The sequence below is a fragment of the Clostridium aestuarii genome, assembly GCF_026735135.1.
GTDB lineage: Bacteria > Bacillota > Clostridia > Clostridiales > Clostridiaceae > Clostridium_H > Clostridium_H aestuarii.
The window spans coordinates 57,672-115,342 of the sequence record NZ_JAPQER010000008.1; the positions used below are offsets into that span (position 1 = coordinate 57,672).

The 57,671-nt window shown below is 28.7% G+C and carries 57 protein-coding genes, 5 tRNA genes, 1 pseudogene and 2 riboswitches (2 of these 65 cut by a window edge); of the genes and pseudogenes, 51 read left to right on the top strand and 12 right to left on the bottom strand.

Annotation, left to right across the window (positions count from 1 at the left end; all coding sequences use genetic code 11):
• The 23 genes from OW763_RS14845 to murA all read left to right on the top strand — a co-directional run.
• On the top strand, positions 1 to 190 hold the 3' end of the coding sequence (locus tag OW763_RS14845; protein ID WP_268042091.1) for a DUF1385 domain-containing protein. 809 nt of this gene lie to the left of the window's left edge; the window shows 190 of its 999 coding nt (coding positions 810-999); its start codon lies off the left edge, out of view; the stop codon is at positions 188 to 190.
• A 179-nt stretch (positions 191 to 369) separates the two neighbouring features.
• Complete coding sequence (prmC, locus tag OW763_RS14850; RefSeq protein WP_268042093.1) at positions 370 to 1,218, top strand: peptide chain release factor N(5)-glutamine methyltransferase; 849 nt, start codon at positions 370 to 372, stop codon at positions 1,216 to 1,218.
• A gap of 166 nt (positions 1,219 to 1,384) precedes the next feature.
• Entirely contained in the window at positions 1,385 to 2,461 is a 1,077-nt protein-coding gene (gene prfA / locus OW763_RS14855) for a peptide chain release factor 1 (protein ID WP_268042094.1), read from the top strand.
• A 28-nt stretch (positions 2,462 to 2,489) separates the two neighbouring features.
• Complete coding sequence (locus tag OW763_RS14860) at positions 2,490 to 3,062, top strand: hypothetical protein (protein WP_268042095.1); 573 nt, start codon at positions 2,490 to 2,492, stop codon at positions 3,060 to 3,062.
• 52 nt (positions 3,063 to 3,114) lie between these two features.
• On the top strand, positions 3,115 to 3,843 hold the full coding sequence (locus tag OW763_RS14865) for a ZIP family metal transporter (protein ID WP_268042097.1): 729 nt from the start codon (positions 3,115 to 3,117) through the stop codon (positions 3,841 to 3,843).
• A 48-nt stretch (positions 3,844 to 3,891) separates the two neighbouring features.
• A complete protein-coding gene (locus OW763_RS14870) occupies positions 3,892 to 4,941 on the top strand; it encodes an L-threonylcarbamoyladenylate synthase (RefSeq protein WP_268042098.1) in 1,050 nt (349 codons plus the stop codon).
• 64 nt (positions 4,942 to 5,005) lie between these two features.
• Positions 5,006 to 5,461 carry a low molecular weight protein arginine phosphatase gene (locus OW763_RS14875; protein WP_268042100.1) on the top strand — a complete coding sequence of 152 codons (456 nt, stop codon included), beginning with the start codon at positions 5,006 to 5,008 and terminating at the stop codon, positions 5,459 to 5,461.
• 50 nt (positions 5,462 to 5,511) lie between these two features.
• Positions 5,512 to 5,961, top strand: a complete 450-nt coding sequence (gene rpiB / locus OW763_RS14880; RefSeq protein WP_268042102.1) for a ribose 5-phosphate isomerase B — start codon at positions 5,512 to 5,514, stop codon at positions 5,959 to 5,961.
• Positions 5,962 to 6,029: 68 nt separating this feature from the next.
• Entirely contained in the window at positions 6,030 to 6,659 is a 630-nt protein-coding gene (gene upp / locus OW763_RS14885) for a uracil phosphoribosyltransferase (protein WP_268042104.1), read from the top strand.
• Between the two features lie 131 nt (positions 6,660 to 6,790).
• Positions 6,791 to 7,279 (top strand): deoxycytidylate deaminase, encoded by a 489-nt coding sequence (locus tag OW763_RS14890; RefSeq protein WP_268042106.1) that lies wholly within the window; start codon positions 6,791 to 6,793, stop codon positions 7,277 to 7,279.
• 52 nt (positions 7,280 to 7,331) lie between these two features.
• Positions 7,332 to 8,411 (top strand): MraY family glycosyltransferase, encoded by a 1,080-nt coding sequence (locus OW763_RS14895; protein ID WP_268042109.1) that lies wholly within the window; start codon positions 7,332 to 7,334, stop codon positions 8,409 to 8,411.
• A 47-nt stretch (positions 8,412 to 8,458) separates the two neighbouring features.
• Positions 8,459 to 9,580 carry a non-hydrolyzing UDP-N-acetylglucosamine 2-epimerase gene (gene wecB / locus OW763_RS14900; protein WP_268042111.1) on the top strand — a complete coding sequence of 374 codons (1,122 nt, stop codon included), beginning with the start codon at positions 8,459 to 8,461 and terminating at the stop codon, positions 9,578 to 9,580.
• A gap of 155 nt (positions 9,581 to 9,735) precedes the next feature.
• Entirely contained in the window at positions 9,736 to 10,101 is a 366-nt protein-coding gene (locus OW763_RS14905) for an ATP synthase subunit I (protein ID WP_268042113.1), read from the top strand.
• A gap of 26 nt (positions 10,102 to 10,127) precedes the next feature.
• Positions 10,128 to 10,808, top strand: a complete 681-nt coding sequence (locus tag OW763_RS14910) for a F0F1 ATP synthase subunit A (protein ID WP_268042115.1) — start codon at positions 10,128 to 10,130, stop codon at positions 10,806 to 10,808.
• Positions 10,809 to 10,915: 107 nt separating this feature from the next.
• Positions 10,916 to 11,161, top strand: a complete 246-nt coding sequence (atpE, locus tag OW763_RS14915; RefSeq protein WP_268042117.1) for an ATP synthase F0 subunit C — start codon at positions 10,916 to 10,918, stop codon at positions 11,159 to 11,161.
• A gap of 56 nt (positions 11,162 to 11,217) precedes the next feature.
• Positions 11,218 to 11,697 carry a F0F1 ATP synthase subunit B gene (locus tag OW763_RS14920; RefSeq protein ID WP_268042119.1) on the top strand — a complete coding sequence of 160 codons (480 nt, stop codon included), beginning with the start codon at positions 11,218 to 11,220 and terminating at the stop codon, positions 11,695 to 11,697.
• 2 nt (positions 11,698 to 11,699) lie between these two features.
• Positions 11,700 to 12,239, top strand: a complete 540-nt coding sequence (locus OW763_RS14925; protein WP_268042121.1) for a F0F1 ATP synthase subunit delta — start codon at positions 11,700 to 11,702, stop codon at positions 12,237 to 12,239.
• A gap of 31 nt (positions 12,240 to 12,270) precedes the next feature.
• On the top strand, positions 12,271 to 13,779 hold the full coding sequence (gene atpA, locus OW763_RS14930; RefSeq protein ID WP_268042122.1) for a F0F1 ATP synthase subunit alpha: 1,509 nt from the start codon (positions 12,271 to 12,273) through the stop codon (positions 13,777 to 13,779).
• Between the two features lie 33 nt (positions 13,780 to 13,812).
• On the top strand, positions 13,813 to 14,676 hold the full coding sequence (gene atpG / locus OW763_RS14935; RefSeq protein WP_268042124.1) for an ATP synthase F1 subunit gamma: 864 nt from the start codon (positions 13,813 to 13,815) through the stop codon (positions 14,674 to 14,676).
• 10 nt (positions 14,677 to 14,686) lie between these two features.
• On the top strand, positions 14,687 to 16,078 hold the full coding sequence (gene atpD, locus OW763_RS14940) for a F0F1 ATP synthase subunit beta (protein WP_268042219.1): 1,392 nt from the start codon (positions 14,687 to 14,689) through the stop codon (positions 16,076 to 16,078).
• Between the two features lie 18 nt (positions 16,079 to 16,096).
• Positions 16,097 to 16,498 carry a F0F1 ATP synthase subunit epsilon gene (locus tag OW763_RS14945; RefSeq protein ID WP_268042126.1) on the top strand — a complete coding sequence of 134 codons (402 nt, stop codon included), beginning with the start codon at positions 16,097 to 16,099 and terminating at the stop codon, positions 16,496 to 16,498.
• A 308-nt stretch (positions 16,499 to 16,806) separates the two neighbouring features.
• Positions 16,807 to 17,508, top strand: a complete 702-nt coding sequence (locus OW763_RS14950) for a YwmB family TATA-box binding protein (RefSeq protein ID WP_268042128.1) — start codon at positions 16,807 to 16,809, stop codon at positions 17,506 to 17,508.
• 30 nt (positions 17,509 to 17,538) lie between these two features.
• Positions 17,539 to 18,795, top strand: a complete 1,257-nt coding sequence (gene murA, locus OW763_RS14955) for a UDP-N-acetylglucosamine 1-carboxyvinyltransferase (RefSeq protein WP_268042130.1) — start codon at positions 17,539 to 17,541, stop codon at positions 18,793 to 18,795.
• A 203-nt stretch (positions 18,796 to 18,998) separates the two neighbouring features.
• On the opposite strand, the gene OW763_RS14960 is transcribed toward murA, so the two are convergent.
• Entirely contained in the window at positions 18,999 to 19,421 is a 423-nt protein-coding gene (locus OW763_RS14960) for a phosphate-starvation-inducible PsiE family protein (RefSeq protein ID WP_268042132.1), read from the bottom strand.
• A 255-nt stretch (positions 19,422 to 19,676) separates the two neighbouring features.
• Between OW763_RS14960 and spoIID the strand changes: the two genes are divergently transcribed.
• The 4 genes from spoIID to mreB all read left to right on the top strand — a co-directional run bounded on the left by spoIID (position 19,677) and on the right by mreB (position 23,245).
• Complete coding sequence (spoIID, locus tag OW763_RS14965; RefSeq protein WP_268042134.1) at positions 19,677 to 20,708, top strand: stage II sporulation protein D; 1,032 nt, start codon at positions 19,677 to 19,679, stop codon at positions 20,706 to 20,708.
• Between the two features lie 200 nt (positions 20,709 to 20,908).
• The gene (locus OW763_RS14970) at positions 20,909 to 21,682 is read left to right on the top strand and encodes a M23 family metallopeptidase (protein WP_268042136.1); all 774 of its coding nucleotides are present in this window, start codon (positions 20,909 to 20,911) and stop codon (positions 21,680 to 21,682) included.
• A gap of 123 nt (positions 21,683 to 21,805) precedes the next feature.
• The gene (spoIIID, locus tag OW763_RS14975; protein WP_268042138.1) at positions 21,806 to 22,060 is read left to right on the top strand and encodes a sporulation transcriptional regulator SpoIIID; all 255 of its coding nucleotides are present in this window, start codon (positions 21,806 to 21,808) and stop codon (positions 22,058 to 22,060) included.
• 153 nt (positions 22,061 to 22,213) lie between these two features.
• Positions 22,214 to 23,245, top strand: coding sequence for a rod shape-determining protein (gene mreB / locus OW763_RS14980; protein ID WP_268042140.1), 1,032 nt, complete (start codon positions 22,214 to 22,216; stop codon positions 23,243 to 23,245).
• A gap of 57 nt (positions 23,246 to 23,302) precedes the next feature.
• On the opposite strand, the gene yyaC is transcribed toward mreB, so the two are convergent.
• Both yyaC and OW763_RS14990 read right to left on the bottom strand, forming a co-directional pair.
• Positions 23,303 to 23,860, bottom strand: coding sequence for a spore protease YyaC (gene yyaC, locus OW763_RS14985; RefSeq protein WP_268042142.1), 558 nt, complete (start codon positions 23,858 to 23,860; stop codon positions 23,303 to 23,305).
• 152 nt (positions 23,861 to 24,012) lie between these two features.
• A complete protein-coding gene (locus OW763_RS14990; protein ID WP_268042144.1) occupies positions 24,013 to 24,738 on the bottom strand; it encodes a PP-loop family protein in 726 nt (241 codons plus the stop codon).
• A gap of 321 nt (positions 24,739 to 25,059) precedes the next feature.
• Here OW763_RS14990 and OW763_RS14995 point away from each other — a divergent pair.
• The 9 genes from OW763_RS14995 (at position 25,060) to hpf (ending at position 31,905) form a co-directional block, all read left to right on the top strand.
• Positions 25,060 to 25,135: transfer RNA gene (locus tag OW763_RS14995), tRNA-Thr, on the top strand.
• Between the two features lie 5 nt (positions 25,136 to 25,140).
• Positions 25,141 to 25,225: transfer RNA gene (locus OW763_RS15000), tRNA-Tyr, on the top strand.
• Positions 25,226 to 25,232: 7 nt separating this feature from the next.
• A tRNA-Val gene (locus tag OW763_RS15005) sits at positions 25,233 to 25,308 on the top strand.
• Between the two features lie 62 nt (positions 25,309 to 25,370).
• Positions 25,371 to 25,455: transfer RNA gene (locus tag OW763_RS15010), tRNA-Tyr, on the top strand.
• Between the two features lie 161 nt (positions 25,456 to 25,616).
• A riboswitch (SAM riboswitch) is annotated at positions 25,617 to 25,719 on the top strand.
• A 70-nt stretch (positions 25,720 to 25,789) separates the two neighbouring features.
• Positions 25,790 to 26,965: a methionine adenosyltransferase gene (gene metK, locus OW763_RS15015; protein ID WP_268042145.1), complete on the top strand. Its 1,176-nt coding sequence runs from the start codon at positions 25,790 to 25,792 to the stop codon at positions 26,963 to 26,965.
• 236 nt (positions 26,966 to 27,201) lie between these two features.
• The gene (recD2, locus tag OW763_RS15020) at positions 27,202 to 29,451 is read left to right on the top strand and encodes an SF1B family DNA helicase RecD2 (protein ID WP_268042147.1); all 2,250 of its coding nucleotides are present in this window, start codon (positions 27,202 to 27,204) and stop codon (positions 29,449 to 29,451) included.
• Positions 29,452 to 29,456: 5 nt separating this feature from the next.
• Positions 29,457 to 30,479, top strand: a complete 1,023-nt coding sequence (locus OW763_RS15025) for a hypothetical protein (protein WP_268042149.1) — start codon at positions 29,457 to 29,459, stop codon at positions 30,477 to 30,479.
• A complete protein-coding gene (locus tag OW763_RS15030) occupies positions 30,452 to 31,132 on the top strand; it encodes a ComF family protein (protein WP_268042150.1) in 681 nt (226 codons plus the stop codon). The genes OW763_RS15025 and OW763_RS15030 overlap by 28 nt, the downstream gene beginning before the upstream one ends.
• Before the next feature lie 239 nt (positions 31,133 to 31,371).
• Entirely contained in the window at positions 31,372 to 31,905 is a 534-nt protein-coding gene (gene hpf / locus OW763_RS15035; protein WP_268042152.1) for a ribosome hibernation-promoting factor, HPF/YfiA family, read from the top strand.
• A gap of 27 nt (positions 31,906 to 31,932) precedes the next feature.
• On the opposite strand, the gene OW763_RS15040 is transcribed toward hpf, so the two are convergent.
• A complete protein-coding gene (locus OW763_RS15040) occupies positions 31,933 to 32,694 on the bottom strand; it encodes an HAD family hydrolase (protein ID WP_268042154.1) in 762 nt (253 codons plus the stop codon).
• Between the two features lie 277 nt (positions 32,695 to 32,971).
• On the opposite strand from OW763_RS15040, the gene secA reads away from it, so the two are divergent.
• The 3 genes from secA (at position 32,972) to OW763_RS15055 (ending at position 37,095) form a co-directional block, all read left to right on the top strand.
• Positions 32,972 to 35,482, top strand: coding sequence for a preprotein translocase subunit SecA (secA, locus tag OW763_RS15045; RefSeq protein WP_268042156.1), 2,511 nt, complete (start codon positions 32,972 to 32,974; stop codon positions 35,480 to 35,482).
• Between the two features lie 118 nt (positions 35,483 to 35,600).
• A protein-coding gene (gene prfB, locus OW763_RS15050; protein WP_268042158.1) for a peptide chain release factor 2 occupies positions 35,601 to 36,711 on the top strand; the annotation gives its coding sequence in 2 pieces (ribosomal slippage) (positions 35,601 to 35,678 and positions 35,680 to 36,711; 1,110 coding nt in all).
• Between the two features lie 66 nt (positions 36,712 to 36,777).
• A complete protein-coding gene (locus OW763_RS15055) occupies positions 36,778 to 37,095 on the top strand; it encodes a YopX family protein (RefSeq protein ID WP_268042160.1) in 318 nt (105 codons plus the stop codon).
• 145 nt (positions 37,096 to 37,240) lie between these two features.
• On the opposite strand, the gene OW763_RS15060 is transcribed toward OW763_RS15055, so the two are convergent.
• Positions 37,241 to 38,389, bottom strand: a complete 1,149-nt coding sequence (locus tag OW763_RS15060; protein WP_268042162.1) for an MFS transporter — start codon at positions 38,387 to 38,389, stop codon at positions 37,241 to 37,243.
• Positions 38,390 to 38,628: 239 nt separating this feature from the next.
• Between OW763_RS15060 and OW763_RS15065 the strand changes: the two genes are divergently transcribed.
• From OW763_RS15065 to OW763_RS15080, 4 genes are all read left to right on the top strand, one after another.
• The gene (locus tag OW763_RS15065; protein ID WP_268042164.1) at positions 38,629 to 39,606 is read left to right on the top strand and encodes an ABC transporter ATP-binding protein; all 978 of its coding nucleotides are present in this window, start codon (positions 38,629 to 38,631) and stop codon (positions 39,604 to 39,606) included.
• Positions 39,603 to 40,226 carry an ABC transporter permease gene (locus OW763_RS15070; protein ID WP_268042166.1) on the top strand — a complete coding sequence of 208 codons (624 nt, stop codon included), beginning with the start codon at positions 39,603 to 39,605 and terminating at the stop codon, positions 40,224 to 40,226. The genes OW763_RS15065 and OW763_RS15070 overlap by 4 nt, the downstream gene beginning before the upstream one ends.
• 24 nt (positions 40,227 to 40,250) lie before the next feature.
• Complete coding sequence (locus OW763_RS15075) at positions 40,251 to 40,877, top strand: ABC transporter permease (RefSeq protein WP_268042168.1); 627 nt, start codon at positions 40,251 to 40,253, stop codon at positions 40,875 to 40,877.
• A 67-nt stretch (positions 40,878 to 40,944) separates the two neighbouring features.
• The gene (locus OW763_RS15080; protein ID WP_268042170.1) at positions 40,945 to 41,862 is read left to right on the top strand and encodes an ABC transporter substrate-binding protein; all 918 of its coding nucleotides are present in this window, start codon (positions 40,945 to 40,947) and stop codon (positions 41,860 to 41,862) included.
• Between the two features lie 89 nt (positions 41,863 to 41,951).
• On the opposite strand, the gene OW763_RS15085 is transcribed toward OW763_RS15080, so the two are convergent.
• The gene (locus OW763_RS15085) at positions 41,952 to 43,298 is read right to left on the bottom strand and encodes a M28 family metallopeptidase (RefSeq protein ID WP_268042172.1); all 1,347 of its coding nucleotides are present in this window, start codon (positions 43,296 to 43,298) and stop codon (positions 41,952 to 41,954) included.
• 121 nt (positions 43,299 to 43,419) lie between these two features.
• Here OW763_RS15085 and OW763_RS15090 point away from each other — a divergent pair, with 121 nt between their 5' ends.
• The gene (locus OW763_RS15090; protein ID WP_268042174.1) at positions 43,420 to 45,576 is read left to right on the top strand and encodes a Tex family protein; all 2,157 of its coding nucleotides are present in this window, start codon (positions 43,420 to 43,422) and stop codon (positions 45,574 to 45,576) included.
• Positions 45,577 to 45,628: 52 nt separating this feature from the next.
• A riboswitch (FMN riboswitch) is annotated at positions 45,629 to 45,748 on the top strand.
• A gap of 103 nt (positions 45,749 to 45,851) precedes the next feature.
• The gene (locus tag OW763_RS15095) at positions 45,852 to 46,484 is read left to right on the top strand and encodes an ECF transporter S component (protein ID WP_268042176.1); all 633 of its coding nucleotides are present in this window, start codon (positions 45,852 to 45,854) and stop codon (positions 46,482 to 46,484) included.
• Between the two features lie 89 nt (positions 46,485 to 46,573).
• Here OW763_RS15095 and rimI read toward each other — a convergent pair whose 3' ends face one another.
• The 4 genes from rimI to OW763_RS15115 all read right to left on the bottom strand — a co-directional run bounded on the left by rimI (position 46,574) and on the right by OW763_RS15115 (position 49,581).
• Entirely contained in the window at positions 46,574 to 47,023 is a 450-nt protein-coding gene (gene rimI / locus OW763_RS15100; RefSeq protein ID WP_268042178.1) for a ribosomal protein S18-alanine N-acetyltransferase, read from the bottom strand.
• Complete coding sequence (gene tsaB / locus OW763_RS15105; protein WP_268042180.1) at positions 47,016 to 47,732, bottom strand: tRNA (adenosine(37)-N6)-threonylcarbamoyltransferase complex dimerization subunit type 1 TsaB; 717 nt, start codon at positions 47,730 to 47,732, stop codon at positions 47,016 to 47,018. Before tsaB ends, rimI begins: the two co-directional genes overlap by 8 nt.
• A 3-nt stretch (positions 47,733 to 47,735) precedes the next feature.
• Positions 47,736 to 48,188, bottom strand: a complete 453-nt coding sequence (tsaE, locus tag OW763_RS15110) for a tRNA (adenosine(37)-N6)-threonylcarbamoyltransferase complex ATPase subunit type 1 TsaE (RefSeq protein WP_268042181.1) — start codon at positions 48,186 to 48,188, stop codon at positions 47,736 to 47,738.
• A gap of 160 nt (positions 48,189 to 48,348) precedes the next feature.
• Entirely contained in the window at positions 48,349 to 49,581 is a 1,233-nt protein-coding gene (locus OW763_RS15115) for an HD-GYP domain-containing protein (RefSeq protein WP_268042182.1), read from the bottom strand.
• A 242-nt stretch (positions 49,582 to 49,823) separates the two neighbouring features.
• On the opposite strand from OW763_RS15115, the gene OW763_RS15120 reads away from it, so the two are divergent.
• Together OW763_RS15120 and OW763_RS15125 are read left to right on the top strand one after the other, a co-directional pair.
• Positions 49,824 to 49,899, top strand: a tRNA-Trp gene (locus OW763_RS15120).
• 289 nt (positions 49,900 to 50,188) lie between these two features.
• Positions 50,189 to 51,415 carry a cation:proton antiporter gene (locus OW763_RS15125; protein WP_268042184.1) on the top strand — a complete coding sequence of 409 codons (1,227 nt, stop codon included), beginning with the start codon at positions 50,189 to 50,191 and terminating at the stop codon, positions 51,413 to 51,415.
• Positions 51,416 to 51,508: 93 nt separating this feature from the next.
• Here OW763_RS15125 and OW763_RS15130 read toward each other — a convergent pair whose 3' ends face one another.
• Positions 51,509 to 52,393, bottom strand: coding sequence for a metal ABC transporter solute-binding protein, Zn/Mn family (locus OW763_RS15130; RefSeq protein ID WP_268042185.1), 885 nt, complete (start codon positions 52,391 to 52,393; stop codon positions 51,509 to 51,511).
• Between the two features lie 195 nt (positions 52,394 to 52,588).
• Here OW763_RS15130 and OW763_RS15135 point away from each other — a divergent pair.
• Positions 52,589 to 53,554, top strand: a pseudogene (locus OW763_RS15135) (NAD(P)/FAD-dependent oxidoreductase); the annotation flags it as partial.
• Between the two features lie 46 nt (positions 53,555 to 53,600).
• On the opposite strand, the gene OW763_RS15140 reads toward OW763_RS15135, so the two are convergent.
• Positions 53,601 to 54,224, bottom strand: a complete 624-nt coding sequence (locus tag OW763_RS15140) for a RusA family crossover junction endodeoxyribonuclease (RefSeq protein WP_268042186.1) — start codon at positions 54,222 to 54,224, stop codon at positions 53,601 to 53,603.
• A gap of 169 nt (positions 54,225 to 54,393) precedes the next feature.
• Between OW763_RS15140 and tsaD the strand changes: the two genes are divergently transcribed.
• From tsaD to OW763_RS15155, 3 genes are all read left to right on the top strand, one after another.
• Positions 54,394 to 55,419, top strand: a complete 1,026-nt coding sequence (gene tsaD / locus OW763_RS15145) for a tRNA (adenosine(37)-N6)-threonylcarbamoyltransferase complex transferase subunit TsaD (protein ID WP_268042187.1) — start codon at positions 54,394 to 54,396, stop codon at positions 55,417 to 55,419.
• Between the two features lie 538 nt (positions 55,420 to 55,957).
• On the top strand, positions 55,958 to 57,559 hold the full coding sequence (locus tag OW763_RS15150; protein WP_268042188.1) for an ABC transporter substrate-binding protein: 1,602 nt from the start codon (positions 55,958 to 55,960) through the stop codon (positions 57,557 to 57,559).
• Between the two features lie 73 nt (positions 57,560 to 57,632).
• On the top strand, positions 57,633 to 57,671 hold the 5' end (the start) of the coding sequence (locus OW763_RS15155) for an ABC transporter permease (protein WP_268042190.1). Its footprint extends 966 nt past the window's final position; only the first 39 of its 1,005 coding nucleotides appear in the window; it begins with the start codon at positions 57,633 to 57,635; its stop codon lies beyond the right edge, outside the window.

Below are 57,671 nucleotides of genomic sequence, written 5' to 3' on the forward strand. Positions count from 1 at the left end.
ATATCCAGGACTTATGCTTCAGAAACTTACAACAAGAGAACCAGATATAAGTCAGCTAGAAGTTGCAATAAAAGCGTTAAAGGTTGCTGAAGGAATTGATAAAATATCTGATAATGATAATCAACAATTGGCTGTGGATAACGAAAATTTTAAAGAGTTAATTAATAATGAACAAGATAAAAATAATTAATAATTGAAAAATTTGATAAAAAATCTAAATATGGCAAGAATTTAAAGTGGTAATAAGATATCAATTAGTACAAGATAGAAAATTATAGATACATTAATTTATTACTAAAAATCACCTGCATGTATGTAGGTGATTTTTAGTGGTAATGATAATTACAAATTTAAAAAGGAGGTGCTGTTTTGAAAGTAGGTGAATTATTGATTAAAGCTTATAATGTTTTAAAAAAAGAAAATATAGATACTTATATGCTGGATTCACAACTTTTGCTTCAAAAGGTTTTAGATAAGGACAAATTATTTATAATGTTAAATAGAAACTTTGAAGTTACTAAACAACAGGAAGAAGAATATTTAAAACTTATCCAATGTAGAAGAAATAAAATGCCTGTAAAGTATATTTTAGGAGAATGTGAATTTATGGGTATGAATTTCAATGTAAGACAGGGAGTGCTTATACCTAGACCAGATACTGAAATTTTAGTAGAAGAAGTTTTAAAAGAAACTAAGAAGAGTGAATATATTCAAATATGTGATTTGTGTTGTGGCAGTGGAGCTATAGGAATTTCTATAGCAAGTTTCATTGATATTGCTAGGATTTATGCCTATGATATATCTGAGAGTGCTTTAAGTGTTACAGTAGAAAATATAGATAAATTTTCTTTAAGTGATAGAGTGAAAGTAGAAAAAAGTGACTTGCTTGAAAAAGCGATATCAAAAAAAATAAAATTTGATGTTATTGTGTCAAATCCACCTTATATATGTGAAAAAATTATTCCTACATTAATGGATGATGTTAAAAATTATGAACCATATATAGCTTTATGTGGTGGTGAAGATGGTTTGGATTTCTATAGGAGGATAACAAAACAAAGCTTGTTAGTTTTAAATGAAGGGGGATTATTAGCTTTTGAAATAGGCTATGATCAGTCAGAAGAAGTGAAAAATATATTAAAAAACAATGGGTTTAAAGAAGTTAAATGTATAAAAGATTTATCAGGACTTGATAGAGTAGTTACAGGAATAATTTAGAACGAAGAAAGATATTTAACCAAGATTAAGTTAAAAAAGTTATGAAATAGAAGACTAACATTGGATAGAAATACCTTTTGAAGTGTATTCAACTGTTAATTGTCAAGTGTTCTATGTTTGTGTTATAATATAAAAATGTGAAAATATAAATACGGAGTGATTAATCATGTTAGAGAGATTAGAATTTATAGAAAATAAGTATGAGGAATTATCTATAAAAATTAGTGACCCATCAGTTATGGCAAATCAAAATGAATGGAGAAAGCTATGCAAGGAACATGCTGAGCTTGAAATGATAGTTAACAAATATAGAGAATATAAAGATGCTTTAGAAGAACTAGATACAGATAAGGAAATGCTCCATGAAGAATCGGATAAAGAATTAAGAGATATGATTCATGAAGAAATGAAGGAACTTGAAGTTGTTAAAGCAGAAGCGGAAGCACAATTAAAGATACTGCTTCTTCCTAAAGATCCAAATGATGATAAAAACGTATTTATTGAAATAAGAGGCGGAGCAGGAGGAGACGAAGCGGCTCTATTCGCTGCAAATTTATTTAGAATGTATACAAGATATGCTGAACGTCACGGATGGAAAACAGAAGTTATGAGTGCTAATGAAACTGATATTGGCGGATTTAAAGAAGTGGTGTTTGCATTAAAGGGAAATTCTGCTTATAGTAAAATGAAATTTGAAAGTGGAGTTCATAGAGTACAAAGAGTTCCTGATACTGAATCAAGCGGAAGAATACATACATCTACTACAACAGTAGCCGTTTTACCAGAAGTTGATGATGTTGAAATAGATATTAATCCAAATGATTTAAAAATAGATGTGTTTAGAGCATCAGGAAATGGAGGACAGTGCGTAAATACAACAGACTCAGCTGTAAGAATGACGCACTTACCAACAGGACTTGTAGTTTCATGTCAGGATGAAAAATCTCAGCTTAAAAATAAAGAAAAAGCTCTTAAGGTATTAAAAGCAAGACTTTATGAGAAAGCACAAGCTGAAAGAAATGCAGGAATAGCTGCTGATAGAAAAAGTCAAGTAGGTACTGGAGATAGAAGTGAAAGAATAAGAACTTATAACTATCCTCAAGGAAGAGTTTCGGACCATAGAATAGGGCTTACATTATATAAATTAGATTCATTCTTGGATGGAGAAATGGATGAAATGATTGATGCGTTGATTACAGCTGAACAAGCAGAAAAAATGAAAGCTATGGGAACTGAACAATAAATATAATATATTTATAGAGGTGTAGTGTATGAATATAAATAAAGCTATTAGAAAGCAGAGAAAATTGTTTAAAAGTTTTTTGCTATCTATGAGCTTTATTTTTTTTATATTACCAATTATTTCAATTTCAACAGGAAGTTTAAATGCATTTTTCTTAATTTATTTAACAACAATTCAAATTTTAATAGTTATTGCTGTAATTAAAAGAGTTAATAAAGAAAATTTGAAATTTAAATACAATAATAAAATTAAAATAGAAAGTGGAATTTTGAAAAATAGATATACTATATTATGTGATAAAGTTAATATTGTTCATACTATAAATAAAGAGAAAGATTTAAAAATAATAATGATTTTAAGTTCTAGATTTAGAAATAAAAAGATTAATAAAATAGATTCTAAATTTTTAAAGAAATATACTTGTATGAAAAAATATTATCATAATTTAAAATGCGAAAAACATAGTGAGAAATATTATTATTTAGTTATAAATAAGGGTGGATATAGTAAGTACCAACTTTTAGATATGATATATAGATATTGTGTTCAAGCTTATTTTACAGAAGAAGCTATAGAAAATATAAAAGAATATAGGAATTAGTGAATAAACCTCCATTTTTAAAAATAGTATAAAGTAGAAATGGGGGATTAGTTTGTGTGCTCAAAACTTTTTTGTAGTAACTATTGCTAGTTTGTTTTCTATACTAGGAACTATAGTCGGTGCGTCTTTTGCAAGTTTAATAAAAGAACCATCTAATAAGATGATTGGAATTGTAAATTCTTTTGCAGCAGGACTTATGTTTTCAATTGTTATTTTTGATTTAGTACCAGAGGCTATGACTAAACTTAATTTTATAACTTCTGTTAATTATTTTGTATTTGGTATTGTTATAATTTTTTTTATAGAATTATTCAGTGATAAAAGTAAAGTTTTAAATGATATTAGCAAAAAGGCTGCATTTATGGCATCGTTAGGTCTTATGATTCATAATTTCCCAGAGGGAATGGTTATGGGAGCAGGTTTCTTGGCTAGTGGTGAGTTAGGAGTTGAAATGAGTTTACTTATAGCTATTCATGATATTCCAGAGGGAGTTGCTATAGCTGCGCCATTTATAGCATCAAGAATAAAAACATCAAAAATAATTTTATATGCTTTTCTTACTGCGCTTCCAACTGTAATTGGAGCATGGATTGGTGTAGCGATAGGTGATGTATCTGTAAATTTATTAGGAGAATTTTTAAGTATTGCATCAGGAATAATGTTCTATGTTATCTTTGAAGACATGATGCCTCAAGCCTTAGAATTATGTAAATGGATAAGAGCAATTGAGGGTTTTTTGCTAGGAACAATATTAGGACTTGTAATTATTAATATATTGTAATAAAATACAAAGTAATGATTAATTATATATGTAAAGAAGTGGTGGATGATGATTACAAAAATTGAATTTTTAGATAAAGATAAACCAAATAAAGAAGTCCTAAAAAAAGCTGGAGAAGTTATATACGCAGGTGGTCTTGTTGCATTTCCTACAGAAACGGTTTATGGGTTAGGAGCAAATGCACTAGATGGTGAAGCTGTAAAAAAAATATTTATAGCTAAAGGAAGACCACAAGATAATCCATTGATTGTTCATGTAGCAGATTATAATATAGATTATTTAGTGAAAGAGATACCGCCAATTGCAAAAAAATTGATGGAAAAGTTTTGGCCGGGACCTTTAACATTGATAATGAAAAAATCTTCTGAAGTATCAGAGGTAACTAGTGCTGGACTAGATACTATAGGCATTAGAATGCCATTAAATCCAGTTGCAAATATATTAATAAAAGAGGCTAAAGTGCCTATAGCAGCACCTTCAGCTAACATATCAGGAAGACCTAGTCCAACTGATATTGAAAGGTGTATAGAAGATTTAAAAGGAAAGATTGAGTATATAATAGGGGGAGAAAAGTGTGGGGTTGGTCTTGAATCTACAATTGTTGATTGTACTATAGAACCTCCATGTGTGTTAAGACCAGGTGGTGTAACACTTGAAATGTTAAGAGAGATTGATGATAGAATATACATAGATCCTGCTATTATGAAAAAGCCAGAAAAGGATTTCAAACCCAAAGCACCAGGAATGAAGTATAGACATTATGCACCAAAAGCACCAGTGAAAATTATTAGTGGAGATTTGAAAAAAAGTGTTGCAAAAATAAATGAAATAGTGCAAAATTATATAGACGTTGATAAAAAAGTTGGAATTATGGCAACAGATGAAACTAAAAACCAATATTCTAATGCTGTAATAAAATCATTGGGAAGTAGAAATGATTTATACAGTGTTGGTAAGAACTTATTTGAAGTGTTAAGAGAATTTGATGATGAAAAAGTTGATGTTATATTATCAGAAGCTTTTGAAGAAAAAGGTATGGGAGTTGCCATAATGAATAGACTTAAAAAGTCAGCGGGATTTGATATAGTAGAGAGTTAATACAAAGGAAATATAAAAATGTTTATTGTAAATACTATATTTATATAAATAAAGGAGGCACAGTATGAAGGTTTTGTTTGTTTGTACAGGAAATACATGTAGAAGCTGTATGGCTGAAGTTATATTTAACCAAATGTCTAATCTAGATAATATAGAAGCATATTCAGCTGGAATTGCAGTTGTACAAGAAAGTAAAACATCAAAATATACTGCTGCTCTAATAGAAGATAATTTTAAAATTAATATAAGTAATAGAAAAGCTATTCAGTTTACTAAAGAAATGTTAGAAGAAAATGATCTTATACTAACTATGACAAGTTATATAAGAAATGTATTATCAGAAAATTTTCCAAAGTATAAAAATAAAATATATACTTTAAATGAATACATAGAGCTTAAAGAGGATATAAATGATCCTTATGGTGGAGATGCCGAAGTTTATAAAAAAACATTTAATATGCTTAAAAAAAGCATTGAATTGTTATTGGGTAAAATAAGGGAAGATAATGGTATTGTTTAGTACTAGCATCTTCTTTTTTTATGATAAAATTTAGAAGAGGAGGTAAAATTATGAAAATAGCAATAGGATCTGATCATGGTGGATTAAATTTAAAAAAAGCAGTAATCACACATTTAGAAAAGAAAGGTATAGAAGTTAAGGATTTTGGAACATATACCGAAGAGTCTTGTGATTATCCTGAGTATGGATGCAAAGTAGCAGAAGAAGTTGTAGCGAAAAATTATGATTTTGGTATTATTATATGTGGTACAGGTATAGGAATAAGTATGTCAGCAAATAAAGTTTCAGGTGTAAGAGCAGCTTTATGTCACGACACTTTTAGTGCTCATGCAACTAGACAACACAATAATGCTAATGTACTTGCAATGGGAGAAAGAGTAATAGGAGAAGGACTTGCTCTTGATATTGTTGATACATTTTTAAATTCAGAATTTGAAGGTGGCAGACATGAAAGAAGAGTAAATAAAATTACTGATATAGAGAAAAAATATAGTAAATAAAAATATGAATAAAAAGATAAAAAATTAATTTATATAAAAATATGAATATACATCAGGAGGAATTTAAAATGAGTAAAATAACACAAATAGAACATCCATTAATACTACATAAGCTAGCAATAATAAGAAGTAAGGAAACAGGTTCTAAGGATTTTAGAGAGCTAGTTGAAGAAGTAGCAATGCTTATGGCATATGAAGTTACTCGTGATTTACCATTAGAAGAAGTAGAGATAGAAACACCAATATGTAAAACAAAAACAAAAATGTTAGCAGGAAAAAAAGTAGCTATAGTTCCTATATTAAGAGCAGGTCTTGGAATGGTTGATGGAATGCTTAAGCTTATACCTGCTGCTAAAGTTGGACATATAGGAATGTATAGAAATGAAGAAACATTAAAACCAGTAGAATATTTCTGTAAATTACCTCAAGATATACAAGAAAGAGAAATAATTGTTACAGATCCAATGCTTGCTACAGGTGGATCAGCTATTGATGCTATTCAAGCACTTAAGAAAAGAGGAGCAAAAAATATAAGATTAATGTGTCTTGTAGCAGCGCCAGAAGGATTAAAAGCTGTTGCAGAGGAACACCCTGATGTAAATATTTATGTTGCAGCTATTGATGAAAAATTAAATGAACATGGATATATAGTTCCAGGTCTTGGAGATGCAGGCGATAGATTGTTTGGAACAAAATAAATTATGATGTAATATGTTTTAAATGCGATAGCGAGTTAGCTATCGCTAATTTTTTTGCTCTTTTAATTATATCGTTTATAGTATAAAATATAAGTGTTAAATAAATACATATGAAAATAGCGAGGTATACTATGGAGAGGATAGATAAACATAATTATTATTTAGATATTTGTGAAACAATACTTGAAAGAGGAACCTGTCTTAGAAGAAATTTTGGAGCTATAATTGTTAAAAATGATGAAATTATAGCTTCTGGTTATAGTGGAGCACCTAGAGGTAGAAAAAATTGTTCGGATTTAGGATATTGTAGAAGACAAGAATTAAATGTTAAAAGAGGAACAAGATATGAACTTTGTAGATCAGTTCATGCTGAGCAAAATGCTATTATATCTGCAAGAAGACAAGATATGATTAACTCAACTATGTATCTTGTTGGTAAAGAGATGGAGACAGGAGAATTAGTTAAAGAGGCAGCACCTTGCTTATTGTGTAAAAGATTTATAATAAACTCAGGAATATTAAGAGTCATTATAAGAAATACAAAAAAAGAATTTACAATAGTTGATGTTCAAGAATGGATAGATAATGATGATTCATTAAATGGAGAAGGGTCATACTAAATTATTGACAGAGTGGAAGTGCATTATTAAAAAGGAAGGTTATAATTAAATTATGGATAGTATTAAAATTTTAACAATAATTTCTGTAATGATATCATTCTTAATAACTCCTTTTATTAAGAAATTTGCATTTTATATTAAAGCATTAGATATACCTAAAAATAGTAGAAAAATACATAAGAAGCCTATTCCGTTACTTGGAGGAGTTTCTATTTATATTTCTTTTTTAGTTACTATGCTTCTAAAATCGGGAGAATTATCAAAATCAGAAATAGGTATATTAGTAGGAGCTACCATAATCGTAATTGGTGGGCTAATTGATGATTTGAAGGATATTAGACCAATTTACAAATTAATGTTTCAAATATGTGCAGCGAGCACTCTTATTATATTTGGAGTGAAAATAGCGTATATAACAAATCCTCTTCCTTGGGGAAACATATATATAAATTTAGGGTATTTAGCTATACCTTTAACTATATTTTGGGTAGTAGGAATCACAAATGCAATGAATTTAATTGATGGATTAGATGGGTTAGCAGCTGGTGTAGCATTTATTTCTTCTGCTACAATTTTTATTATTGCAGTGTTAAATGGAAGAAGAGATGCTGCATTATTAACGGCCATTTTAAGTGGAGCAATATTTGGATTTTTACCATATAATTTTAATCCAGCAACTATTTTTATGGGAGATACAGGATCACAACTGTTAGGGTTTTCGCTAGCAGCTATAGCTTTAAAAGGAACTATTAAATCAGCAGCAGCGTTTGCTATAGCAGTTCCAGTTTTAGCATTTGGTCTTCCCATATATGATACTTTATTTGCAATGATAAGAAGAAAAATTAATGGAAAGCCTATAATGCAGGCTGATAGAGGACATTTACATCATAGGTTGCTAGATATGGGATTGAATCAAAAGCAAGTTGTTTTAATAATGTATTTGATAAGTACAGTACTTGGTGGTATTTCTATAATAGCAATGCAAATTAGTACAAAAAGAGCATATTTTTTATTAACAGTTGTTATTTTAATAATTGTTTTTGTAGCTTGGAAATGCGGAATGTTTAAAAACAATGTACAATGTACAAAAACTGAACAATTACAAGATAAAAAACAAGAGAAAAATGCATAAAATTTGGAGTGCTATGAATATTTAGTTTATTTATTAGAGGTGAATTTATGGATAAAATAAAGGTTATGAGTATTTTTGGAACAAGACCGGAAGCTATAAAAATGGCACCGCTTATTAAAGAATTAGAAAATATAGAACAAATTGAATCGAAAATATGTGTTACTGCGCAACATAGGGAAATGCTTGATCAAGTTTTGGCGCTTTTTAATATAAGCCCTGATTATGATTTAGATATAATGAAAGAAAAACAAAGCTTAAATGGAATTACTACTAATGTTTTAAATAATTTAGAAAAAGTTTTTAATAAAGAAATTCCAGATATGGTTTTAGTTCATGGAGATACAACTACCACATTTGCAGCTTCACTTGCGGCTTTTTATAAAAAAATAAAGGTAGGGCATGTGGAGGCTGGACTAAGAACGTATAACAAATTTTTCCCATATCCAGAAGAAATGAATAGAAGGCTTACAGGAGCTATAACTGATTTCCATTTTGCACCTACAACTACAGCTAAAGATAATTTGCTCAAAGAAGGAGTATGCGAAGAAAATATATTTGTTACAGGAAATACTGTAATAGATGCAATGAATTATACGGTAGAAGAAAAATATATTTTTAATAACAAAGAATTAAATAAAATTGACTATAATAATAAAAGAGTAATAATGGTTACTGCGCATAGAAGGGAAAATTGGGGTACAGGAATAGAAAATATATGTAAGTCATTAGTTGAAATAGTAAATTCTAATCATGATGTAGAAGTAATATATTTAGTACATTTAAATCCAATAGTAAAAAAAACTGTATATAAATATTTAAATGGAATAGATAGAGTACATTTACTACCTCCTCTCGATACTAAAGAAACTCATAATTTAATGAAAAAATGTTATATGATTATGACAGATTCAGGTGGTATACAAGAGGAAGCACCACATCTTGGTAAACCAGTTTTAGTACTTCGTGATGTAACCGAAAGAATTGAAGCAAAGGAAGCTGGAACAGTAAAACTTGTAGGAACTAATGAGAACAATATAATAAAAGAAACGAATGTTTTGTTGAACAATATAGGAATATATAATAGAATGAGTAAAGCTGTCAATCCTTATGGAGATGGAAAAGCTTCTTCTAGAATAGTTAAAATTATATTAGAAAAATTTAATAATTAATGTAAAACTGTTTAAACATAATTAAAATAGACTGTTGATATAAGATCAACAGTTTTTTTATTTTATAAAAAAGTTATAAAAAGGATGAATAAAATTAAATTTGGATAATATAAGTACAGAACTTGTTTTAATTTGCAAAAAAACGTGGAGGTAAAATGAAAAAAAACGATAGAGTTTGTCATATGCTAGAAAAAATTAAATTTTTGGACTTTATTATGGGCATAATATTAATTCTAATAGTTTATTTTAGAGCTAAAGAATATTTATTAGCAGTTGTCTTAGGATGCATATTAGCTATCATTAATTTTCATGTAAATACTTATATTACAACATATGCATTAACAAAGAAAAGCCTGAATGCTAATATGGTTATTATATTTGGTTATTTTTTAAGAATATTTATAGTAGGGATTATAGGAACGTTGATATTTATACATAATGAAATTAATGTAATAGCATATGTAATAGGATATACTACACATCTTATTTCTATAGTGTTATATGGCATTAATCTAAAATGATTAATGTAATGAATGGGGATGGTTAAATGGAGCTTAATGCAGAACCGTTGAGTAACTTTTTAGGCAAGTATTTAGGAATTACTCAAGAAATTGTGGTTCAATGGATGATAATTCTTGTGACTTTAGTTGGTTGTATGTTATTGACTAGAAATTTAAAAAGAATACCTAACAAAAGACAAAGTGTTTTAGAAATATTTGTAGAAACTATAAATAAATTAGTTATAGATAATATGGGAGAAGGTTATAAGAGTTTTATTCCTTATATTGGTTCTCTCGTAATATTTTTATTAGGTATGAATGTGACGGGACTAATTGGAGTGCATCCCCCAACAAAGGATTTGAATGTAACATTAGGTTTAGCTGTGACAAGTTTTGCTGTAATACAAGCATACACAATAAAAAAGCATGGTATATTAGGGTATTTTAAAGGATATATAACACCAGTAGGAATATTATTACCCATCAATATAATGGAAAGAATAATGTTGCCTGTATCTTTAAGTTTAAGATTATTTGGTAATATATTTGCAGGTGTAATGATTATGGAACTGATATATGGTGCTTTATTTAAGACACCATTAGGAATTGGGCAAATAGGAATCCCAATACCACTACATTTTTATTTTGATGTATTTGATGCTTCAATCCAAATGCTTATATTTGTTATGTTAACTATGATTAACATTAAGATAATTTCTGAACACTAAAAAACTTCTTATAAGGAAAATGAAATTTTAATAGAATCAAAAGATCAAAAATCATTAATTACTGTGATTTTCATATAAAAATAAAAAAGTATAGGAGGAAAATAGTTATGAATATTAGTCCAGAAGCGTTTATATCAGGAATGTGTGCTATAGGGGCAGGAATTGCTGCACTTTCAGTTATTGGTGGAGGGCTTGGAACAGGAAAAGCAACAAGTAAAGCTGTAGAGAGTATAGCAAGACAACCAGAAGCAGCTGATAAAATAACAAGAACTATGATAATAGGTAGTGCATTATCAGAGGCAACAGCTATTTATGGTTTTTTGATTGCGATACTATTAGTATTGAAAATTTGATAATTTAATAGTGAATTTTTTATAAAATAAGCCTGAAGGGAGGCTTTAGATAAAGTATGAAACTTCATTTGCCTACTATTTTAGCCACGATAATTAATTTTATGATTTTTTTTGTTATTTTAAAACATTTTTTATTTACGCCAGTAAGTGAGGTTATTAATTCAAGAAAAGAAGAGATAGAAAATAATATAAAAAAAGCAGAAGCAGATAGAGAACAAATTGAAGCTTTAAAACGAGAAAATGAAGAAATGGTGAAAAAATCAAAAGGTGAATGTAAAAATCTTGTTGAAGAATATAAAATTAAAGCTGAAAAAGTATCAGAAGAAATTATTAAAGAAGCTTATGAAGAATCAGAAAGGATTTTAGAACGAGCTAGAAAAGAAATAGATAGAGAAACAGAAAAAGCAGAAGGTGAAATTAAAAAAGAGGCAGTAGAATTAGCTATTTTATTATCTTCAAAAGTTTTACAAGAATTGATAGATGAAAAGAAACATAGACAACTTATTGAAGATTTTATTGTTAAGGTAGGGAGTTAATTATGTATGAACATTTAGATAGAAGATATGCTCGTGCTCTTTATGAAATTTCTGAAAAAAAAGGAAAAACTCAAGAATATTTAAAACAAGCAAAAGAAATAGTTGAGTTAATAAAGTCTAATGAAGAGTTATATAATGTTATAAAACATCCTGAAATAAATAGTTTTAAGAAAAAAAACATAATAAAAGGAATATTTAAGGGCAAAATTGAAGATGATTTGTTATCATTTATGATTTTGTTAATTGAAAAAGATAGAATTTTGTATATGGAAGAAAAAATAAATGAAATGGAAAAAATGCATCTTAAAAAGCAGAATATTATAGTTGCTCATGTTAAAACAGTTATACCATTAGATGATAATCAAAGAACAAAATTGATTGAAAAATTAAAATATAAATATAGTAATAAAAAAATATTGTTAAAAGAAGAAATAGATAAAGAATTAATTGGTGGAGCTTATATAAGAATAGGTGATGATGTGATGGATGGAACTATAAAAAACAAGTTTAAGGAAATTGAAAGAAATTCATTAAGTAAATAGATTTATTTTATATTAGAGATGAGGTGAGTCTATGCATATAAAACCTGAAGAAATTACTTCAATAATTAGAAGAGAAATAGAAAAATATGAGAGTAAAATTGAGACAGTAGACTCAGGAACTATAGTACAAATAGGGGATGGAGTAGCAAGAATTTATGGATTAGATGAATGTATGGAAGGAGAGCTCTTAGAATTTTCTAATAATGTTTATGGTATGGCTCTAAATCTTGAACAAGATAATGTTGGAGCTGTTTTATTAGGAACGGAAGAGGGGATTAAAGAAGGGGATGTGGTTAAAAGTACTAAAAGAGTTGTTGAAGTACCAGTAGGAGAAGCTTTAATTGGGAGAGTTGTAAATTCTCTTGGTCAACCCCTTGATGGTAAGGGGCTTATAAAAACTACGCAATCTAGACCGATTGAAGTTGTAGCTCCTGGAGTGATAGAAAGACAATCAGTAAGAGAGCCTCTTCAGACTGGAATAAAAGCTATAGATTCTATGGTTCCTATTGGAAAAGGACAAAGAGAACTTATAATTGGAGATAGACAAATAGGAAAAACAGCTATTGTTTTAGATACAATTATCAATCAAAAAGGTAAAAATGTTAAATGTATATATGTTGCTATAGGTCAAAAACAGTCAACGGTAGCTCATATAGTAAATACTTTAACAGAAATGAAAGCTATGGATTATACTATTGTAGTATCTTCAACTGCTTCGGATTCAGCACCACTTCAATTTATAGCACCTTATGCAGGATGTAGTATGGGTGAATATTTCATGAATAAAGGGTGCGATGTACTTATAATATATGATGATTTATCTAAACATGCTGTAGCTTATAGAACTATGTCATTATTACTGAGACGTCCACCAGGAAGGGAAGCATATCCAGGAGATGTATTTTATTTACATTCAAGATTACTTGAAAGAGCAGCTAGACTTTCAGATAAATTAGGTGGGGGATCTCTTACTGCGTTACCTATAATTGAAACATTGGCAGGGGATGTCACAGCATATATACCTACCAATGTAATTTCAATTACTGATGGTCAAATATTTCTTGAAACGGAATTGTTTTATGCAGAACAAAAGCCAGCTATCAATGCAGGAATATCAGTATCTCGTGTTGGAGGAAATGCTCAAATTAAAGCTATGAAGCAAGTTACAGGTACATTAAGATTAGAATTAGCTCAATATAGAGAGCTTGCAGCATTTGCTCAATTTGGCTCTGAACTTGATAAATCATCAAAGGACAGATTAGAAAAAGGAAAAAGATTAGTAGAAATATTAAAACAAGATCAATATAATCCTATATCAGTTGAAAAACAAATAATGATTTTGTATGTAGCTATAAATAATTATTTATCCGATATAAAAGTTGGTGATATTAAGAAGTTTGAAAAAGAGTTCTTAGAATATATGAATACTCATCACAGAAATATAGGTAAATATATATTAAAAGAAAAAGAATTAAATGATGAAATAAAAGATGAATTAAATACAGCTGTACAAGAATTTAAGAAAATATTTTTAACATAATATTAGTTTGTTTTTAGGAGGTAAAGTTAGATTATGGCAGGAGCAGGTTTAATTGCTATAAAACGTAGAATTAAGTCCATTAATAATACAAAAAAAATAACAAAGGCTATAGGACTTGTTGCTACCTCTAAATTAAAAAAGGTTAGAAAAATTTTAGAAACCAATAATATCTATTATGATTCTTTTAAAGAAATAATAGATATTATGTTAACTGATAACGATATAAGAGATAATATATACATAAATGGAAATAATAATAACAAGCAAATATATATTGCTATTACGTCAGATTCAGGACTGTGTGGTGGGTTTAATATAAATATTATTAATAAGACAATAGATAATATTTCTGATAATAAAGAGAATTCACTTTTGATTGTAGTAGGGCAAAAAGGAAGAGGATATTTTAAAAGACTTAATTATGAAACTATAGCTGAATATGTAGAGATTTTGGATATACCTACTTTAAAAGAAGCGAAGATTATAGTAGATAAAATTTTAGAATTATATAAAAAAAGTGAAATAGGAGAAGTATACATTGTTTATACTGAATTTATTTCAGCAGTGAAGCAAGAAGTAAAAGTAAAAAAAATACTTCCTTTTGAAAAGGCTAATTTGGGTTTAGATAAATCTAAAGCAACTTATATAGAATATGAGCCTAAAAAAGAGAAATTTTTATTATATATATGTGAACAATATCTGAAACAAACGGTACTAAATATTATGTTGAATTCTAAAACTAGTGAACAAAGAGCTAGAAAAGAAGCTATGGATGGTGCTGCGAAAAATGCTAATGATTTATTAGATAAGCTTAATCTACAGTATAATAGAATAAGACAAAGTGTTATAACTCAAGAAATATCAGAGATAGTTGGAGGTGCAGAAGCACAAAAGTAGGAGGTGTATTATCTTGAATAATATAGGTAGAGTTGAACAGATTATTGGACCGGTTGTAGATATAAGATTTGATTCGGATTCTCTTCCTAATATTTATAATGCTATTGAAATAAAACTAGAAGATAGATTACTTGTAACTGAAGTTGAACAGCATATAGGAGATGACATAGTAAGAACAATTGCGATGGAATCAACAGAAGGTTTAAAAAGAGGAGTAGAGGCTATAGATACTGGAAAGCCAATATCTGTACCAGTAGGCAATGAAGTATTAGGAAGATTATTCAATGTACTTGGAAAAACTATTGATAATGAAGAAGAAATTAATACATTAGAATCTTATCCTATACATAGGGCTGCGCCTACGTTTGAAGAGCAATCGGTAGTTCCTGAAATGTTTGAGACAGGTATAAAAGTGATAGATTTAATAGCTCCTTATCAAAAAGGTGGTAAAATAGGATTATTTGGTGGGGCGGGAGTAGGCAAGACAGTGCTTATTCAAGAGCTCATAAATAATATAGCAAAAGAATATGGAGGACTATCAGTATTTACTGGAGTTGGCGAAAGAACAAGAGAAGGAAATGATCTTTATTATGAAATGAAAGAGTCCGGAGTTATAAAGAAAACAGCATTAGTATTTGGTCAAATGAATGAACCTCCAGGGGCAAGAATGAGAGTTGCCCTTACTGGACTTACTATGGCAGAATATTTTAGAGATCAAGGGCAAGATGTTCTTTTATTTATAGATAATATATTTAGGTTTACACAAGCAGGATCTGAGGTTTCAGCTATGCTTGGAAGAATACCTAGTGCAGTTGGATATCAGCCAACTCTTGCAACTGAAATGGGAGCTCTTCAAGAAAGAATAACTTCTACTCAACATGGCTCAATAACTTCAGTTCAAGCAGTGTATGTACCAGCAGATGACTTAACAGATCCAGCGCCGGCTACAACATTTTCTCATCTTGATGCAACAACAGTACTTTCAAGGTCTATAGCAGAGCTTGGGATATATCCAGCAGTAGATCCTTTAGAATCTACTTCTAGAATACTTGATGCTAAAATAGTTGGTGAAGAACATTATAACACAACCATGAAAGTTAAACATATACTTGAAAGATATAGAGAACTTCAAGATATTATAGCTATTCTTGGTTTAGATGAATTATCAGAAGAAGATAAACTTATTGTTTCAAGGGCAAGAAAGGTTCAAAGATTTTTATCGCAACCTTTTACTGTTGCAGAACAATTTACTGGAATGAAAGGTAAATTTGTTCCTATTAAAGAAACTGTAAAAGGATTTAAAGAAATAATTGAAGGTAAATATGATAATATATCAGAATCTTCTTTTTTATTTGTTGGAACGATAGAAGAAGTTTTGGAAAAAAATAAAAGCATCTCGTGAATTTGGGGGGAAAGTTAAATGTCAAATTCAATTAACATTACAATAATTACTCCTGAAAGAGAATTTTACAAAGGAAAAATTATTGAATTAAAAACAGAAAGTATAGAAGGCAAATTAGGAATATTACCTAAACACTTACCGTTAATTGTTTTATTAAATCCCACTATTTCAGAGTTTACTAATATAGATAATGAAAAGAAAAAGTTGTTTTCTTCTTCTGGAGTTTTGAAAGTAATTAATAGTGAAGCATTAATGTTATGTGATGCATGCGAATGGCCGGAAAATATTGATTTAAGAAGGGCTGAAGAATCTAAAAAAAGAGCAGAAGAAAGGCTAAAACAAAAAGAAGGGATTGATGTACATAGAGCTCAATTATCTCTTATGAGAGCATTAACTAGAATTAGAGTGAAAAATATATAATAAGATAAAGATAAAAAAGGTAAACTGTACCCTGTAAGATAAACACGGAAAAAGAGAGCGTGTTAATTTACAGGGTACAGTTTACTTTGTAATCTAAAAATTACGCAGTATATTATACTCTTTATTTATTTTAAGATAGCTAATTAAATCATAAAATTTATAAGTATTTAATGAAATAAAACTTATTTTTAACAGTATATGCTTTTTATTTTAGCACAAATTTAGTTGAAGATTTATATATTAATAATATATTTGAAGTATAAATTATAAACTCATTGTCCATAATTTAAAAGAAAGGCGGGATGATGATGAAAGCTGATAAACTCAATAAATCTATTATCTTAGTTTTACTAGCTTTAGTATTATTAAACTATAAATTTTCTTATGCATTTAAGAAAGAAAATTTATTTGGATTTATATTAAAAGAAACAAAAGCACAGGTTAATGAATATGGTATAAAAACCCGCTTTAAGGTTTGTGAAAATGGACAAGGATATTATAAATACTTCTTAAATAAAATTAAAGTTAATAAACCAAATTATAAAATAAAGACAAACTACAGTAAAAGGGGATATAGTATAAGCTTTACAAATAGCCGCAGCAAAGGATATATAGAAGAATTTAGCATTGAAGGGAAAAAAATAATTACAATAAATATTATAAAAAAAGATAATGAAAATAAACTTACAGAATTAAAGAGTCAAATAAAAGCTATTGTCAATTCTATACCTAAAGAAAATATTGTATCGTCTCAATATATAAAAGCAAGGATTCCTGAAGAAAATTTAAAAAAAGAAAATAGTAAAGTAATTAATTTATTAAAGAATGAAGGAGCAGTAAATATTAATTCAATAAAAATAAATAATGGATTTAGCACTACAGCATATACTTGTAGATATATTCCAAAAAAAAATAATGGTAAACTAATGGATTTTAATTTTGCATTATGCAATTATTCATCAGGGAATTACATTATTATGGGAACTCCGGAAATAATAACTACCTACTAGCTAAGGAATAGTAGAATGGAGAGGATATATATGAAAAAAATACTAGTTAAAGGTGGAAAAAAGTTAAATGGTGAAGTTAATATAAGTTCAGCAAAAAATGCAGTGCTTCCTATAATTGCATCAAGTATATTATGTGGTGATACATGTATTATAGATAATGCTCCTATGCTTGAAGATGTTTTTGTTATAAGTGAGGTTTTAAAATCAATAAATTCAAATATAAATATAGAAGATAATAAAATAATAATAGATAATTCTAATTTAACAAATGTTGAACCAGATAGTGATTTGGTTAGAAAAATGAGAGCTTCATTTTTAATTATGGGAGCTATGATATCAAGATTTGGAAAATTTAAGATTTCTCTTCCAGGTGGATGTAATATAGGTAATAGACCTATAGATTTACATTTAAAAGGATTTAGTGCGTTAGGTGCAGAAATTAATTTTGGACATGGATATGTTGAGGCACATGCAAATAAGTTAGTGGGAAATAAAATATACTTGGATTTTCCTTCAGTAGGAGCTACAGAAAATATTATGATGGCTGCTGTTTTAGCTGAAGGTGATACTGTTTTGGAAAATGCTGCTGAAGAGCCGGAAATACAAGACCTTGCAAATTTTCTCAACAGTATGGGAGCAAAGATAAATGGTGCGGGTACAGATACTATAAAAATAACTGGTGTTAAAGAACTAAAAGGAACACAATATAAACCCATACCTGATAGAATAGAAGCAGGTACATTTATGGTTGCAGCTGCAATTACTAGAGGAAAAATAAAAATAAATGGAATAAATGAGCAACATCTAAAACCTATTATTGCAAAATTGAGAGAAATAGGTGTATGTATGGAAAAAGTGGATGATGGTATAATTATAGATGGAAATAATGATTTTAAACCTATAGATATAAAAACTATGCCTTATCCAGGTTTTCCTACGGATATGCAACCTCAAATGATGAGTTTATTAGCTACTATTAACGGAACTAGTGTTATTACAGAAACTATATTTGAAAATAGATTTATGCATATTGGTGAGATTAACAGAATGGGTGGAAACATAAAAATTGATGGAAGGTGTGCTGTAATAGAAGGAGTTGATTGTTTAACCGGTTGTGAAGTTAAAGCTACGGATCTACGTGCTGGTGCAGCACTTATTATTGCGGGACTGGCTGCAGGTGGTTATACTACAATTGGAGATATATATCATATAGATAGAGGATATGTTAGTATTGAAGAAAAATTTAAAAAACTAGGAGCAGATATAGAAAGAATAGAAGTTGATTAAAAATGACATATTATATTTCAACTAGTTGAAATTTTATAAAAAACATGCAAGATGATATTCGTTTTGCATGTTTTTTAGTTGAATAAAAAAGGTTAATAAAAAAATCTATATAATCTTATAGTGCATAGAGTACTAGAAAGATATACACAAGAAATTAAATCTAAACTATTAACTTTGTTTTTGTTTAACTATTCTGTGAATTTTCAATGTGAACTATTGATTTTCGCTAAAGATGGTTTTTTTATAAGTATATATTTTTTAATAGCAAATAATCCAGCTATAGCAATTATTCCTATTAAAACTTCTATCATACCTTTATCTTTAGGGATTAATAAAAGTTTCCTAGCTATAGCATATAAAAGAACATCTATTACACTTTCGGGTGTATGCAAAGTAAGCATTATAACAAGTTCTACGCCTATAACTAATAAAAGAGCATATCCAAATAAGTCTTGTAGTTCATAATACGTAACAGGTTTGGCACTATTGTTTATATAAGAATCCCATATAATTCTAAATAAATCAATGGTTCCTAATAAAACTTTTAATAATACTACTATTGCTAAAATTGCTTCAAAAAAATGGCTCAATTTAAAAATTAATTCTTTCGCATTTCTTTTAAACATTAATTCACCCTCCTTAAAATTAAAAAATGATTGAAATGAAAGTGTTTACTTCAGTTAAAACTTGTCAGACCAATTTGTATTCTAACACGATAAATTATAACATTTGTTCTAATAACTAAGCAATAAAAAAAAACAAGAAATATTTTACAAGGTGCATAGTTTAATTTGAATTTAGAAACATTAATATATTAAGTTATTTTTTGAAATTTTAATAATAAAAATATAGTAATTAAAGATTAAGATTAGGAGAAAAGTATGAAAAAAGTTTTGTTCACTATATTTATGTTTTTTGGATTTATTGTTGGAATATCTATAATGATTGTAGGTATTGATAATAAAAAAGATATAAAAAATAAAAAAGAGAATGAAGGAATGGACAGTAAAGTTAGCATTATTTCAAAAAAGTATAGTAGTGATGAATTATATATAGATGTTTATCTTTCCAAAGATAAAAAGATAAAAAAGATAAATATTGAGGATTATGTTAAAGGGGTTGTAGCTGCAGAGATGCCAGTAAATTTCGATATAGAAGCATTAAAAGCACAAGCGGTAGCGGCTAGAACGTATGGTCTTTCGCATATAGAAATGTTTGGAGGGAAAAAGAGTGGAAAAGCATATGGAGGAGATGTTACTGATACAATTGACTGTCAAGCTTATATAAGTAAAATAGATAGAATGAACATGTGGCCTAAAAAATATAAAAATGAATATTGGACAAAGTTAAGTAAAGCTGTTGATGAAACTAGAAATGAGGTTTTGACATATAAAGGGGAACTAGTATTGGAACCATATTATTTTTCTACTAGTAGTGGAAAGACTGAAGATGCTGTAGATGTATTTAGCAAAGAGGTTCCTTATTTAAAAAGTGTTGATAGTTATGGTGAAGAAATATCACCTAAATATAAAACAGAATTTAAATATACTTATGATGAATTTACAAGTATTATTAATAAATCATATTCCAAAGCAAATATCAAATCTCAATTAATAAAAGAACAATTAGCAATATTAGATAGAAGCAAAGGGAAGAGTGTGAAAAAAATAAAAATAGGGAATGTTGAAATAACGGGAAGAGAATTTAGAGAGGTTTTAGATTTAACTTCCTCAAATTTTACTATTGAATTTAATGGAAATAATATAATTGTAAAATGTTATGGGTATGGTCATGGAGTAGGGATGAGCCAATGGGGAGCGCAGGCAATGGCTAAAGAAGGTAAAAAATATAAAGAGATATTAAAACATTATTATAATGGAGTAGAACTATTTAAATTAAGAATTAAGAATTAAGGAAAGTGCATAATTTTAAAACCAAGTAGTTGCAGGTAAATTTAATTGTTTACTATAAAAAAAGCACCGAATTTTCGGTGTTTTTTTTATATGTTATACGAAAAAAATGTAAAAAAATAATGAAAAATAAGGAAACATTTTTTGAAAATTTAAGTATTTTTTATTTCACAAAGGACAAACTACAAAAAGGAGGTGTTTTTATGAAAAACAAAGATAGCAACAAGAAATTATCAAATTTCTTTAGAAGGGAGGGCTTTTATGTAGTTCTATTTGTGAGTTTATGTATTATTGCTGTATTTGCAGCATTAACTACTAGGAACAATAAAGTTATTACTAAAAATTCACCGGTATTACAAGAAGAACAAAAAGGCGTTCCTAAGAAAGAAAATAATATTTCAAAGGCTTTAGTAGAAAATGAAAAGCAAGAATTTGATAATGCTTTGAGAGTTGAAAATAGTAAAAAAGAACAAAAACAAAGTAACAAACCAGGAATTGCTGTTATAAAAAGTAAGGAAGAGATTGCAGTTTCAAAAGTTAAGGAACATAAATTTATAAAACCAGTTGAGGGTGAAGTAGTAATGAAATATTCTACTACTCCTATATGGTGGGATACTACAGAGTCATACAGACCTAATTTTGGTATTGCTATTAAAACTAAAGCGAATACACCAGTAAAAGCTGTTGCTGATGGTGAAGTGAAATCAGTAGGATATGGAGATTTTGGAATGACAGTAGTTATTTATCATTCTGAATATGGAAAAAGCACAATGTATGGAAATTTAGCTAAAGATGTAAAAGTTAAAAAAGGTGACAAGGTTAAACAAGGTAACGAATTAGGTAAAATCGGGGCAACTGCTGTAAGAGGTTCCAAGGAAAAATACGGAAAGGATTTCTTGCATTTAGAAATGTATGAAGGTTCAAAAATAGATGACAAGAATAAGTGTGTAAATCCAGAAAAATATATAAAATACTAATCTTAATATAAATAAATGCCATTTTCTGAATTAATTCGGAAAATGGCTAAGTAGTAATAGAAAAGTAATTTAAAAGAACATAAATGCATATTTATAAGTATATAAGGTTAAGGAGGTAGCAATTTGAAAGATTACATTGAAGAAAGAGTTCTTGAAGTTGCAAAATATATTATAGAATCAAAAGCAACAATAAGAAAAACAGCTAAAGTTTTTGGTGTTAGTAAAAGTACAATACACAAAGATATGACAGAAAGATTGCCAAAAATAAATCCTCAAGTAGCCCAAAGAGCAAAAGATGTATTAAATTTAAATAAGTCTGAAAGGCACATAAGGGGCGGTAAAGCAACAAGAATGAAGTATAAAACATTAGAGGGATAAAAATATAGATATATAAATATGGAAAATGTTCTTGCTCAAAAAAGAAAAAGGATTTTTTTGTAATCCTATAGAATAAAGTTATATAAAAGTATATAATATAATGTAGAGAAATGTATAAATATAGTACACAAAAGAGCAGGAGTGAAAATAAGAATGTTTTTTAAGATGAGTACAGATATGGGGATAGATTTAGGTACAGCTACAGTATTAGTTTATATAAAAGGCAAGGGCATAGTATTAAAGGAACCTTCGGTTGTTGCTATAGATAGAAATGCTAATAGAGTTCTTGCTGTAGGTGAAGAAGCTAGACAAATGATTGGAAGAACTCCAGGCAACATAGTTGCTATTCGCCCTATGAGGGATGGTGTAATATCTGATTATGATATTACGGAGAAAATGTTAAAACATTTTATTAGAAAAGCTTGTGGCAATAGAAGAGTAACTGCACCAAGAGTTGTTATTTGTGTTCCTTGTGAAGCTACAGAAGTAGAGAAAAGAGCGGTTAAAGATGCAGCAGTTAATGCGGGTGCTAAAAAAGTATTTTTAGTAGAAGAACCATTAGCAGCAGCAATAGGAGCAGGATTAGATATAACAAAAGCAAGTGGGAATATGATTATTGATATAGGTGGAGGAACTACTGATATTGCAGTTATTTCTTTAGGCGGAATGGTTGTAAGACGTTCAATTAAAATTGCTGGAGATAATTTTGATGAATCTATTATAAAATACATAAGGAAAAAGCATAAATTAATGATTGGTGAAAGAACGGCAGAAGAATTAAAGATAAATATTGGTTGTGCATATAAAAAAGAAGAAGAGATTAGTATGGAAATAAGAGGACGAGATTTAATAACTGGTCTTCCTAAAAATATAAGTGTTTCATCAGAAGAGATGAGAGAAGCCCTAAGCGAAGCAGTAAATGCTATTGCAGAATGTACTCATTCAGTTCTTGAAAAAACCCCACCAGAACTTGCAGCAGATATAGCTGATAAAGGAATTGTTATGACTGGTGGAGGAGCTTTGTTAAATGGATTAGATAAATTAATAACAGAAGTTACTAAAGTTCCCGTTTCTGTTGCAGAAGATTCAATTTCATCTGTTGCACTTGGTACGGGTCAAGTTTTAAATTTTTTAGATAAAATGGATACATCTTATAAAGGACAGGACATTAATTTAATTAATTAAATTAGCATTTGTGTAAATTTGCTCTATAATTTTAATATTATAGAGCTTTTATTTTAATTAATGATAAGGAGCATTTGTTAATTTGGCATCATGTGAAGAAGAGAGATAATATGCATGAAGTAATGAATGAGTAATTACTTTAGCCATATTTAAAATTAAATCTAGACGTATATTTCTATTTGTAAACAATTCATTATTATCACTAGAGTCTACAATACCTATTATAGAAGTTTCACCAACATCAGGAAGAAACTTTCCTACGCCTTTTCCTGGATGAATAGGATAATCTCTAGCTTGAATTTCTCCTATGTTTTTATTATCACCTAAACATGCATCTATACCTATGATATTAGAGTATGGATGCATGTTTTTTATTTCTTTTAATTTATCAGTTATATTTAAAGCATGTATAGGTTCTGAAATTGTTCCATATACAGTTAAAGGAAAGTTCTTTTCTTTAAGCAAAGTTCCAACTAAAGGACCTAAGCAATCCCCTATACATCTATCGGTTCCAATACAAATGATTATTGAATTATCATTAATATAATCTTTAAAAAAATAAGCGATTTTATAATAGGATAAATTATCATTATAATGAATTTTAATTTTATTCAACAGAAATACACCTCCTTGGTAATGTATATGAAGTGACATTAAATATTATGAAAAATAGATAAATATAAATTGAAACTTAGCTTCAGATACAATATAAATCACATCTTTAAGTTAAGTTTCAATTAATTAAACAAAAAGAGAGTTGATAAACACTAACTCTCTTTTTGTTCTTTAAACCATATATTTAATTGTTCTGTATTTGATAATGAATTCAATAAATTATTTTTTAGTCCTGGAATATCTTTTTCAAGTGAGTATGTTAAATTTTTCATATACTCTCTTTTAGTAAAACCATCTGCTGGACATGGGTTGGTTACAATTGGAAATTTATATTTTGAAGCAAGAGTTTTTATGTGCTCTTCATCTATATATATCATAGGACGTATTAATGATATATCTACTCTATCTAAATATGTTTTAGGTAAAAAAGTATTGATTCTACCTTCATAAAACATAGATAATAGTAAGGTTTCGATAGCATCATTTTTATGATGCCCTAGAGCAATTTTATTACAACCTAATTTTTTGGCATTATCATTTAATGCACCTCTTCTTAGATTTGCACATAAGGAACAAGGGTTCTTTTCTTTTTTTATGTCAAATACTATTTCTTGTATACGAGTTTTGAATAAATAATAAGGTACATCTAAATCTTTACACATTTGTATCATTCCATCGAAATTTGATCCTGAACCAGGATCTAGTGTTATTGCTATTAATTCAAATGGTTCTGGTGAAAATCTTTGATAGGTTTTCATAAGGTGTAATAAGGTTATACTATCTTTTCCACCAGATAATCCAACAGCTATTTTATCTCCAGATTGTATCAAATTAAAATCAACAATAGCTTTACGAAGTCTACTTAATAATTTTTGCATGATAATCCCCCTAATGATTTTTTACTTGTATTATTATAGTATAGTGTAAAAGATAAATAAAGAGGGAAAAATAAGGACATTGGGAAATAATATTATTAGATAGTAGTTAAATGCAATTTAGTATTTAGGCTAAAAATTAATTTTAAAATATAAATTAATGCGTAAAATGGAGAAAAAAAGTGAAAAATTAAATAAAAAAGAGAAGAGCTTCGTAAATGCCATGTAAATAAGGTTGAAATAAAACGAATATCTATGTATACTAATATTCGTTGGCGCAGTTGAGATGACAGTGTCAAACAAAACAACAAGTTAATAAAGTATGCTGGCATGGCTCAACTGGTAGAGCAACTGACTTGTAATCAGTAGGTTCCGGGTTCAAGTCCTGGTGCCAGCACCAAAAACGGAGGAGTTCCCGAGTGGCCAAAGGGGGCAGACTGTAAATCTGTTGCGTTTCGCTTCGATGGTTCGAATCCATCTTCCTCCACCAAATAAATGGGCGCATAGCTCAGCTGGGAGAGCACCTGCCTTACAAGCAGGGGGTCACAGGTTCGAGCCCTGTTGTGCCCACCATTTAATTGGAATGATGTTGGTGTATAGTAAAGACTTTGTTACTTGTGTTGAGATTTAATTAGGGAGGAGTTCCCGAGTGGCCAAAGGGGGCAGACTGTAAATCTGTTGCGTTTCGCTTCGATGGTTCGAATCCATCTTCCTCCACCAAAAGACATCAAATTAGATGTCTTTTTTATTTGTAAATAAATTGTTAATTTGAATTACTTTTAGTAAAATGACATATAATATTATTGACATGAATATTTTACTATGATAGCATTAAGTTGTTTCTTAAATAAAAAATCAATAGATATTATGTAATAAATATACTCTTATCGAGAGAGGTGGAGGGAATGGCCCTATGAAGCCCAGCAACCTGTACAATTTTGTACAAAGGTGCTAATTCCTGCAGAGAAATCTGCAAGATAAGAAGAGCGCATTTAGCACCCTCTTCTCATCATAAGAAGAGGGTGTAATTTTATTTGTGAAAAGGAGATAAAATATGAAAAGATTATTTACTTCAGAATCAGTTACAGAAGGACACCCAGATAAAATGTGTGATCAAATTTCTGATGCTGTTTTAGATGCTATTTTAGCAAAAGATTCTCATGGTAGAGTTGCATGCGAAACAGCAGTTACTACGGGTATGGTTATGGTTATGGGAGAAGTATCAACTAAATGTTATGTAGATATTCCTAAGATAGTTAGAGAAACAGTTAGGAAAATTGGATATACAAGAGCTAAATATGGATTTGATGCTGCTACTTGTTCAGTGATTACATCTATTGATGAACAATCACCAGATATAGCTATGGGTGTTAATGAAGCGTTAGAATCAAGACAAGGTGAAAAAGATGAAGTGGAAGCAGTTGGAGCTGGAGACCAAGGTATGATGTTTGGTTATGCTACTAATGAAACTCCAGAGTATATGCCTCTTGCAATAAGCATGGCTCATAAGCTTTCAAGAAGATTAACAGAGGTTAGAAAAAATAATACATTATCATATTTAAGACCAGATGGAAAAACTCAGGTTACTGTTGAATATGAAGGAGAAAAACCTGTGAGAATAGATGCAGTAGTTGTTTCAACTCAGCATGGACCAGAGGCTTCTCAAGAACAAATACAAAAGGATATAATGCAGCATGTAATAAAAGCAGTTATTCCTGAAAAATGGTTAGACGATAAAACAAAATATTATATTAATCCAACTGGAAGATTTGTAATTGGAGGACCTCAAGGTGACTCTGGTTTGACAGGAAGAAAAATTATAGTTGATACTTATGGTGGAACTGGCAGACATGGTGGTGGTGCTTTTTCAGGAAAAGATCCAACTAAAGTAGATAGATCGGCTGCATATGCTGCAAGATGGGTTGCTAAAAATTTAGTTGCTGCAGCAGTTGCAGATAAACTTGAAGTACAGTTAGCATATGCCATAGGTGTTGCTAGACCAGTATCAATAAGAGTGGAAACATTTGGAACAGAAAAAGTTTCAGAAGAAAAAATAATTGAAATTGTAAATAAAGTATTTGATTTAAGACCAGGTGCGATTATACAAGAGTTAGATCTAAGAAGACCTATATATAAACAAACAGCGGCATATGGTCATTTCGGAAGAACAGATGTAGATCTTCCATGGGAAAAACTAGATAAAGTTGAAGATATAAAGAAATTACTATAAATATAGTTTTAGATTTAGAGTAAATGAAACAATTTGTTAAATTAACATATGTATAAAATGTTGTCGATGTATAAATTAAAAGCTAGTGTCTATGAAGAGGCACTAGCTTTTATTAATTGTTTATAAGAAAAGAATTATGTAAAAAATAATATATAGTAGTTGAGTAATTAACAATATTTATTTTATAATTAAATAAGTATAAAGAATATAGGTAAATGAATTTTAGGAGCGATTTTATGGATGAAATACAAGGAACAGTAGATGATATAATTTTTCAAAATGAAGATAATGGGTATACAGTAGCCCATGTAAAGGAAAAAAAGAAAAATATAACAATAACTGGATGTATACCTTATATTGTTGAAGGACAGAATTTAAAAATAAAAGGTGAATGGGTTCTTCACCCACAATTCGGACAACAATTTAGAGTTATATCTTGTGAAGAAGTAGTGCCGAGTTCCCTTGATGGAATAGAGAAGTACTTGTCATCTGGTGTTATATCAGGAATTGGACCTGTTACTGCAAAAAAAATTGTAGAATATTTTGGGCAAGAAACGCTAAAGATACTTGATGAAGATATAGGAAGATTGAAAGAAATAGATGGTATAGGAAACAAAAAGGTAGAGACGATAGCTAAAACTTATTCTAAACAAAGAGAAGTACGAAACATAATGATGTTTCTACAGACTTATGGTGTAACTGTAAAACAATGTGTTAAAGTACATAAAAGATATGGAGAAAATTCTATAAATATTGTAAAAGAAAATCCTTATGCTTTGACAGATGAAATAGCTGGTATTGGGTTTAAAACTGCTGATAAAATAGCTAGAAATTTAGGAATAGAAATTGATTCGCCTTACAGAATACAATGTGGTATAAGGTATATAGTAAACCAGTTTTGTAGTATGGGTAATACTTATATGACTCTTGATAAATTGTTAAAGGAAGCAAAAAAAGTACTTGGAGTAGCGCAAGGTGTTATAGAGAAAAATATACAGGAAAATGTACTAGATGGTAAATTAAAGGTAGAAGATATAGAAAAAAAAGAATGCGTTTTTACTATGCCTTATTATTATTGTGAATTATCAGTTACTAGTAAGATATTAACGCTTACAACTAGTGCTTATAGTGATTTAAAAATAAATGTTGATGGAGAAATTAAAAAATTTGAAGAAGAAAATAAGATTGAGTTTGCAAAGACACAAGTTGAAGCCATAAAGGGAGCATTTCAAAATGGAATTGAAATAATAACTGGTGGTCCAGGTACTGGTAAAACAACAATAATTAAATGTATAACAGAAATATTTGAAGCGGCGGCAATGACTGTATTTATGGCAGCACCTACAGGAAGAGCAGCAAAACGAATGGCGGAGGCTACAGGTAGAGAAGCAAAAACAATACATAGATTATTAGAACTTGGGTTCAACAATGAAGATGATAGGGATTTTTTAAAAAGTGAAGAATCTCCTCTGCAATGTGATGTGTTGATAATCGATGAAGCATCTATGATAGATATTTTACTTATGAACAATCTTCTTAAGGCGGTACCTATGGGAACAAGACTTATAATTGTTGGTGATGCAGATCAACTTCCATCTGTAGGGCCTGGAAATGTATTAAGAGATTTAATACAAAGTAAATGTGTTAAGGTTGTTAGGCTTAAAGATATTTTTAGGCAAGCTGAAAAAAGTATGATTGTGGTTAATGCACATAAGATAAATAGTGGAGAAATGCCTATTCTAAATAAGAAAAACAAGGATTTTTATTTTTTAAAATGTAATAATGAAGAGGAAATATTGGATACTTTAATAGGGTTAATTAATAAAAGACTTCCTAAATTTAATGAAAAATGGAATAAGATTAAAGATATACAGATTTTATCTCCTATGAGAAAAGGTACACTTGGAATAAAAAATCTAAACATAAGGCTTCAGCAGGTGTTGAATTCTAAAAGTAAGGATAAGGAAGAAATGGAGTTTAAAGATATTATTTTTAGAGTTGGAGATAAAGTAATGCAGACTAAAAATAATTATAATTTGAAATGGACTAGGATAAAAGGAGAAGGAGAAAAAGAAGGTGTTGGTGTTTTTAATGGTGATATAGGGTACATAGATTCAATTGATGATGAAAGAGTAACTGTTATATTTGAAGATGATAAAAAAATTATTTATGATAATATGTATTTAGATGAACTTGAACTAGCGTATGCGATGACTGTTCATAAAAGTCAAGGAAGTGAATTCCCAGTTGTAATAATGCCAATGTTTATGGGACCACCACTTCTTATGAATAGAAATTTGTTTTATACAGGAATTACTAGAGCAAAGCAAATGGTAGTTTTAGTAGGTCTTTCAAAGGCTGTACATTTTATGATTAATAATAATAAAAGTTTTGAAAGATATTCATCACTTAAATGGAGAATATTGAATATATTAGATGGGAATATATTCAGTTCTGATGAAAATTTTGTTGAGGAGGATAAGTAATAAAAATGCATTTTAAAAATTCAAAGTTTACTTTAGAAAAAGAAAAAATAAGTAAGCAGATATTGGATTGGAATTTTAGTAAAGAAAAATTTTTGAATGTAATATCTCCTCCATATAATTCAACTGAAATTTTTATGGGTATAATATTGTATTTTGTTAATAATAATAAAAGGGTTTTATATGTGACTAACGAAGATAGTCTATATATTGATATTCTTTATAGAATAAAAGAAGTGAGCAAGTTTAGAAGATATTCTTATTTTAGAGAAAATGGTGACTATGGTAGTGCTCTTTTGGTGGTTTCACAGTATGAGAGATTAAAGAAGCTTAAAGATAAATTTGATTTAGTTATTTATGATGATATAAACAGTTTTCCTATGTATTCGAAGAATGAAATTATTAAAGGTTTGAAGACTATGTGTGCCAGTGATGGTAAAGTGATTTCTTTTTCAATAGAAAAAATCTTTGAAAACAAAAGAGAAATAATTTTACCAGTAAGAGAGAATTGTTATCCGATAATAGAACCTAAATTTATTGGTACAAGAATAGATATGAATAAGGATATTCCTTATGTTGTTTATGAATATTTTAAGTGGTCTGTTAATATAAAACATAAGGTTATTGTATATGTTCCTGACGAAGAAAAAATTATTAATGTTTATAAATATTTATATAAATATTGCAGTAGGCTTAATAAAAATATATTTACATTCATAAAAAAGAAAAATGATGATAAAATGTTTTTGAATTTCATAAGAATGAAAAAAGGAATAATTATAACTAATGATTTTAAAGACTTATATGCTAATTTTAATAATATCAATATTATGGTGTTTTTTGCTAATGATAAATTATTTGATTATAAAAAATTAGTTTATTTTTGTGGAAAGGTAGGAAGAAGTGAAAGAAGACATAAGGGAGAAGTTATATTTTTAGGAAACAGTGAAACAGAAGATATCGATATTACTAAAAATATAACTAGACATTTTAATAAAGAAGCATGGGAAATGGAATTATTAAAAGTTTAAAATATTTAGTTAAATGCATAAATGAAGTAATATATAGTGATGCAAGGGAATGTATTATTTGCAATGGCTATATTAAAGAGGAAGAATTGCTTTGTGGTAAATGTTCGGCAAGCGTAAAAATATGTAATAATTCTCTTGAAATTATTAATGATGGTATAAAGATAGTATGTTATAGTTCAGCGTACTATTCTTCCATAATAAAAGAACTGATAATAAGGTTAAAATACAAAAATGATTTTAAAGCTGGAGAGGTTTTAGCTAAATATATGATTAATACAATTAAATTACAAGAGATTAAATTTGATGTAATTACGTATGTCCCATCAACTAGAGAGGCTATTAAAAAAAGAGGATATAATCAAAGTGAGTATTTGGCTAAAATTATAGGAAATGAAATGAATAAAAAGGTTTATAGAATTTTAAAAAAGACTAAAAATACTAAGGATCAAATAGGCTTAAATGAAGAAGAAAGATGGTTGAACTTGAAAAATTCCTTTAGGAGTATAAGGTACATGCAAATAGAAAGTAAAACAGTATTGTTAATAGATGATGTTGTAACTACAGGAGCTACGAGCTTTTATTGTGCTAAAAATTTACTTGAAAATGGAGCCAAAGAAGTGTTGGTATTAACAGCAGCAAGGAGTAATATATAAATATATCCACTGTTCATTATAACATAAAAATAATATTATTTCCTCCTATAAATCGTATAACAAAATAGAAAGAAAGCAAGAAAAGGTAAAGAATAATAGTCTAAATTTATTAAATATTTTGTAAATTCAAATTATTGCACTTGTTATTGATATCATTTAGTAATAGAATGTAATAAAGAAGAATAAATCAATATTTTTTTTAGACATAATAAAAGATATACGGGAAAGGGGCTGGCTTTATGAATATAAAAGTAATTGGCAAAAATATAACTGTAACAGAAGGATTAAAAAATTCAATCGAAAAAAAATTATCAAAATTAGAAAAATACTTCAGTCCAGAAATAGAAGCAAATGCAACTTTGAGTGTGCAAAAGAGTAGACACATAGTTGAAGTGACAATACCTTTTAATGGAGTTATTTTAAGAGGTGAAGAAGTTAGTGAAGATATGTATGCATCAATAGATATGGTTTTAGAAAAAATAGAAAGACAAATAAGAAAACAAAAAACTAAATTAGAAAGAAAGAAATATGGAGATTCATTAAAGTTTCAATTTATACCCCAATACGTTCCTACTGAGGATGAAAATGTGGAATCTAAAATAGTTAAATTCAAAAGATTCCCAATGAAGCCTATGAATAATGAGGAAGCAATTCTTCAATTAGAACTTTTGGATCATAATTTCTTTGTATATATTAATGCGGATACTAATGAAGTTAATGTTTTATATAAAAGAAAAGATGGACAATATGGTTTAATAGAACCAGCATTTTAAAATAAAGGAGGATAAATCCTCCTTTTATTATTTGTTTAAAAAAGTAGCTAAATTTTTAAAATTATCTACTACTAAATCTGCATCATAAGCAGAGTTTAAGTAATGATCAAAAGTAGTTCCGTTGTTTAGTGTCAAAATAAGCCTACATCCCATTCTTTGATACTGTATATAATCATCTCTTAATAAATTTGTTACAACAACAGTACTTTTAGGTTGAATGTTTAATTGTTTAAACAAATTATGACTATTATATGTATATGGCATATCTGGAATAATGATTCTTTCCTTAAATTTAGATTTAATTTGTTTTATTATACAAACAGTACTGCATTTTTCACAATTCAATGATCTGTTAATACATAAATTAGAAGATAATACTATTGGGCAATGAGTTTTACTTATCGATTTTAGTGAACTTTCTTTTATTTTTTTTGTTTTAATAAAAATTAAGGTTGGATTAATATAATCTATATTTATTCCTAAAGTATCTAAATCTTGAAAATCATCAGAATTACTTATGGGATATACTGAGAAATCTCTGTATATATCTTTGTAATAATTAGTAATGAGATAACTAGGAGTCATAACATTACTGTAAGTACAAGGAATGTTTCTAGAAGCTAACTTATTGTAGAAAGTATTCCTGCTTATGTCACAATTATGAGTAAAAAAGTAACAATTATTTAAAGAAAGTTTATTTAAAAAAGATAAAGTTGAAGGATCAATATTTTTATCAGATAATGTTATACTTTCTATGTAGAATATAAAATAAGGTTGTTCAGGTAGCATAAATATCACTTCCATTTTTAAATTTTAGGAATATTCAATAAAATTAATAAAAAAACACAATATAGTACAACAAAAATATAGTAAATTAAAAATATAGTAAATTAAAAATAATGCTAATAATAATGATAACATAAATTTAATATTTTATTAACATATGTAATTGTTTTTGAAAGTTATAATTGTTGAACCGTTTATAATTAGATGTTATAATACAATCAATGTATTTAAAGTGAGATAGTTACTTATAATAAAAAATAGTTAGTGAGGATGAAGTTAAATGAGTTTTTTTGAGAAAATTTTTGGAACATATAGTGATAGACAATTAAAAAAATTAAGTGCTTTGGTTGATAAAATTGAATCGTATGATGAAGAAATCCAGAAATTAACTGATGAACAGTTGAAAAATAAAACTTTTGAATTTAAAGAAAGATTACAAAACGAAGAAACTTTAGAAGATATACTTCCTGAAGCTTTTGCAGTATGTAGAGAAGCTGCATGGAGAGTTTTAGGAATGAAGCATTATAGAGTTCAATTAATAGGTGGTATAGTTCTTCATCAAGGAAGAATTTCGGAAATGAAAACAGGTGAAGGTAAGACACTAGTGGCTACTTTACCAGCATATTTAAATGCATTAAGTGGTAAAGGAGTTCATGTAGTTACGGTTAATGACTATCTTGCTAAAAGAGATAGAGATCAAATGAATGAACTTTATAGTTTTCTAGGACTTACTACAGGAGTTATAATTCATGATTTAACTAATGAAGAGAGAAGAGAAGCTTATAATTCAGATATTACATACGGAACAAATAATGAATTTGGATTTGATTATTTAAGAGATAATATGGTTATATATAAAGAAGAAAAGGTTCAGAGATATTTGAACTTTTGTATAGTGGACGAAGTGGATTCTATTTTAGTTGATGAAGCAAGAACTCCACTTATTATTTCGGGTGAAGGAGAAAAGTCTACAGATTTTTATAGAGTTGCTGATTTTTTTGCTAAAACTTTATCAGAAGATGACTTTACAGTAGATGAAAAGACTAATTCTGTAATATTAACAGATGAAGGAATAGACAGAGCGGAAAAGTACTTCCATGTTGAAAATTACGCTGATCCAGAAAATATGCAGATTCAACACCATGTAGTTCAAGCATTAAAAGCTCATTGCACAATGAAGAGAGACAAAGATTATATGGTTAAAGATGGAGAAGTTATAATAGTTGATGAATTTACAGGAAGGCTTATGGAAGGTAGAAGATATAGTGATGGTCTTCATCAAGCTATAGAAGCTAAAGAAGGGGTTCAAATTCAAAAAGAATCTAAAACTCTTGCAACTATTACATTCCAAAATTATTTTAGAATGTATAATAAACTTTCAGGTATGACAGGAACAGCTCAAACAGAAGAAAATGAGTTTAGAGAAATTTATGGATTAGATGTAATAGTTATACCTACTAATAGACCAATAGCTAGAGAAGATGCTTCAGACTTGGTTTATAAATCAGAAAAAGGTAAATATAAAGCGATAGTTAATGATATAGAAGAAACTTATAAAAATGGGCAGCCTGTACTTGTTGGTACAGTAAGTATTGAAAAATCTGAACTTATTTCAGATATGTTAAAGAGAAAAGGTGTACCGCATCAAGTACTTAATGCTAAATATCATGAAAAAGAAGCTGAAATAGTAGCAGGCGCAGGAGAAAGAGCAAGAGTAACTATAGCTACTAATATGGCTGGACGTGGTACGGATATTAAACTTGGTGAAGGTGTTTCAGAAGTTGGAGGACTTAAGGTAATAGGTACTGAGAGACATGAATCAAGACGTATAGATAACCAATTGAGAGGGCGTTCTGGTCGTCAAGGAGATCAAGGATTTTCTAGATTCTATGTTTCACTAGAAGATGATTTAATGAGAATATTTGGATCAGAAAGACTTCAAGGTATAGTTGAAAAATTAGGATTAAGCGATGAAGATGTAATAGAAAGTAAAATGGTTACAGGCGCAATAGAAAATGCACAAAAGAAAGTTGAAGGAAATAACTTTGATGTTAGAAAAACCGTATTACAATATGATGATGTTATGAATCAACAAAGAGAGGTTATTTATAAACAAAGAAATGAAGTGCTTGAAGGAGAATCTTTAAAAGAACAAATTCAAGATATGATAAAAGATGTTGTAACGGTATCAGTTAAAGCACATATATCAGGGTTAGATGAGAATCTTGAAGAAGATATAGAAAAACTTATTGCTTATTTAGAAGAAATATATCTTCCAAAAGATAGCGTAACTATTGAAGAGCTTAAAATTATGTCTGATGAAGAAATAATTGATAAGTTTGTAGAAATTGCTAAAAAAATATACGCTGAAAAAGAAGAGATGTTTGGTTCAGAACAAATAAGAGAAATAGAAAGGGTTATTCTACTAAGAGTTGTTGATACTAAGTGGATGGCTCATATAGATGATATGGACCATTTAAAACAGGGTATAGGACTTAGAGCTTATAGACAACAAGACCCATCTCAAGCGTATCAGTTTGAAGGTAGTGAAATGTTTGAGCAAATGACTCATAATATACAAATTGATACTATGAAATATTTATTCCATGTTCAAGTTGAAAGAGCGCCTGAAAGAGAAAGAGTAGTAAAAGAAACTGCTACTAATCAGCAAGGTGATGATTCAGTTAAACGTGAACCTATAAAAAGAAAAGAGGAAAAAATAGGAAGAAATGATCCGTGTCCTTGTGGAAGTGGAAAGAAATATAAAAATTGTTGTGGAAGAGGACTTTAAAAATATAATTAAAAAATCCAGCTATGCTGGTTTTTTTAATTATATAATTTATTGTTATTGTTATTGTTATTGTTATTGTCAGTAATTAACTATTATATGAAAGAGAAAGGGTGATTTTATGATAATTCAATTAGAAGAAGCTAAAAACAAATCAATTGAATTAGAAAAAAAACTAGATGAAGTGAGGGTTTCACTTTGACATTGCTAGTATAGAGAATAATGTGTCAGAATTAGAAAATAGAATGCAGGAATCTAATTTTTGGGATGATATAAATAGAGCACAAGAGATTACTCAAGAAGCAAAAAACTTAAAAGATAAATTAGATAAATATAATAATACTAAAAATAGATTAGAAGATATAGCTGTTTTGATTCAAATGAGTATTGAAGAAGAGGATGAATTTTCTATAGATGAAATAAAGAATGAAATAAATGAAATTCAAAGTATAATAGAACAATTTAAAATAGAAATACTTCTTTCAGGAGAATATGACAAAAACAATGCAATTTTAACTCTTCATTCTGGAGCAGGTGGAACAGATGCACAAGATTGGACTGAAATGCTTCTTAGAATGTATAAGAGATGGTCTGAAAGAAAAGGATATAAAGTTGAAATACTAGATTTATTACCTGGAGACGAAGCTGGAATTAAGAGTGCAGAATTAAAAATAACTGGAGAATTTGCTTATGGATATTTGAAAGCAGAAAAGGGAATACATAGATTAGTCAGAATTTCTCCTTTTAATGCTAATGGAAAGAGACAGACTTCGTTTGCATCAATGGAAGTTGTTCCAGAACTTACAAAAAGCCAAGATATAGAAATAAAATCAGAGGATTTGAGAGTAGATACTTACCGTGCAAGTGGAGCAGGTGGTCAACATATAAATAAAACGGATTCAGCAGTTAGAATAACTCATATACCTACAGGTATAGTTGTTCAGTGTCAAAATGAAAGAAGCCAATTTCAAAACAAAGAAACTGCTATGAGTTTGTTGAAGTCAAAGCTTGTCGAACTTAAGGAAAGAGCTCATAAGGAGAAAATAGAGGATCTTACAGGAGATTTAAAAGATAATGGATGGGGCAGTCAAATTAGATCATATGTATTCCAACCATATACAATGGTTAAGGATCATAGAACTAATACAGAAATGGGAAATGTAGATGCAGTTATGGATGGAGATATTGATATATTTATAATAGAATTTTTAAAACGGAATAAAGACAAGTAATTAGAAGTTAAATAAATGTTGATTAGATAAGAACTGCATTGATATAATAAACCAAGGGGTGATACTATGAGAGAGTTCAAATTTAGAACTTGGGATAAACAAAAGAAAAAGATGATACAATTTGAAGATATGAAATCATGGACGTTTAATATATTTGAAGATGATAAATATGTGATAATGCAATATATAGGTAGTAAAGATATAAATGGTAAGGAAATATATGAAGGTGACATATTAGAAACTGGAAATGATGCAGGTGTAGTAGAATATGGTGGCGGTTCTTTTATGTACAATTGTGCCAAATTAATCATTACTGGAGATGAAGTATTAGGAAATATATATGAAAATCCAGAATTACTAAAGGAAAAAAATATAGAATTTTAATTATATAAACACTAGGAATAAACAATAAAAAGTTGTTCTTAGTGTTTCTTTTATAAACTTAAAATATAGTGAAAAATAAAGTTTAAGGTGTTGTTTACAACAAAACTTGAATTTCATATTTGCAATTTTTAATTTTACAAATTTCTTATTTAGAAGTATAAATAAAGAATAAAAAAACAGAACTTATGAATAAGCAAACTGGTACACTATAAAAAGCTTTATAAATACCAATAAAATCGCTTAAAGTACCTATTAAAAAATTTATAGAGATACAGCATACTGAGGAAAATGATATTATTATACTTGTTATATAAGAAATATTTTTGTTAAAAGTATATTTGATGTTTAATAGCATTGTTGGAAAAACTATTGAAAAAAACAAGCCAGATATAGAGATTAATATAATCCCGTTCTCTCTTAAAATATATCCTGTTGTATATAGAAAAAAACCTATGAATAAGGATATAAAAGATGTTTTTACATATCCAAATTTTTCTGCTATATATCCCCCTATAATACGTCCTAATGATAGCAAAATAAAAAATAATGATAAGTAAAATGAACTTGTGTTTTCGTCATAGCTATAAGCACCTTTCATAAAAGTAAATAACCAGTTTGATGTAGCGGTTTCAGCTGCCATATATAAACCCAAAGATAACATATAAAAATATAAAAGCTTGTTTTTAAATATGATTTTATTGTTTATTGAATTAGTTAGTTTAGTGTTTTTAAAATTTGGAATATTAATAGTAACAAATTTAATTAAGGCTACTAGAAATAATATAGCTAGTATGAAATGAACATATATAAAGCTTATATTATTTGATAGTAAAAATCCTGATTTTTTTTGAATAAAAGCTGCACCAAATCCATAGGAAAAGTGCATTAAGTTTATAATAACTGCTTTGAAACTAATATTCATTAAAGAAACTAAAGTGTTAAAACTAATAATAATAAAAGCTTCACCAGCATTTAAAAAAAACATACCTATAAGAAAATCGGTAAAATTACTACCGATACATATCTTAATTATAGAAAAAATACAAATTATAAATCCTATGTAAATAATTAATTTATGGTCAAATTTTTCGCATAATATACCGCATATATATGAAAAAATCATATATCCAAGTGAGCAAATAATAAACATAAAACCAATTTGTGTATCATTAGCAGAAAAAAAATATTTTATTGAAGGTGCATAGGGTCCTCTTAAATTATCACATACTGAAACTAAGAAAGTTACCGAAAAAATAAAGGTTATAGTTGTAATAGTGCTAAGTTTCTTATTCATAATAAATTTCTTAATCCCCCTTTCTTTTTATGCCCCTTATTTTTTAGTACTATGTTTTATTTGTATGGAAACATAAAATCTCTGTTAATTGTAAATTTTTAGCGGTCTGAAATTTTAATTTTTAAAATTGTGGATTTATAATATATGTATTATTTATAGATAAGGTATAGAATTATTTATTCTATATTGGAAAAACTACTTTTAATGATATTTTTTTATTTATAAAAAGGAGAATATATGTGGATAGTATAGTTTTTAAAAATGTAACTATGTACTATAAAAACAATAAGGAAAAGCCTGCTGTAAATAAGGTTGATTTAGAATTAGAAAAAGGAAAGGTTATAATTTTTGTAGGACCTTCAGGGTGTGGCAAATCAACTTTACTAAAAATGATAAATCGTTTATATGAACCTAATTCAGGAGAAATTTTTATCGATGATAAAAACATAAAAGAAATATCTCCTGTTCAACTTAGGCGCAGTATGGGATATGTTGTTCAGCAAACAGGTTTATTTCCGCATATGACAGTATTAGAAAATATATCTGTAGTTCCACAAATGTTAAATTGGGAAAAAAATAAAATTTTAGATAGAGCAAAAGAACTACTGGAACTTGTAAACTTAGAACCAGATACTTATTTGAATAGATTTCCAAAAGAAATTTCAGGAGGTCAACAGCAGAGAGTAGGAATAGCTAGAGCTATGGCAGCTAATCCAGAAATTTTATTAATGGATGAACCTTTTTCAGCAATTGATGTTATTACAAGGGTTAAATTGCAGAATGAAATAATAAATCTTCAAAGAAAATCAAATAAAACAATTTTTATTGTTACTCATGATGTGGATGAAGCCTTAAAACTTGCAGACATAATAGTTATTCTTAAAGAAGGAGAAATAATTCAATATGGAGCACCTCTTGAAATAATAAATCACCCTAAAAATGAATTTGTAGAAGGTTTTATTGGATGTAAAGATGTACTTAAAAAATTAAGTGTTATTACAATTGAAAGAATTATGGAAAAGAGTAAAGAAACGACTGACGTTTTAGATAAAAAACAAACATTAAGAGAATTTGATACTCTAAAAATGGCATTATCTGTATTCTTGCAAAGTGGTAATGAAGTTTTAACTGTTATAAATGATGATGAAAAAAAAGTAGGAAATATTACTTGGAATGCGCTTCAAAAAGTTTGGAAAGGTGAAACATATAAAATATGAAGTATTTAGTAACTCATTGGGAACGAGTAATAAAATTATTTATAGAGCATTCTATTTTAACTTTTTTATCATTATTCATAGCACTTTGTATAGCAATACCTTTAGGAATAGTAGTTTCAAGGAATAAAAAAGCTGCTGTAATAACAACAAATTTTTTTGGGGTTATATACACAATTCCTGGATTAGCATTATTATCTTTTTTAGTACCTTTTTTTGGACTTGGCGCTAAATCAGCTTTAATTACGTTAGCTGCATATGCACAAATGATTTTGGTAAGAAACACTATTACATCAATAACAACGATTAAACCAGAGATAATTGAAGCTGCAAGAGGAATGGGAATGAACAAATTACAATTAGCTTTAAAAGTTCAGTTTCCATTAGCAATCCCTATCATAGTAGCGGGAATTAGAATAGCTACTATTTCAATAATTAACCTTGCTTTTATTGCAGCATTTATAAATGGAGGAGGACTGGGTGAACTTGTCCTTGAAGGAATCCGTACAAATAATAGTGGAAAAATAATTTCAGGAACAATAGCTTTAGGAGTATTAATGGTTTTAACAGAATTAATTTTTAGAATTATAGAACATTTCATTAGTTTAAAACCAAGAAAGTAACATAAATAGAAGAAGGGATAATAAGTGTTTAAATATATAAATGAATTCATAAAAGATAATAAACAAGAATTTTGGAAGGCAGTAAGTATTCATTTAAAGATAAGTTTTTTAGCATTACTAATAGGAAGCCTTATAGGAATAGCTTTAGCAATATTTATATATAAACATAAAAAATTTTCAGCACTTATATTAAGCATATCTAGTTTTATAAGAATGATACCTAGTTTGGTAGTGTTAGCACTAGTTATGCCTTACTTAGGTATAGGATTTAAACCGGCAGTTATGGCTCTTCTAATACTTGGTATTCCACCTATACTTATTAATACTTATGAAGGATTCAAGAAGATTGATCCTATAGTTATAGAAGCGGCAAAAGGCATGGGAATGGATTCAAAATCAATGTTTTGGAAAATAGAATTTCCTCTAGCGATGAAGGTAGCTATACAAGGGATAAAGACAGCAGCAGTTGAAATTATAGCAAGTGCTACCTTAGCTGCAGTTATTGGTGGAGGAGGGTTAGGTGATTTTATTCTCACAGGTCTTAGTATAGCGGATACAAAACTATTGGTTATTGGAGCAGTACCAGTGAGTGTTTTAGCATTCTTAACTAGCTTTGTTTTTAGTAGAATAGAAAAACGTTTTTTGTTTTAAAAGGAATGCTTAATAAACGAAAGGTAGTTCAAGCCATATATGCTTTTAAATTTAGGAGGAGTTTATATTGAAAAGTTTAAAGAGAATTATAAGTATTTGTCTTATATTCGTAATATCTTTAAATTTATCTAGCTGTAAAGTTCTAGATAGTATAGGAACTAATAAAAATGCTGTAAAAGTAGGTAGTAAAAATTTCACGGAACAATATATTCTTGGAGAGATGATTGCTCAGATAATAGAAAATGAAGGAATTGAAGTTGATAGAGTGTTTGGTATGAGTGGAATTAAATTAATTCATGATTCAATAAAGAATGGTGCTGTAGATATTTATCCTGAATATACAGGTTCTGCTTTAATGTATATTTTAAAAAAAGATTTAGTTAAGGATTCAAAAAAGGTATATGATATTGTAAAAAAAGAATATAAAGATAAATTTAATCTTATATGGTTAAAGCAATCACCAATGGATAATAAAAGTGTACTAGTAACTACAAAAGAAATTGCTACTAAATATAATATACATACTTTTTCAGATGTAGCTTTAAATGCAGATAAGCTAGTGTTCTCAGCTCCGGCAGAGTTTTGGGAGAGAAAGGATGGTATAAAGCAGCTGATAAAAGTATATGGGGGATTTAATAACTTTAAAGATGTTATTAAAATGGATATGGGAATGCAATATAGAGCTTTGGTAAAAGGACAATTTGATGTAACTCTTGGAAATAGTACAGATGGTCAAGTGAAGCAGTATGATTTAATTATTTTAGAAGATGATAAAAAAATATGGCCTCCTTATCATGTTTCAGCTGTAGTAAGACTAGAACTATTAAAAAAGTATCCTAAATTGGAAAATAAATTAAATAAACTTTTTAGTCTTTTAACTACAGATATAATGACTGAACTTAATCTTAAGGTTGATGGAGAAGAGGAGATGGATGCCGAGGATGTTGCAAGAGAATTTCTTAAAAAGAACAAGTTACTAAAATAGAGTAGTAAGATTGTATAGGGCTTTACTACTCTATTTATATCATAATCAATTAGTATAGTGTTGATATAAAATAATCTACGAGGTAGAGTTTAGCTAGCACGTTTGTTTTTTATGCAATGTATAAGTATTAAAATTATTCCAGTAAGAGATATTATCATGCATTGTTTATAATAAATAAGCATAGGGTTACTATAATATGCCTGTTTAATTATTTCCTTTGAAGCTACGTTAAAACAGCGTTCTATAGCAGTAGTAGATATAAACTCAGGTTTATCATTCGGAGTATGAATTCGTGAGGTATCATTATCACATAAGGTAATAGCGTCTATATTATTTTCTCTGAAAGATTTATGATCACTAGCGTCTTTAAATAGATAATTAAAGTGTATATCTTCATCTATGCATGTGCTAGAAATAGAATTTATAAAATCATTTTTAGATGAATCTTTTTTGCCACCCATTATATAAAGAGGGACTCCGTTATCGCTTCCTATCATATCAAAATTGAAAACCTTACTATTTTTAAGATGATTTTTATATTTTTGTACAAAGTTAGTGGAGCCGATACAGCCAAATTCTTCTGCATTAAAACCTAAGAATAATATATTTCTAGTAGGCTTTCCAATAGAATTTATATATTTAATCATTTCCATCATAAATGCAGTACCAGAAGCATTATCTAAAGCACCCTTATAAATGTTATTGCATAAATCACAACCTAAATGATCAAAGTGAGCAGAGATTATAATAGGATCTGAATCTTTATCTTTTCCTTCTATATAGCCCATAATGTTTCTAGCAGTAGTTTCCTGCGTAGTAAAAGGAATAAAGCAGTTTATTGTGAAGTTTTTAGACAGAGCTTCTTTAATAGTTTTTAAAGTATTTTCAGTTACTTTAATGCACATGCTCCAGGGGGCTGTCTTTATAAAAGAACTTCTGAACTCAAGTGTTCTATCAGAAGGTATGTAAAATAAGAAATAATCTTTATTTTGTTTAATTTGTATTGAAGTTTTTCGTTGTATTAATAATGGATTTTCATTATTAATACTAAATTTGTTATTCCTAAAATTTAGCATATCTTCTTTGAAATCTTTATTGTATATAAAATTTTTTACTATATGACCATTTGTATCAATTATATTTAAAAATGGTTCCTTATTCAGCATTTTAGGGTAATTTATTTTAAAAGTTTGTTCATAACTTCCCATAAATGGTTTTAGGTTGTTTTCAATAAATTTAAGTTTGATATATTGTTCTACTTGTTTATTTTCTAAAGTTCCTGAAAGTCTTCCTTTAAAATGATCTGAACATAAATAATCAATAGTATTTATAACATTTTCAGTGTTAAAGGAATCTATTACTTGAAAGGTTTTAAAACTAGTATAAAAAGATACTAATAAAATACATAATATAAAATATTTAATTAATTTTTTCATATATAGCTCCTTAAAAATAAGTATATATATACTTATGAATGTACAAAATGTTATATGATGGAATATTGGACTTTTAAGGTATAATAGAGTAAAATAAATAAGTTAATAAAGGAGGAGTTTTATGAGTAATATTAATAATAAATTAATTAATGAATTTAATATAAGTATTAAGCAGGTGAATAGTGTTATTGAACTCTTAGATAGTGGAAACACTGTTCCTTTTATAGCTAGATATAGAAAAGAGAAAACTGGTGGACTTGATGATGTTGTTTTGAGAAAATTTTCTGAAAGACTTACATATTTAAGAAATTTAGAAGAAAGAAAAGCTGATGTAATAAGAATAATTGATGAGCAAGGTAAACTTACAAATGAACTAAAATTAAAAATAGAAAAATGTGAAACTCTAACTGAAGTTGAGGACATATATAGACCATATAAACAGAAGAAGAGAACAAGAGCTACTATTGCAGTAGAAAAAGGGTTAAAGCCGCTAGCAGAAATAATATTAAGCGGTGAATTTAAAGAAAATATAGAAAACTATGCAAAAGAATTTATAGATAAAGATAAAGACGTAAATAATGTGGTAGAAGCATTGAATGGAGCAAAAGATGTTATAGCAGAAGTTATTTCAGATGAAGCTGAATATAGAAAATGGATAAGAGAATTTATTCGTCGTGAAGGATTAATCGAATGCAGTGGCAGTAGTGAGGAATCAACTCCTTATGAAATGTACTATAAGTATTCAGAACCAGTACGTAAGATACCTTCTCATAGAATACTTGCTATAAATAGAGGTGAGAAGGAAAAAATACTATCAGTTAAAATTACAAGTGACATGGATAAAATCATAAGTTATTTAAATAGAAAAGCTTTAAAAGTTAATGATATAACTGATAAATATATAGAAGAAGCAGCAGCAGATTCATTGAAACGGCTTATATATCCTTCTATTGAAAGAGAAATAAGAGCTGAGCTTACAGAAAAAGGTGAGGATGGTGCTATTGGAATATTTAAAGCTAATTTAAAAGCACTGTTAATTCAGTCTCCAATCAAAGGAAAGATTGTTCTTGGATATGATCCCGGTTTTAGAACAGGATGTAAAATAGCAGTTTTAGATGATACAGGAAAACTTTTAGATACAGCAACTGTTTATGCTACGGCTCCTCAAAATGACATAGAAGGTTCTATTAAAATATTAAAGGAATTAGTATATAAACATGATGTTGATGTTATATCTCTTGGAAATGGAACTGCTAGTCGTGAATCAGAGGAAGTAATTTCAAAACTTATTGATGAAGTAAGAAAAGAAAAAGGTAAGGAGTTATCTTATGTGATTGTATCAGAAGCGGGAGCATCTGTTTATTCAGCTTCAGAGCTTGCATCCAAAGAATATCCAGATATAAATGTATCTATAAGAGGTGCAATATCTATAGGACGAAGACTTCAAGATCCAATGGCTGAGCTTGTAAAAATAGATCCTAAATCAATAGGGGTAGGACAGTATCAGCATGATGTTGCTTCTAAGAAATTAGATGAGTCCTTAACTGGTGTTGTTGAAGATGGTGTAAATAGTGTTGGGGTTGATCTTAATATAGCAACACCATCACTACTATCTTATGTTTCTGGTATAAGTTCTTCTATTGCAACTAATATTGTAAATTATAGAGAAGAAAATGGTAAGTTTAATAATAGAAAGCAGATATTGAAAGTTAAAAGATTGGGACCTAAGGCATTTGAACAGTGTGCAGGCTTTTTAAGGATACCAGAGAGTGCTGAGGTTCTTGATAATACTTCAGTTCATCCAGAGTCATACAAAGCAGCTAAAGAGCTTTTGAAAACTTTAGGATATACTGAAGATGATGTTAGAAAAGCTAATGTGGAAGATATAGATAGCAAGGTTAGAAAAATAGGAATTGAGGTTTTAGCAGAAAAACTTGAGATTGGTATTCCAACACTTGAAGATATAATGAAAGAACTTAGAAAACCAGGACGTGACCCAAGAGAAGAAATGCCAAAACCTATATTTAAAAAAGGAGTAATTGATATAAAACAATTAAAATCAGGAATGGTTTTAACAGGAACAATTAGAAATGTAGCTGACTTTGGAGCTTTTGTAGATATTGGTGTGCATCAAGATGGATTAGTTCATATAAGTCAGATGTCTGATAGTTTTGTTAAACATCCTCTTGATGTTGTTAAAGTTGGAGATATAGTAGAAGTTAGAGTATTAGAACTGGATAATAAAAGAGGAAGAATTTCTCTTTCTATGAAAAAATAAAGTTGAATTTTACAAAATAAATGATATAATTATTTATAAGTAAAAAAATAAATAATATCTTCAGGGCAGGGTGTGATTCCCGACCGGCGGTATAGTCCGCGAACTGTAGTAATATGGTTGACTTGGTGAAATTCCAAGACCGACAGTAAAGTCTGGATGGAAGAAGGTATAGGTTGTTGAACATAGAATTTTTGCCCTGACAATTTTTAGTGTCAGGGCTTTTTATTTAACAATATCCTATGACCCTTGAAGATGGACAAAATGGGGGTAAAGTAATGAGAAAAAGTAACTTAAACAAAACTATTAAAATTACACTTTTATCAGTAATGGCATTTATACTTATGTTTTTTGAAATACCACTACCTATTTTCCCAAGTTTTTTGAAAATAGATATAAGTGATCTTCCAGCATTATTTGGAACTTTTTCATTTGGACCTGTTGCAGGTGTACTAATTGAGTTATTTAAAAATATACTTCACATAATGTTTAAAGGTACACAAACAGGATTTGTCGGAGAATTTGCTAATTTTTTAGTAGGATCAATTTTTGTTGTTGTAGCAGGAAGTGTATATAAATACAAAAAATCTAAAAAAACAGCTATTTTAGGATTAATAGTTGGATCTTTAGTAATGTCAGTAAGTGCAGCAGTATTAAATTATCATATATTTTTACCATTGTTTGCAAAAGCTTTTAAAGCACCAATAGAAGCCTTTGTAAAAATGGGTACAGTAGTAAATCCTAAAATAAAAGATTTGAAAGATTTAGTTATGTGGTCAATATTACCATTTAATTTAATTAAATGTTTTGTAGTGTCTGCTATAACTATACCTGTATATAAAAAAATTTCACCAGTACTTCATAAAGAAGAAATGCTTGAAGATAATAAAAAAAGTGCATTTGGAAATTAATTAAAGCTTATAAATAAACAAAATCACCAGACATTTCTGGTGATTTTGTTTATTTATAAGCTTTTCAACTATTAACTCTTAATTTTTAACTAACTTAAGACGTCTTTTTTCCACATAAGAATAGCATTAGTATTATCTGAGTAATAGTTTTTACGTAATCCCTCTTGTGAAAATCCGTATTTTTTATAGAGATTTATAGCGGGAATATTGTTTTCGCGTACTTCTAGGGTTATAGCGGGAATTTTACGTAGTTTACAAATATCAATAACTTTTTTTATTAAAATATCTCCTGCACCGATGCATCTATATTCAGGATGAACTGCTATACTGGTTATATGAGCTTCATCTATAATAATCCAAATACCCGCATAACCTATAACTTTATCATTTTGTTTTACCACAATATATTTTGAAAATTTATTTTCAATTTCACTTTTCAAAGTTGTTAAGCTCCAAGGTGGATTAAAACACAAAGTATTTATTTTGAGAACATCCATTATAAAATTTTCGTTTATATCATAAACCATAATATTATTCATTTATACTCATTCCTGTTTTCTTTTCATATTCTCTTTCAGCTTGAGATTTTCTGATATAAATAGGAGCAAAAGATAAGATGTTATCAGATTCTCCTTCTTTTAGTTTTAACAAACCTAATTCACCTAATGAAGAAGCCTTGGCAACATTAAGGTGAGGTGGAGCAAAAAAGATATTTTCAAATTCATTACTTAATTTTTCTCTGAATTTTGGAATCCCATCTCCAATAAAGCTGATGTTTTTTTCGTTTTGAGCTTTTAAAATTGAAATTAAATCATCAATGTGAATAGCTGTATAATCAGTTAGCTGTTGTAATTTATGATTATTGAACGTATATAGTGCTGTATATACGTTGTCACGAAGAGCATCCATTATAGGGCAAATAATTCCAGAAGTATAAGCTAAATTATATGCTAAAGCATCTAAAGTAGAAATTCCTATAAATGGTTTATCAGTTCCTTGAGCTAATCCTTTTACAGTTGCGATACCTATTCTTAGTCCGGTAAAAGAACCAGGACCTTTTGATACTACAAAACCATCTATGTCATTTAAAGTTAATTTCAAGTTTTTTAATAAAGTATCTATTTGAGGCATCAAGATAACAGAATGTTGTTTTTTATCATTAAATGTTATTTCACCAAGTAACTTATTATCTTCTAAAACAGCGCAAGATGCACTTGCTGTAGAAGAATCTATACTAAGAACCTTCATAATTTACATCTCCTTTACATAGTTATATCTATTACCACTATATTGTATACTTATTTTTCTAAAATTTATACCTATATCTGGTAGTTTCTCAATGGTTATTCTTAAATGTTCTGGTGGTATTAGTTCTTCAATATAATTAGCCCATTCAATAATACTTATACCATCACCAAAAATATACTCATCAAAGCCAATAGCTTCAATTTCATCAGGATCATTAACTCTGTATACATCAAAATGATATAGTTTGTGTTTTCCGTCGTATTCGTTAACTATATTAAAAGTGGGACTTGTTATATAATCAGTTATATTTAAACCTTTAGCTATTCCTTTTGTAATATGGGTTTTTCCTGTACCTAAATCACCAATTAAGCAAATTATATCTCCTTTATTTGCCTTCTTACCTATTTGTATTCCTATATCTATAGTTTTTTCAACACTATCTACAATGAATTCCATATATTTACACTCCTAATTTAAACTTTTATTAAAATATGTAAGTTCTATTCATTTGATATTCTATCCTAAATATCAAAAAAAGAAAAGTAAATAAAAAAATTCATCTACAATATATTAAAAAATTGTAGATGGATTGTAATTGCAAAAAATTGCTTATTTGTTATTGTAGAGCATTTTTAAAATGTTTAAGCGCACTTTTGCAAATTCCATTTTCTTCGGACATTTCATCTAGTATGGCAAAAGCTTTAGTTCTACTTAATCCTTTTCTGTAAGGTCTATCTTCTATCAGAGCTTGATATATATCACAAACAGCAAGTATTTTGGATTCTTCCGATAAATCTTTACTAGACAAACCTCTAGGATATCCCTTGCCATTTAGTTTTTCATGATGATTTGAGGCCCAAGCACTTATATCAGGAATATCTTCGATTCTTTCCAATATTATTGAAGTATAATATACATGAGACTTTATTATTGAAAATTCTTCAGAGGTAAGGGAGCCATTTTTATCTAATATGTTTGAAGGTATAGCTAATTTACCTATATCATGAAGTAGACCAGCAATCTTCATTTTAGCACACTTTTCTTCCGAGTATTTTAAATGCTTTGAAATCATATAAGCTAATTCAGATATTCCTCTTGAATGTCTTGCGGTAAAATTGCTTTTAGCATCAATAATATTTGAAAATACAGACGCTATTGTTTCAAATTCTTTTAAGTCTAAATAATTATTTATTTTAGGTGAAATTTTATCTAAAATAAGATCAATAAAAGTTACATTTTCTAAATCAAACCAAAAAGCTTCTACTGATGAAATCTTCATAAAAGCATCTACTATTTCTTTAGAAAAAATTGTGTTTGCCTTTGTGTTAATCCAATCTATAATAGTGTTTTTTTGTGCATATGGAGGATGTGATTCATCGTATAATAGTTCTACAAGGTCTGCTATTCTAATTATTTGACTTGCTAACGGAATTTTAGAATCTTTTAATCCAATTGGTCCACTGCCGTTAAAATTTTCATGATGATACAGAATAATATCTGAGATATCATCAAATATTGGAAAAGGTTTTACTATATTAGCTCCGTTAATACAATGTTCTTTTATAAAAGTAGCAGATGTATGAGTTATTTTCAAGCTATTTACTGCACCTATATCGTGTAAAAGAGAGGCTATGTATAAAGATTTTCTATATTGATCATTTAAATTAAAAAGGTTTGAAAGTTTAAGCGCGATATAAGCAGTACGTTTTGAATGATGAGTAAAGTGATGTCTTGAGTAATCTATGTTTGAAATCTTTTCTACGATTTCTATATTTTCTACAGAATTAATTTCAGCTAAATCTAATGCTGTTGATATAGCACGTATAGTTTTGTCTAAGCTTATTCTCATTTTTATACCTCGCTTCAAAGTTCAAATTATTAGTTACCAAAATAATTGTAACATACTATTTTGGAATAGAAAATATACTATATAATAAAAAGCATGTATATCCACTTAAGATGATTTGACGGCAAGCTGATACTATTATACGTCAACTTTATTGCGTAATATCTTTAGATAGTAATATTAAATATAATTTAAAAAAATGTTGCATATATATATGATTCATGATATAATAAAATTCGTTGTGAAGGGGTATGGCTCAATTGGTAGAGTAGTGGTCTCCAAAACCATTGGTTCTGGGTTCAAGTCCTAGTGCCCCTGCCAAAAAGACCTGTGAAACGTTAGTTTCACAGGTCTTTTTTTTATACATCTAAAATAATACAATTTAATTAAAACTTTAAATTAGTAAAATATCTAGTCTTTATATTAACTGTGTTCTGTAATTTTATAGATATTAAGAAATTACGAGATGAATTCGTTTAAATTTATATTAATCAACATTAAAATGAAAAAATAAAAAGTTTTCATTTTTGCTTTTTTTTCATGGAAGTTATATATTAAGTAAATGTGTTTAAGAAGTATTTATTTAATAGAGTAAAGGAGGAAAGCTAATATGGAAACTGTAGACATGGTGTTAACAGACAATATCTTAACTTTATTTGTAATAGTTTTGATTTCAGGTATGATTGCATCAAAAGTAAGTAAAAAACTAAAAGTACCTGATGTTGTGTTGTTTCTAATAGTAGGAATTATTATAGGACCATCAGTATTAAATCTGGTAAGCACTAATGAATATCATTTAGGAAATCAATTGATTTTAACTTTTGGTTCTGCATTTATATTATATGATGGAGGGCGAGAGATTAAACTGGATATATTAAATGATGTTAAATATTCAGTAGGGTTATTAGCTACATTAGGTGTTGTTATAACAGCTTTTGCTATTGGAATTGTTGCTGTATATGTTTTTCATATGGATTTTATATATGCGCTTCTTCTAGGAGCAGTAATTGCATCTACTGATCCAGCAACATTGGTTCCGGTTTTTAAAGAAATTACATTAAGGGATAAAGTGAAACAAACAGTTATAAGTGAATCTGCATTTAACGATGCAGTAGGGGCGATATTAGTATTATCTATCCTAACTATAATTCAATCAGGGGTATTTTCTCTAACAGAAAATATATATGAACTTGTTATTATGATACTAGGTGGACTTATTGTAGGATGTATTATGGGAATTGTTTTTTCTTTTATAATATCTGATTCAAAATATGGGATATTTCATGAATATGCTCCACTAATATCTATTTTAGCTGTAGCTATCGCTTATACATTTGCTGAAAAAGTACATGGCAGTGGATATATGGCTACTTTTATTATAGGATTAATATGTGGTAATAAAAAGACATTTAAACTGTGGGTGCCGGAAATAGATTTTACAATACAGCGTAATGTAAGAGAAACTTTAGCTTTTCTAATGAGAATGGCAATTTTTATACTACTAGGAATTCAAGTCGATTTTAATACATTAAGCAAATATTGGGGACATGCATTAATTATTGTAGTAGTTATGATGTTTATAGTTCGTCCTTTGGTAGTAATAATTTGTACTTTCTTTGATAAAAAAGCTAAGTGGAATTGGCGTGAAAGAATATTTATTATGTGGGTAAGAGAAACGGGTGTTATTCCAGCTGCTTTATCTGGAATGATTATAAGTATGAAAATTCCTCATAGTGATATAATTTCATCAGTTGTATTTATGACAATATTGATTACATTATTATTTCAGGCTAGTACCACAAAATATTTAGCAAAAAAACTAAACCTATTAGAATAATAAATAATTAAAGGGTTAAAATTTAGAATTTATAAACAAAGTTTCAATCTATAAATTCTAAATTTTAACCCTTATTAATGTTATTATATAGAGTTAATTATTTAAAATGCTATTAAATGTATTGGCTATTGTTTGAAGGTTTTCAATATAGTTCGGTGCCAATGGAGATACTTGTTGAGCTTTACCTCCAATTTCATCAGCAAAAGTTGTTGATTGGCTACTATCTATTTCGGATTGGTAAAATATAACTTTTATACTTTTTCCTTTTGCAATATCAATATTGTTTTGTAAGCTTTGTACTGTTGATTCTTTTCCTTCCTCTTCTAAAGATAGCATTTTTAAGCCATAATCATCACAAAAGTATCCTAGCGAAGGATGATATACAATAACAGTATTAGTTTCTAAATTTTCCAATGATTTTTTTATATTACTGTCTAGTTTATTGAGTTTTTTTATATATCCTTCCGCATTATTTTCATAGGTACTTTTATTCTCAGGATCTATTTTACTCAATTCAATCTTGATCATATTGACCATGATTTTAACTCGTTTAGGAGATAACCATATATGCGGATCTTTTTTACCAGGAGAAAATTCACGACTTGGATATGTTTTTTCAACTTCACTAGCTAGATCAACAATTTTCATTGTATTGCTTAAATCTTTAGCTACTGGTAATAAGGAACTTTTTTCAGTTGGAACTCCTATAGAAAAATATAAGTTTGATTTACTGAATTTTTCTATAAGTTTAGGAGTAGGTTCAAAGTTAGTAGGGCTTTCTCCGGGAGGTATCATAGTGATAACATCGACTAAAGCTCCCCCAACTTCTTTTACAAAAGTTTCTTCAGGTACTATAGATACCGCTATATTAATTTTGGTATTAGAATTTTGAGTTTCTAAAGACTTTTTGCAGCCTGTAAGTATGAAACATAAAATAATTAATATAAATGTGCAGAGTTTTTTTAATGAGTTTTTCATTTTATCACCTCTTCTAATAATAATGCAAGTCATTTGCAGAGTTACATTAGATAGTATATCATCCAGTGTTTTCTTATGCAAATATATTCCAAATTGATTGAAGTTATTAATGTTTTTTGGTAATATGTGAATAAAGAATTACTATTAAATGTAATTAATGGTATCGAAAAGGATTTCAGAATGGAGGAATTTTAGATGCAGGAATATGATATGGTTGTAGTAGGTGGAGGTCCAGCGGGGCTTGCAGCTGCTATAAAAGCTAAGCAAGAGGGAATAAAAAGTATTCTGCTTTTAGAAAGAGAGGATGAACTGGGAGGAGCTCTTAAGCAATGTATACATAGTGGATTTGGAATTGAAATTTTTAAAGAAGATTTTACAGGAACTGAATATGCTCAAAAATATATAGATAAGCTAAAAGAATTAAATATAGAATATAAATTAAATACAATGGTATTTGAGTTTAGTAAAAATAATATTTTAACTGCAGTTAATGGTGAAGAGGGCATATTAGAGATAAAAGCTAAAGCTGTAATTCTTGCCACAGGATGTAGAGAAAAATCTAGAGGTGCTATAAATATGCCAGGTATAAGAAGTGCAGGTGTATACACAGTGGGTACAGCACAAAAATTTATTAATGTTGATGGATATATGCCTGGAAAAGAGATTGTGATTTTAGGATCAGGAGATATCGCTCTTATAATAGCCAGAAGAATAATTTTGGAAGGAGCTAAGGTTAAAGCTGTTGTTGAAATTATGCCTTATCCAGATGGGTCTGAAAAAAATGTCATAGAGTGTTTGGATGATTTCAATATACCACTTAAATTGTCTTATACAGTAATAAATATACGTGGAAAAGATAGAGTTGAGGGTATAACTATTGCCAAGGTTGATAAAAATAAAATTACTATACAAGGAACTGAAGAGTATATACCTTGTGATACTGTATTGTTATCAGTAGCATTAACTGCGGATAATGAACTTGCCAGAAAGGCTGGTATAAGGACTATATTAAAAACCGGAGGTATAGAAGTGGATTTTAAAATGCAAACCAGTATGGAGGGTGTATTCGCTTGTGGGAATGCATTATATATTCATGATGCTATAGATTATATAACAACAGAAAGTTATGAAGCAGGCAAAAATGCTGCATATTATGTTAAAAGCTTATAATATAAGAAAAATGCAATGCATTTTTCTTATATGTTTTTTAGAATAATTTTCTTAAGCAATTTTTACATATTAAGGTTTGACCTTTATTTGCAGAAATAGCTTCTTCTTTTTTTAAAGGTTTACCACATATCTCACAACAGGTTATATTTAGATTCTTATTACTATCTTTAGTTTTTGATATGTAAGAAGATTTTTTGTTTGACGGTGCAGAATATTCTATAGGGTCTAAAGTAGAATCTCTTTCACGAATCTCGTAATTAATATAGTATGTACTCTCTCCCAAAAGTTCTAATTCAAATCTTGGATTTTGGTTATCATAATATTCTTCAAGTATAAGTCTTCTGATTTGAGCATCATTAATAATTAGTCCACTTTTTTCTATACCATCAAATATGCTCTTTGGTATATTGGTGGTATCAGGATGGCGCTTTTTGCTTTTATAATAAACCTTTAAAACTGCAATTAGAGATTCCGTAAGTATGGTGTTTGGATTTTGGAGCCTTGCTTCATAGGCTATCTGTTCTTCATATATTGCATATCTATCGTGATATTTTCCAGAATTATAAGGCAAAATTGATCTTCCTTTTAAGTTAGAAAGTTTAAAGTTAGATTTTGAAATAGGAGAACCGTGTACTATAATTTTTGCATAAGCTTTAGACATAATATTAACCCCTTTATGACTTTTTTCAAAGCTAATTATAACACAATATAAGAATGTTGCTTCGCAATATTCTTAAGTTGCGTATTATTCTTTAATAAAGTATAATTATTGCTGAAAATGTTTATATTAGAAAATAAGCTGATTTAAGTTAGATAGAGAGGTTAAAATAATGGAAAAGGATGTAAAAATACTTGCTATAGAGTCTAGCTGTGATGAAACAGCAGCTGCTGTAGTTGTAAATGGAAGAAAAGTATTATCAAATGTAATAGCATCACAAATAGATATTCATACTAAGTTTGGTGGGGTAGTCCCAGAGGTGGCATCAAGAAAACATATTGAAGCTATTACTCCAGTTGTCCAAGAAGCATTGAGTGAAGCAAATTTAACGTTAAATGATATAGACGCGGTAGGGGTTACTTATGGACCAGGTCTTGTAGGAGCTTTACTTGTAGGAGTTCAATATGCAAAAGGACTTTCTTATGCTATTTCAAAACCGTTAATTGGTGTTAATCATATAGAAGGACATATAAGTGCAAATTTTATACAGTATAAAGATTTGAAACCACCTTTTGTTTGTTTGGTAGTTTCAGGAGGACATACTTTTATAGTTTATATGAAGGATTATGGAGATTTTGAAGTTATGGGTCAAACTAGAGACGATGCAGCGGGAGAAGCTTTTGATAAAGTTGCTAGAGCTATAGGGTTGGGATACCCTGGAGGACCTAAAATAGATAAAATATCAAAACAAGGTAATGCAGAAGCAATTACTTTTCCAAGAGCTAATTTTCATGAGAAGGATTGCTTAGATTTTTCGTTTAGTGGAATAAAGTCTGCAGTGCTTAATTATTTAAATAAGAAAAAAATGAAAAATGAAGAAGTAAATGAAGCTGATGTTGCAGCATCATTTCAGAAAGCAGTAGTAGATGTTTTGGTAGATAATGCGCTTAAAGCTTGTGAAATTAAAAGAGTAGATAGAATAGCTATAGCTGGAGGGGTTGCTTCTAATTCTACGTTAAGAACTTGTATGATTGAAAAAGGTAAAGAAAAAGGAATAGATGTGTTGTTTCCAGATACTATATTATGTACAGATAATGCAGCTATGATAGGAAGTGCTGCGTATTATGAATTTTTAAAGAAAAAAAATGCTCCGCTAGAATTAAATGCAATTCCAAATTTAAAATTAGGGCAAAGATAAATATAAGTTAGAGTATAGACTATTAAATTGAAAATTATGTTAGCGACCAAAGGATACAAATTAATTTTTATGTAATTTGTATCCTTTTTTTAAAAAGAAATTTTTAGTGAGGAGGAACATACTTCTAATGGTATGAGAATTGAATTAAACACTTTATTACTTTAAAGTTGTAAACGAATACAAGATGAATAAATAATATAAAAATATTGCAATTGAAAGAAAATAGTGGTATAATCAAAAATAAAAATCAAACAAACAAATGTATTTGAGGAAAAAACACACAAAAATACCAACTAACGATTTATTAATATGAACTGGATATAAATATTGAAATAATGTTAAAACTAATAAAAAAAGTAATAATTTAATATAAAAAATACTATTTATTGAAAAATTAAAAGGGGTATTGTAAGAAGAATAATTCAATTTTATCACTAAAAACTATATTTATGCATAAACATGTATAAAGTCATATTAATTAAAAAGTGATAAATGAAATATTAAATATTAAACTTGCAGTTAAAAGGGGGAATAAAAATTGAAGAGAAAATTATTAGCAGCAGCTTTGACGTCTGTTTTTGTTGCAACTACTTTATTTGCTGGTTGCGGTGCTAAAAATAGTGCAGAAACAAGTGGGGCAAAACAAAAAGATACTGCGCAAACTGAAAAAAAGAAAGCTAAAACACTAGTATTTGCACAAGGAACTGATCCAAGAGGATTAGATCCAGCTTATGTAGATGATGGAGAATCTGCAAAAATTATAGCAAATGTATATGATGGGTTACTAAGATATAAGAAGGACTCAACAGAACTTGAACCTTCACTTGCTACAGAATGGAAAGTAAGTGATGATGGAAAAGTATATACTTTTAAATTACGTGAAGGTGTAAAATTCCATGATGGAACAGACTTTAATGCAGAAGCAGTTAAAGTTAGTATTGAAAGACAATTACCACCTAAAAGAACAAATGATATGCCTTATGCATCATTTACTTTTGGAGAAGTTGAAAAAGTAGAAGTAGTTAATGATTATTCTGTAAAAATTACTTTAAAAGAGCCATATACTCCATTCTTGGCTAATCTAGCTATGGTGCTTGCTGCACCTATTGTAAGTCCAACTGCTTTGGAGAAGTATGATGGTAAGCTTATGGAAAATCCAGTAGGAACTGGTCCATTTAAATTTGTTAAATGGGATAAGGGACAATCAATAGTTTTAGAAAAAAATGAAGATTATTGGGATGAAGAAAAAGCTAAAGTTGATAAAGCTATATTCCAATTTACAAAGGAAAATTCAGTTAGAGCGACTCAGCTTATGACAGGAGCAGTAGATATAATAGATGGAGTAGATCCTAATGATGTTGCTCAAATAGAAAAATCAGGTGCTACAATTTATAAAAGACCAGGTATGAATATAAACTATATGGCTTTCAACTGTGAAAGAGCACCATTTAATGATGCTAAGTTAAGAGAAGCAATAAGTTATGCTATTAATAGAGAAGAACTTGTGAAATTCTTGTATCAAGGATATTCATCAATAGCTAACAGCCAAATGCCAAGCTTTATTCCAGGATTTAATGATAAGGTTAAACCTTATGAATACAATCCAGAAAAAGCAAAAACAATGTTAAAAGAATTAGGAAAAGAAAAATTAGAAATAAAAATGATAATTTATTCAAACCCTAGACCATATAATACAGTTGGACAAAAACTTGCAGAAGCTATTCAAGGATATTTATTAAAAGTAGGAATTAAATCTACAATAGAACCTTATACTTGGACAGAATATAAAGAAAAAGCAAAACAAGGTGAAGGGGATATAATGTTCTATGGATGGACTGGAGACAATGGGGATCCAGATAACTTCTTATCATTACTTGATTCTAAAGAGATAGAATCTAGCTTAAATGCTGCAAAATATAGTAATAAAAAAGTAGATGAATTGCTTTCAAAAGCAAGAAGAACTCCAAATGGAGAAGAAAGAAATAAATTGTACAAAGATATTCAAGATATATTAGCTAAGGATGCACCATGGCTTCCAATTTCAAGTGCAGAAGTTATGGCAGGACATTCAGCTAAAGTTAAGGGATTTGGTTATCATCCAACAGGAGTTGTATACTTGAAATACGTAGATAAAGAATAGTTGGTTAATAAGATGAATGGAAACCCGTATGGGTTTCCCATTTTTCTTTATTTAGATATAGGGGGGCGTATTAATGCTTAAATATACAATTAAAAGATTACTTATGCTTATT

Coding starts and splice junctions, on each gene's coding strand:
- secA (WP_268042156.1), top strand. CDS start 32,972: ATGAGTTTTTTTGAGAAAATTTTTGGAACATATAGTGATAGACAATTA.
- OW763_RS14925 (WP_268042121.1), top strand. CDS start 11,700: ATGTATGAACATTTAGATAGAAGATATGCTCGTGCTCTTTATGAAATT.
- rpiB (WP_268042102.1), top strand. CDS start 5,512: ATGAAAATAGCAATAGGATCTGATCATGGTGGATTAAATTTAAAAAAA.
- rimI (WP_268042178.1), bottom strand. CDS start 47,023: ATGAATAATATTATGGTTTATGATATAAACGAAAATTTTATAATGGAT.
- tsaD (WP_268042187.1), top strand. CDS start 54,394: ATGGAAAAGGATGTAAAAATACTTGCTATAGAGTCTAGCTGTGATGAA.
- OW763_RS14895 (WP_268042109.1), top strand. CDS start 7,332: ATGGATAGTATTAAAATTTTAACAATAATTTCTGTAATGATATCATTC.
- OW763_RS14920 (WP_268042119.1), top strand. CDS start 11,218: ATGAAACTTCATTTGCCTACTATTTTAGCCACGATAATTAATTTTATG.
- OW763_RS15115 (WP_268042182.1), bottom strand. CDS start 49,581: ATGAGAATAAGCTTAGACAAAACTATACGTGCTATATCAACAGCATTA.
- OW763_RS14905 (WP_268042113.1), top strand. CDS start 9,736: ATGAAAAAAAACGATAGAGTTTGTCATATGCTAGAAAAAATTAAATTT.
- OW763_RS15125 (WP_268042184.1), top strand. CDS start 50,189: ATGGAAACTGTAGACATGGTGTTAACAGACAATATCTTAACTTTATTT.
- wecB (WP_268042111.1), top strand. CDS start 8,459: ATGGATAAAATAAAGGTTATGAGTATTTTTGGAACAAGACCGGAAGCT.
- OW763_RS14875 (WP_268042100.1), top strand. CDS start 5,006: ATGAAGGTTTTGTTTGTTTGTACAGGAAATACATGTAGAAGCTGTATG.
- OW763_RS14970 (WP_268042136.1), top strand. CDS start 20,909: ATGAAAAACAAAGATAGCAACAAGAAATTATCAAATTTCTTTAGAAGG.
- OW763_RS15090 (WP_268042174.1), top strand. CDS start 43,420: ATGAGTAATATTAATAATAAATTAATTAATGAATTTAATATAAGTATT.
- OW763_RS14990 (WP_268042144.1), bottom strand. CDS start 24,738: ATGCAAAAATTATTAAGTAGACTTCGTAAAGCTATTGTTGATTTTAAT.
- atpG (WP_268042124.1), top strand. CDS start 13,813: ATGGCAGGAGCAGGTTTAATTGCTATAAAACGTAGAATTAAGTCCATT.
- OW763_RS15130 (WP_268042185.1), bottom strand. CDS start 52,393: ATGAAAAACTCATTAAAAAAACTCTGCACATTTATATTAATTATTTTA.
- OW763_RS15060 (WP_268042162.1), bottom strand. CDS start 38,389: ATGAATAAGAAACTTAGCACTATTACAACTATAACCTTTATTTTTTCG.
- OW763_RS15095 (WP_268042176.1), top strand. CDS start 45,852: ATGAGAAAAAGTAACTTAAACAAAACTATTAAAATTACACTTTTATCA.
- OW763_RS14960 (WP_268042132.1), bottom strand. CDS start 19,421: ATGTTTAAAAGAAATGCGAAAGAATTAATTTTTAAATTGAGCCATTTT.
- OW763_RS14860 (WP_268042095.1), top strand. CDS start 2,490: ATGAATATAAATAAAGCTATTAGAAAGCAGAGAAAATTGTTTAAAAGT.
- spoIID (WP_268042134.1), top strand. CDS start 19,677: ATGAAAAAAGTTTTGTTCACTATATTTATGTTTTTTGGATTTATTGTT.
- murA (WP_268042130.1), top strand. CDS start 17,539: ATGAAAAAAATACTAGTTAAAGGTGGAAAAAAGTTAAATGGTGAAGTT.
- atpE (WP_268042117.1), top strand. CDS start 10,916: ATGAATATTAGTCCAGAAGCGTTTATATCAGGAATGTGTGCTATAGGG.
- OW763_RS15030 (WP_268042150.1), top strand. CDS start 30,452: ATGGGAAATGGAATTATTAAAAGTTTAAAATATTTAGTTAAATGCATA.
- metK (WP_268042145.1), top strand. CDS start 25,790: ATGAAAAGATTATTTACTTCAGAATCAGTTACAGAAGGACACCCAGAT.
- prfA (WP_268042094.1), top strand. CDS start 1,385: ATGTTAGAGAGATTAGAATTTATAGAAAATAAGTATGAGGAATTATCT.
- OW763_RS14945 (WP_268042126.1), top strand. CDS start 16,097: ATGTCAAATTCAATTAACATTACAATAATTACTCCTGAAAGAGAATTT.
- atpA (WP_268042122.1), top strand. CDS start 12,271: ATGCATATAAAACCTGAAGAAATTACTTCAATAATTAGAAGAGAAATA.
- OW763_RS14950 (WP_268042128.1), top strand. CDS start 16,807: ATGAAAGCTGATAAACTCAATAAATCTATTATCTTAGTTTTACTAGCT.
- OW763_RS14870 (WP_268042098.1), top strand. CDS start 3,892: ATGATTACAAAAATTGAATTTTTAGATAAAGATAAACCAAATAAAGAA.
- OW763_RS15040 (WP_268042154.1), bottom strand. CDS start 32,694: ATGCTACCTGAACAACCTTATTTTATATTCTACATAGAAAGTATAACA.
- hpf (WP_268042152.1), top strand. CDS start 31,372: ATGAATATAAAAGTAATTGGCAAAAATATAACTGTAACAGAAGGATTA.
- OW763_RS15085 (WP_268042172.1), bottom strand. CDS start 43,298: ATGAAAAAATTAATTAAATATTTTATATTATGTATTTTATTAGTATCT.
- tsaE (WP_268042181.1), bottom strand. CDS start 48,188: ATGGAATTCATTGTAGATAGTGTTGAAAAAACTATAGATATAGGAATA.
- upp (WP_268042104.1), top strand. CDS start 6,030: ATGAGTAAAATAACACAAATAGAACATCCATTAATACTACATAAGCTA.
- OW763_RS15070 (WP_268042166.1), top strand. CDS start 39,603: ATGAAGTATTTAGTAACTCATTGGGAACGAGTAATAAAATTATTTATA.
- OW763_RS15055 (WP_268042160.1), top strand. CDS start 36,778: ATGAGAGAGTTCAAATTTAGAACTTGGGATAAACAAAAGAAAAAGATG.
- OW763_RS15025 (WP_268042149.1), top strand. CDS start 29,457: ATGCATTTTAAAAATTCAAAGTTTACTTTAGAAAAAGAAAAAATAAGT.
- OW763_RS14910 (WP_268042115.1), top strand. CDS start 10,128: ATGGAGCTTAATGCAGAACCGTTGAGTAACTTTTTAGGCAAGTATTTA.
- recD2 (WP_268042147.1), top strand. CDS start 27,202: ATGGATGAAATACAAGGAACAGTAGATGATATAATTTTTCAAAATGAA.
- tsaB (WP_268042180.1), bottom strand. CDS start 47,732: ATGAAGGTTCTTAGTATAGATTCTTCTACAGCAAGTGCATCTTGCGCT.
- OW763_RS15140 (WP_268042186.1), bottom strand. CDS start 54,224: ATGTCTAAAGCTTATGCAAAAATTATAGTACACGGTTCTCCTATTTCA.
- mreB (WP_268042140.1), top strand. CDS start 22,214: ATGTTTTTTAAGATGAGTACAGATATGGGGATAGATTTAGGTACAGCT.
- OW763_RS14890 (WP_268042106.1), top strand. CDS start 6,791: ATGGAGAGGATAGATAAACATAATTATTATTTAGATATTTGTGAAACA.